At 61.9% G+C, this 57,390-nt stretch carries 55 protein-coding genes (2 of these 55 running past the window's edge); 33 read left to right on the forward strand and 22 right to left on the reverse strand.

Translation table 11 applies throughout. The features are described 5' to 3' along the window. A protein-coding gene (locus ASF98_RS19320; protein WP_200939406.1) for an APC family permease crosses the window boundary here: on the forward strand, positions 1-1,171 show its 3' portion. Its footprint begins 227 nt before the window's first position; only the last 1,171 of its 1,398 coding nucleotides appear in the window; its start codon lies beyond the left edge, outside the window; its stop codon occupies positions 1,169-1,171. Further along, positions 1,168-2,598 carry a TrkH family potassium uptake protein gene (locus ASF98_RS19325; RefSeq protein WP_326950728.1) on the forward strand — a complete coding sequence of 477 codons (1,431 nt, stop codon included), beginning with the start codon at positions 1,168-1,170 and terminating at the stop codon, positions 2,596-2,598. The genes ASF98_RS19320 and ASF98_RS19325 overlap by 4 nt, the downstream gene beginning before the upstream one ends. 69 nt (positions 2,599-2,667) lie before the next feature. Here ASF98_RS19325 and ASF98_RS19330 read toward each other — a convergent pair whose 3' ends face one another. The 6 genes from ASF98_RS19330 to ASF98_RS19355 all read right to left on the reverse strand — a co-directional run bounded on the left by ASF98_RS19330 (position 2,668) and on the right by ASF98_RS19355 (position 9,897). Next, the gene (locus tag ASF98_RS19330) at positions 2,668-3,336 is read right to left on the reverse strand and encodes a DUF998 domain-containing protein (RefSeq protein ID WP_055805437.1); all 669 of its coding nucleotides are present in this window, start codon (positions 3,334-3,336) and stop codon (positions 2,668-2,670) included. A gap of 226 nt (positions 3,337-3,562) precedes the next feature. Next, positions 3,563-4,687: a glycosyltransferase gene (locus ASF98_RS19335; RefSeq protein WP_200939407.1), complete on the reverse strand. Its 1,125-nt coding sequence runs from the start codon at positions 4,685-4,687 to the stop codon at positions 3,563-3,565. A 63-nt stretch (positions 4,688-4,750) separates the two neighbouring features. After that, complete coding sequence (locus tag ASF98_RS19340; protein ID WP_082506955.1) at positions 4,751-5,074, reverse strand: DUF3040 domain-containing protein; 324 nt, start codon at positions 5,072-5,074, stop codon at positions 4,751-4,753. A 655-nt stretch (positions 5,075-5,729) separates the two neighbouring features. Further along, positions 5,730-6,275, reverse strand: a complete 546-nt coding sequence (locus tag ASF98_RS19345; RefSeq protein WP_055805440.1) for a DUF6262 family protein — start codon at positions 6,273-6,275, stop codon at positions 5,730-5,732. Then, on the reverse strand, positions 6,272-8,095 hold the full coding sequence (locus ASF98_RS24565; protein ID WP_200939408.1) for a tyrosine-type recombinase/integrase: 1,824 nt from the start codon (positions 8,093-8,095) through the stop codon (positions 6,272-6,274). The genes ASF98_RS19345 and ASF98_RS24565 overlap by 4 nt, the downstream gene beginning before the upstream one ends. Positions 8,096-8,715: 620 nt before the next feature. Continuing rightward, positions 8,716-9,897 (reverse strand): tyrosine-type recombinase/integrase, encoded by a 1,182-nt coding sequence (locus ASF98_RS19355; protein ID WP_200939409.1) that lies wholly within the window; start codon positions 9,895-9,897, stop codon positions 8,716-8,718. A gap of 84 nt (positions 9,898-9,981) precedes the next feature. Here ASF98_RS19355 and ASF98_RS19360 point away from each other — a divergent pair, with 84 nt between their 5' ends. The 7 genes from ASF98_RS19360 to ASF98_RS19390 all read left to right on the forward strand — a co-directional run bounded on the left by ASF98_RS19360 (position 9,982) and on the right by ASF98_RS19390 (position 17,044). Then, the gene (locus ASF98_RS19360) at positions 9,982-10,848 is read left to right on the forward strand and encodes an ATP-dependent DNA ligase (RefSeq protein ID WP_082506956.1); all 867 of its coding nucleotides are present in this window, start codon (positions 9,982-9,984) and stop codon (positions 10,846-10,848) included. 74 nt (positions 10,849-10,922) lie between these two features. Then, complete coding sequence (locus tag ASF98_RS19365; protein ID WP_055805443.1) at positions 10,923-11,447, forward strand: hypothetical protein; 525 nt, start codon at positions 10,923-10,925, stop codon at positions 11,445-11,447. 70 nt (positions 11,448-11,517) lie between these two features. Next, a complete protein-coding gene (locus tag ASF98_RS19370; RefSeq protein WP_055805446.1) occupies positions 11,518-13,482 on the forward strand; it encodes an SIR2 family protein in 1,965 nt (654 codons plus the stop codon). Between the two features lie 290 nt (positions 13,483-13,772). Further along, on the forward strand, positions 13,773-15,026 hold the full coding sequence (locus ASF98_RS19375) for a hypothetical protein (protein ID WP_055805640.1): 1,254 nt from the start codon (positions 13,773-13,775) through the stop codon (positions 15,024-15,026). A gap of 315 nt (positions 15,027-15,341) precedes the next feature. Then, the gene (locus ASF98_RS19380; protein WP_055805450.1) at positions 15,342-16,202 is read left to right on the forward strand and encodes a hypothetical protein; all 861 of its coding nucleotides are present in this window, start codon (positions 15,342-15,344) and stop codon (positions 16,200-16,202) included. Then, positions 16,199-16,645 (forward strand): hypothetical protein, encoded by a 447-nt coding sequence (locus tag ASF98_RS24570; RefSeq protein ID WP_200939410.1) that lies wholly within the window; start codon positions 16,199-16,201, stop codon positions 16,643-16,645. The genes ASF98_RS19380 and ASF98_RS24570 overlap by 4 nt, the downstream gene beginning before the upstream one ends. A 66-nt stretch (positions 16,646-16,711) precedes the next feature. Next, the gene (locus ASF98_RS19390; RefSeq protein WP_055805453.1) at positions 16,712-17,044 is read left to right on the forward strand and encodes a helix-turn-helix domain-containing protein; all 333 of its coding nucleotides are present in this window, start codon (positions 16,712-16,714) and stop codon (positions 17,042-17,044) included. A 616-nt stretch (positions 17,045-17,660) separates the two neighbouring features. On the opposite strand, the gene ASF98_RS23865 is transcribed toward ASF98_RS19390, so the two are convergent. The 3 genes from ASF98_RS23865 to ASF98_RS19405 all read right to left on the reverse strand — a co-directional run bounded on the left by ASF98_RS23865 (position 17,661) and on the right by ASF98_RS19405 (position 21,264). Further along, positions 17,661-18,710 carry a PASTA domain-containing protein gene (locus ASF98_RS23865; protein WP_162242343.1) on the reverse strand — a complete coding sequence of 350 codons (1,050 nt, stop codon included), beginning with the start codon at positions 18,708-18,710 and terminating at the stop codon, positions 17,661-17,663. A 1,185-nt stretch (positions 18,711-19,895) separates the two neighbouring features. Next, positions 19,896-20,750 (reverse strand): hypothetical protein, encoded by an 855-nt coding sequence (locus ASF98_RS24300; RefSeq protein WP_156372478.1) that lies wholly within the window; start codon positions 20,748-20,750, stop codon positions 19,896-19,898. 145 nt (positions 20,751-20,895) lie between these two features. Beyond that, a complete protein-coding gene (locus ASF98_RS19405) occupies positions 20,896-21,264 on the reverse strand; it encodes a recombinase family protein (RefSeq protein ID WP_326950738.1) in 369 nt (122 codons plus the stop codon). Between the two features lie 1,044 nt (positions 21,265-22,308). Between ASF98_RS19405 and ASF98_RS19410 the strand changes: the two genes are divergently transcribed. Both ASF98_RS19410 and ASF98_RS19415 read left to right on the forward strand, forming a co-directional pair. Next, positions 22,309-23,079 (forward strand): ParA family protein, encoded by a 771-nt coding sequence (locus ASF98_RS19410; RefSeq protein ID WP_055805463.1) that lies wholly within the window; start codon positions 22,309-22,311, stop codon positions 23,077-23,079. Further along, complete coding sequence (locus ASF98_RS19415; RefSeq protein ID WP_055805465.1) at positions 23,076-23,543, forward strand: hypothetical protein; 468 nt, start codon at positions 23,076-23,078, stop codon at positions 23,541-23,543. Before ASF98_RS19410 ends, ASF98_RS19415 begins: the two co-directional genes overlap by 4 nt. 71 nt (positions 23,544-23,614) lie before the next feature. On the opposite strand, the gene ASF98_RS19420 is transcribed toward ASF98_RS19415, so the two are convergent. From ASF98_RS19420 to ASF98_RS19430, 4 genes are all read right to left on the reverse strand, one after another. Continuing rightward, complete coding sequence (locus ASF98_RS19420) at positions 23,615-25,465, reverse strand: hypothetical protein (protein WP_055805643.1); 1,851 nt, start codon at positions 25,463-25,465, stop codon at positions 23,615-23,617. A 191-nt stretch (positions 25,466-25,656) separates the two neighbouring features. After that, positions 25,657-25,884 (reverse strand): hypothetical protein, encoded by a 228-nt coding sequence (locus ASF98_RS23870; RefSeq protein ID WP_082506963.1) that lies wholly within the window; start codon positions 25,882-25,884, stop codon positions 25,657-25,659. A gap of 245 nt (positions 25,885-26,129) precedes the next feature. Continuing rightward, positions 26,130-26,897 (reverse strand): enoyl-ACP reductase FabI, encoded by a 768-nt coding sequence (gene fabI, locus ASF98_RS19425; RefSeq protein ID WP_055805468.1) that lies wholly within the window; start codon positions 26,895-26,897, stop codon positions 26,130-26,132. A gap of 1 nt (position 26,898) precedes the next feature. Further along, the gene (locus ASF98_RS19430) at positions 26,899-27,993 is read right to left on the reverse strand and encodes a hypothetical protein (protein ID WP_055805470.1); all 1,095 of its coding nucleotides are present in this window, start codon (positions 27,991-27,993) and stop codon (positions 26,899-26,901) included. A 421-nt stretch (positions 27,994-28,414) separates the two neighbouring features. Here ASF98_RS19430 and ASF98_RS19435 point away from each other — a divergent pair, with 421 nt between their 5' ends. Beyond that, entirely contained in the window at positions 28,415-29,131 is a 717-nt protein-coding gene (locus ASF98_RS19435) for an SDR family NAD(P)-dependent oxidoreductase (protein WP_082506958.1), read from the forward strand. Here ASF98_RS19435 and ASF98_RS19440 read toward each other — a convergent pair. Beyond that, positions 29,128-29,496, reverse strand: coding sequence for a helix-turn-helix domain-containing protein (locus ASF98_RS19440; protein WP_235506091.1), 369 nt, complete (start codon positions 29,494-29,496; stop codon positions 29,128-29,130). The two genes, ASF98_RS19435 and ASF98_RS19440, sit on opposite strands and share 4 nt — an antisense overlap. A gap of 244 nt (positions 29,497-29,740) precedes the next feature. Here ASF98_RS19440 and ASF98_RS19445 point away from each other — a divergent pair, with 244 nt between their 5' ends. The 12 genes from ASF98_RS19445 to ASF98_RS19495 all read left to right on the forward strand — a co-directional run bounded on the left by ASF98_RS19445 (position 29,741) and on the right by ASF98_RS19495 (position 42,505). Further along, complete coding sequence (locus ASF98_RS19445; RefSeq protein ID WP_055805479.1) at positions 29,741-30,796, forward strand: M23 family metallopeptidase; 1,056 nt, start codon at positions 29,741-29,743, stop codon at positions 30,794-30,796. Beyond that, complete coding sequence (locus ASF98_RS19450) at positions 30,796-31,329, forward strand: hypothetical protein (RefSeq protein ID WP_055805483.1); 534 nt, start codon at positions 30,796-30,798, stop codon at positions 31,327-31,329. Before ASF98_RS19445 ends, ASF98_RS19450 begins: the two co-directional genes overlap by 1 nt. A 42-nt stretch (positions 31,330-31,371) precedes the next feature. After that, on the forward strand, positions 31,372-32,547 hold the full coding sequence (locus tag ASF98_RS19455; RefSeq protein WP_055805486.1) for a MinD/ParA family ATP-binding protein: 1,176 nt from the start codon (positions 31,372-31,374) through the stop codon (positions 32,545-32,547). Positions 32,548-32,557: 10 nt separating this feature from the next. Continuing rightward, the gene (locus ASF98_RS19460; protein WP_055805489.1) at positions 32,558-32,902 is read left to right on the forward strand and encodes a hypothetical protein; all 345 of its coding nucleotides are present in this window, start codon (positions 32,558-32,560) and stop codon (positions 32,900-32,902) included. Between the two features lie 39 nt (positions 32,903-32,941). Next, entirely contained in the window at positions 32,942-33,685 is a 744-nt protein-coding gene (locus ASF98_RS19465) for a hypothetical protein (RefSeq protein ID WP_235506086.1), read from the forward strand. Beyond that, complete coding sequence (locus ASF98_RS19470; RefSeq protein WP_235506087.1) at positions 33,666-35,525, forward strand: hypothetical protein; 1,860 nt, start codon at positions 33,666-33,668, stop codon at positions 35,523-35,525. The genes ASF98_RS19465 and ASF98_RS19470 overlap by 20 nt, the downstream gene beginning before the upstream one ends. A 29-nt stretch (positions 35,526-35,554) precedes the next feature. Beyond that, positions 35,555-37,117, forward strand: coding sequence for a hypothetical protein (locus ASF98_RS19475; protein ID WP_055805495.1), 1,563 nt, complete (start codon positions 35,555-35,557; stop codon positions 37,115-37,117). Then, positions 37,114-38,736, forward strand: a complete 1,623-nt coding sequence (locus ASF98_RS19480) for an ATP/GTP-binding protein (protein WP_055805498.1) — start codon at positions 37,114-37,116, stop codon at positions 38,734-38,736. Before ASF98_RS19475 ends, ASF98_RS19480 begins: the two co-directional genes overlap by 4 nt. Next, a complete protein-coding gene (locus ASF98_RS19485) occupies positions 38,733-40,451 on the forward strand; it encodes a type IV secretory system conjugative DNA transfer family protein (protein WP_055805500.1) in 1,719 nt (572 codons plus the stop codon). The genes ASF98_RS19480 and ASF98_RS19485 overlap by 4 nt, the downstream gene beginning before the upstream one ends. After that, positions 40,448-41,020 carry a DUF4913 domain-containing protein gene (locus tag ASF98_RS19490; RefSeq protein WP_055805503.1) on the forward strand — a complete coding sequence of 191 codons (573 nt, stop codon included), beginning with the start codon at positions 40,448-40,450 and terminating at the stop codon, positions 41,018-41,020. The genes ASF98_RS19485 and ASF98_RS19490 overlap by 4 nt, the downstream gene beginning before the upstream one ends. Before the next feature lie 170 nt (positions 41,021-41,190). Then, positions 41,191-41,328 (forward strand): hypothetical protein, encoded by a 138-nt coding sequence (locus ASF98_RS24305; RefSeq protein ID WP_156372479.1) that lies wholly within the window; start codon positions 41,191-41,193, stop codon positions 41,326-41,328. Positions 41,329-41,455: 127 nt separating this feature from the next. After that, a complete protein-coding gene (locus tag ASF98_RS19495; protein WP_055805648.1) occupies positions 41,456-42,505 on the forward strand; it encodes a PDDEXK nuclease domain-containing protein in 1,050 nt (349 codons plus the stop codon). 700 nt (positions 42,506-43,205) lie between these two features. Here ASF98_RS19495 and ASF98_RS25045 read toward each other — a convergent pair. Then, positions 43,206-43,331 (reverse strand): hypothetical protein, encoded by a 126-nt coding sequence (locus ASF98_RS25045; protein WP_268760436.1) that lies wholly within the window; start codon positions 43,329-43,331, stop codon positions 43,206-43,208. 134 nt (positions 43,332-43,465) lie between these two features. Here ASF98_RS25045 and ASF98_RS25050 point away from each other — a divergent pair, with 134 nt between their 5' ends. Both ASF98_RS25050 and ASF98_RS19500 read left to right on the forward strand, forming a co-directional pair. Beyond that, a complete protein-coding gene (locus tag ASF98_RS25050) occupies positions 43,466-43,597 on the forward strand; it encodes a hypothetical protein (RefSeq protein ID WP_268760437.1) in 132 nt (43 codons plus the stop codon). Between the two features lie 16 nt (positions 43,598-43,613). Continuing rightward, on the forward strand, positions 43,614-44,234 hold the full coding sequence (locus ASF98_RS19500) for a ParB family protein (RefSeq protein WP_156372480.1): 621 nt from the start codon (positions 43,614-43,616) through the stop codon (positions 44,232-44,234). 480 nt (positions 44,235-44,714) lie between these two features. On the opposite strand, the gene ASF98_RS19505 is transcribed toward ASF98_RS19500, so the two are convergent. The 3 genes from ASF98_RS19505 to ASF98_RS19515 are packed head-to-tail and all read right to left on the reverse strand — an operon-like array spanning position 44,715 to position 47,822. After that, a complete protein-coding gene (locus ASF98_RS19505) occupies positions 44,715-45,728 on the reverse strand; it encodes a TAXI family TRAP transporter solute-binding subunit (RefSeq protein ID WP_055805509.1) in 1,014 nt (337 codons plus the stop codon). Next, on the reverse strand, positions 45,721-47,157 hold the full coding sequence (locus tag ASF98_RS19510; protein ID WP_055805512.1) for a HAMP domain-containing sensor histidine kinase: 1,437 nt from the start codon (positions 47,155-47,157) through the stop codon (positions 45,721-45,723). Before ASF98_RS19510 ends, ASF98_RS19505 begins: the two co-directional genes overlap by 8 nt. Next, on the reverse strand, positions 47,154-47,822 hold the full coding sequence (locus tag ASF98_RS19515; protein ID WP_055805515.1) for a response regulator transcription factor: 669 nt from the start codon (positions 47,820-47,822) through the stop codon (positions 47,154-47,156). The genes ASF98_RS19510 and ASF98_RS19515 overlap by 4 nt, the downstream gene beginning before the upstream one ends. 312 nt (positions 47,823-48,134) lie before the next feature. Here ASF98_RS19515 and ASF98_RS19520 point away from each other — a divergent pair, with 312 nt between their 5' ends. From ASF98_RS19520 to ASF98_RS19540, 5 genes are all read left to right on the forward strand, one after another. After that, entirely contained in the window at positions 48,135-49,553 is a 1,419-nt protein-coding gene (locus tag ASF98_RS19520) for an MFS transporter (RefSeq protein ID WP_055805652.1), read from the forward strand. A 202-nt stretch (positions 49,554-49,755) separates the two neighbouring features. Further along, on the forward strand, positions 49,756-50,541 hold the full coding sequence (locus ASF98_RS19525) for an RraA family protein (protein WP_200939411.1): 786 nt from the start codon (positions 49,756-49,758) through the stop codon (positions 50,539-50,541). Continuing rightward, positions 50,538-51,533, forward strand: coding sequence for a Bug family tripartite tricarboxylate transporter substrate binding protein (locus tag ASF98_RS19530; RefSeq protein ID WP_055805521.1), 996 nt, complete (start codon positions 50,538-50,540; stop codon positions 51,531-51,533). Before ASF98_RS19525 ends, ASF98_RS19530 begins: the two co-directional genes overlap by 4 nt. Next, positions 51,530-52,030: a tripartite tricarboxylate transporter TctB family protein gene (locus tag ASF98_RS19535; protein ID WP_055805524.1), complete on the forward strand. Its 501-nt coding sequence runs from the start codon at positions 51,530-51,532 to the stop codon at positions 52,028-52,030. The genes ASF98_RS19530 and ASF98_RS19535 overlap by 4 nt, the downstream gene beginning before the upstream one ends. A gap of 13 nt (positions 52,031-52,043) precedes the next feature. Beyond that, a complete protein-coding gene (locus ASF98_RS19540) occupies positions 52,044-53,564 on the forward strand; it encodes a tripartite tricarboxylate transporter permease (RefSeq protein WP_055805527.1) in 1,521 nt (506 codons plus the stop codon). Here the strand turns inward: ASF98_RS19540 and ASF98_RS19545 are convergent. Then, positions 53,561-54,481 carry a LysR substrate-binding domain-containing protein gene (locus ASF98_RS19545; RefSeq protein ID WP_055805528.1) on the reverse strand — a complete coding sequence of 307 codons (921 nt, stop codon included), beginning with the start codon at positions 54,479-54,481 and terminating at the stop codon, positions 53,561-53,563. The two genes, ASF98_RS19540 and ASF98_RS19545, sit on opposite strands and share 4 nt — an antisense overlap. A gap of 219 nt (positions 54,482-54,700) precedes the next feature. Between ASF98_RS19545 and ASF98_RS19550 the strand changes: the two genes are divergently transcribed. Both ASF98_RS19550 and ASF98_RS19555 read left to right on the forward strand, forming a co-directional pair. Continuing rightward, a complete protein-coding gene (locus ASF98_RS19550; protein ID WP_055805531.1) occupies positions 54,701-55,045 on the forward strand; it encodes a hypothetical protein in 345 nt (114 codons plus the stop codon). A 153-nt stretch (positions 55,046-55,198) separates the two neighbouring features. Continuing rightward, positions 55,199-55,501 (forward strand): hypothetical protein, encoded by a 303-nt coding sequence (locus tag ASF98_RS19555; protein WP_156372481.1) that lies wholly within the window; start codon positions 55,199-55,201, stop codon positions 55,499-55,501. Positions 55,502-55,728: 227 nt separating this feature from the next. Here ASF98_RS19555 and ASF98_RS24465 read toward each other — a convergent pair whose 3' ends face one another. The 3 genes from ASF98_RS24465 to ASF98_RS19565 all read right to left on the reverse strand — a co-directional run. Then, positions 55,729-55,947: a hypothetical protein gene (locus ASF98_RS24465; protein ID WP_162242344.1), complete on the reverse strand. Its 219-nt coding sequence runs from the start codon at positions 55,945-55,947 to the stop codon at positions 55,729-55,731. Positions 55,948-56,070: 123 nt separating this feature from the next. Beyond that, positions 56,071-57,342: an SLC13 family permease gene (locus ASF98_RS19560; protein WP_055805538.1), complete on the reverse strand. Its 1,272-nt coding sequence runs from the start codon at positions 57,340-57,342 to the stop codon at positions 56,071-56,073. Between the two features lie 3 nt (positions 57,343-57,345). Beyond that, on the reverse strand, positions 57,346-57,390 hold the 3' end of the coding sequence (locus ASF98_RS19565; protein WP_055805543.1) for a GntR family transcriptional regulator. It continues 702 nt past the right edge of the window; only the last 45 of its 747 coding nucleotides appear in the window; its start codon lies beyond the right edge, outside the window; the stop codon is at positions 57,346-57,348.

The following is a 57,390-nucleotide window of genomic DNA, read 5'->3' on the forward strand; positions in this document are numbered from 1 at the left end:
GCAGCTGGTCATCCGCTACCCGCAGGGCGGCGGAGCCTCGGCAGCAGTCGGTGAAGCCTTCGGAGACCGCTGGTCCTTCATCCCGATCGGCGCCCTGGTGGTCGATTTCGTCCTCACGATCGCCATCAGCGTCTCGGCCGGGGCATCAGCGGCAATCGCCTACTTTCCCGCCCTGGCCCCCTGGCGGCTGCTGCTCGCACTGGCGCTCGTCATCCTCGTCGGCGCCGGCACATGGTTCGGGCATCTGGGGCGCCTGGTGTTCGCCGCGATGACCGTGGGATTCATCATTGTCTCCGTCCTCGTCCTGCTCTACGGCCTGGGCGCCACCCCGCAACCGGTCGGGACCATCACCGACACTCCCGGGCACCCCCCGGTCATCGCCGTGGTCCTGGCCTTCCCTGTGGCGATGGCCTTGGCCACGGGTGTGGAAGCCCCGTCGTCGGCGATCGCCCAGCTGGGCCAGCTCGATGACGCCGGCCGAAGCCGCTTCGGCAGGGTCACGCTGTGGCTGACCCTCGCTATCGTTGGAACGATCACCCTGAGCCTGACCCTGGAAGCCGCGCACCTGCAGGTCGGTATCCCGCCCGAGGACAGCACCCAGATCGCTGAACTGGCCCGGCTTGCAGCTCCCGGTCCGGTCTTTGCCGCCTTCCAGCTCGTGACCGCACTGCTGCTGCTCTCCGCAGCCAGCTCCTCGTTCCAGGCGGGCCCCGGTCTGCTCAAAGCCCTCGCCCGCCACACCAACAATCAGGGCGATACCGTCGGAATCCTTCCTCCCGCGCTGGGACGCACAAACACCCACCACACGCCCTACTGGGGGGTGGTGCTGTTCATCGCCCTGGCCTGCGCTGTCACCGCCGCGGCCGGCGGCGTCGACCAGGAACTCGTGCTTTTTTACGCCGTGTCGGTTTTCCTGAGCTTCCTGGCCGGCCTGCTTTCCATGGCCTTTTTCTCCCACCGTGACCGTCGCCGCGGCTACCTCATCATGAATATTGCGGGTGCCGCGGTAGTGGCGTTCACCCTGGTCGCCAACCTCTCCCGGGGCCTGCCGGTCATCAGCCTGGCCGCGGCCCTGATCATCGCGGCCGTCCTGTACGGGGCATGGGTCAGGGCCGGGCGGCCACGGGGTATCCGCAACGTCGCGGCAGAGGCCGAGGAGATCTCCGAGTGAGGGCCGGAAGAGAAGAGGGTCTGAAAATCCGCAATGCCGCCGCCTGGAAAGGTGGCCCGCAAAGGCAGCCCCGGGTCAGAGTCCAAGGCGACAGTGTCGGGCGCGCGCTGCTGCATCCCGTCCGTTCGGTGCCCCTGGCGTTCCTCGCCGTGATCCTGCTGGGCGCCGGACTCCTGATGCTGCCCGCCGCGCGGACGGCAGCAGAGGCAGACCCTGTACTTCCTGCACTGTTCACAGCCGTCTCGGCTGTCTGCGTCACAGGCCTGATCACCGTCGACACCCCAACGTTCTGGACGCCTTTTGGACACGCCGTGATTCTTGGGCTGATTCAAGTCGGCGGGTTCGGCATCATGACCTTGGCGACCTTGCTGGCGCTGCTCGTGCGCAAAAGCATCGGGCTCCGGGGCCAGCTGGTCGCGCAGTCCGAAACGCACACCCTGAACTTCGGAGATGTCCGTTCCGTCCTTTTCCGGGTCGCCCGGATCATGATTGTTTTCGAAGCCGTCACTGCCGCCGTTCTCACGGTCCGCTTCTGGTTTGCCTATGACGACAATCCGGGCACAGCCCTCTGGCACGGGACCTTTCACGCTGTTTCTGCGTTCAACAACGCCGGGTTCGCGCTCTACAGCGACAGCCTGATCAGTTTCGCGGACGACCCCTGGATCATCATCCCGGTCTGCCTGGCGGTGATCGCCGGTGGGCTCGGGTTCCCCGTGCTCATCGCCCTGCTGAAGGGCGGGGTCAGGATGAAAGACTGGACGATTCACCTTCGTTTGACCGTCTTCGGCACCCTGCTGCTCCTCGCCGCCGGGTTTGTGCTCTTCGGCGCCTTTGAATGGAACCGGGACGAGACCCTCGGACCGATGTCGGCGGGCGGGAAACTCCTGGCAACCCTGGCCGGGAGTGTCTTCCCGCGCACGGCAGGGTTCAACAGCATCGATTACGCCGCCGCGTCCCCTGAGACCCTTATGATCACCAATATCCTGATGTTCATCGGCGGTGGCAGCGCCGGCACGGCCGGCGGCATCAAGATCACCACGTTCCTGGTCCTGGGGTTCGCGATCTGGAACGAGATCCGGGGCCGCGACCAGGTCACCATCGCACACCGCTCCATCAGCTCCTCCGCCCAGCGACAGGCTCTCTCGGTCGCGCTCCTGGGAGTCGCCGCCGTGGTCAGCGGCACACTGTTGCTCCTGATGTTCACGGACTACAGCCTTGAAAAAGTCCTCTTCGAATCAATTTCGGCGTTCGCTACCGTGGGCGTCAGCACTGGAATCACCTACGACCTGCCCGCCAACGCCCAATGGGTGCTCATGGCTCTCATGTTCACAGGCCGCATCGGCACCATCACCGTGGCCTCATCCCTCGCCCTGTCCTCCCGCCCGCGGCTCTACCAACTCCCGGAAGAACGACCCATCATCGGCTAGCCCCGTGCCCACGACGGCGGCAGACGCACCCTGAAGGCCCTCGCGGGAGTCCGGACACAAGAGGGGGCTCTATGTACTTGCCCCGACGGGTTGGGTGCGTCGGTAGTGGATGCCGATTGCGATGAGCCAGCCGTAGGCGGCGAGGAGCGATAGTTGCTCAAGGATCCCCGCCGGTGCCGGCCGCCAGATCCCGAGTGAGTCCAGGCGGTAAGCGATCCCGGCCGCAACCGAGAAGACAATGATGAGGGTGCCGGTGACGGTCGAGAAGGTCGCCAGCACCCGTGCACCCGGACGGAACCGTCTTGCGAGGATGAATGCCGCTGCGGCGAGGCCGCCGAAGACGAGGGTTCCGGCGCCCTGGTGGATTCGCCCGGCAAGCGTTGGGACGGGCAGCTCCCCCGGCGGGTAACCCAGCGCAGGATCTGTGGGCACGAGGCCGCTGATGATGAAGCCGACAGCGGCCATGGCCATCACGATCGGCCCCCACGTCGCCCCAGGGCCGGGTCGCAGCACGTGGCGAAGTCCGAGGGCGAAGCCTCCGAGGAGAACGCCGCCGAGAACGAACGCGACTGTGAACACCCACGCCCCGTCGCCGGTTCCAAGTTGGCTCACACCATTGCGCCACACGCTGTACCCCCGGCGGGTGGCTCCGACAACTCCGATAACGACGGGCAACATCACTCCTGCGATGATGCCGCCCCCGAGCAGCCACCGCGTGGTTGCAATCCGGGCGTACATGGTGGTCTCCCTTTCGACGAGGATTCATCCCGGTTTATGAAATGGCTACCTGCGCGCATATTTGCCCCCGTGCAACGCCCCTATGGCACCGCGATGCGCTCCAGCGCGGTGACCGCTGCGGATACTCCGTCCTCGGCACATACACGGTGGCCCAGCTCCTGGGCCGCACCTGCCATATCCGGATCCGTGGCCGCGGTGGTGATGGCGGAAGCCAGTCCGGCGGCTGTCAGCTGGCGCTGCGGCTGAGGTGCCGGAGCGACACCGCGGTGCTGTGCCAGTCGAGCCCAGAACGGCTGGTCGGCGATGAAAGGCACACCACCTGCGGGCGTCCGGAAGCGAAGGCGGTGCCGGTTGTGCCTGCGCCGCCGTGGTGCACCACGGCAGCCATGCGCGGGAACAACTGTTGGTAGTCCACATCCTCCACAGCAAGAACATCATCACCTGACATGCTGCTGTCCAATCCGCCCCAGCCCGCCCCGATCACCAGGCGTTTCTCTGCCCGGCGTGCCGCTTCCAGAACCAGGGCCGTGCTGCGCTCCGGATCACTGCCGGACATTGAACCGAATCCCACGAACACCGGCGCATCCCCGGCACGAAGGAAGTCCTCGACGCGCGGCGGCAGCGCCTCGTCCGAGGGCGGGAGAAACCAGTAGCCCGTCGTGTGCACTGAGTCCGGCCAGTCCGCTGGCGGGGGCAGCACCGAAGGACTGAACGCGTGCAGCACCGGAGCCCGGCCGTTATCCGGCCGGCGCAGCGGGTCGTGCCGGCCGCGGCGGGGCGGGAGGCCGAGGGTGTCTTCGCGCCACCGGTCAACCACCCGCCCGAATATTGCCGCCGGTGCCTTCATCCCCACGAAGGTGGCGCGATTTGCCCACGCGGGCAGCCACGTCGGCATGCCCACGCCCGGCCAGGGAAACTCCCTGGTCGGCACGTATATCGGGAGTGGCAGAGCAAGCACTGCCGGGATGCCCAGCTTCTCGGCCACGTGCTGCCCGGCGATGATCTGGCCGTTGTGCACCACGACATCCGCACCGGCACCCGCGCCGTGCGAAGCGACGGCCCAGCAGTCGGCCAGCAGTTGAGTAAACATGGCCGGCATGGTCCGTGCCTGCCGTAGCCGGGCACGCGCACCACCCTCGATCACCGCACCCGCATTTGCCGGGTCGTCCATCAACCGCATCGGGCCGTCATCCACGCCCGCGAACGGCACCCCATGACCAGCGGCGAACCCGGCGAACCGTTCCGGCGCGGTCAGCACCACTTCGTGGCCGGCACCGAGTAATCCCCGTGCCAGCGCCACGAACGGCTGGACATCACCGCGCGTCCCCAGCGTCATAATCAATACCTTCATCAGTAGGTCTCCCTTTTGAGATGTGCTCGCGATGATGAAAACGCCGAGAGGATCAGGCGGCGTTCATGAGGGCAAGGGTCCCCCGTTGGCCGGGCGTTCTGGCTGCCGCCCGGTCGCGCCACCATGGGAGAGGCCGCTAAGGAACCAACTGGCTGCTCCGACCATCAGCAGGAAACCGGCGACTCCAATGACCGCAAGCTGTGTGACGATTCCGGCGATGACCAAGGCGAAGCCGGCAAACACGGCCAGCACAGCGTAGACAGTACGGGCGGATGCCCAATTCCGGGACATCCCGGCCTGCAACTGCCGGTCCAGATCCGGGTCGGTTGCCGACAATTCCTGCTCGAGCTTTTCAAGGCGCCTGCGCTCTTCATCGGACAGGGACATGGCGGCGGCTTTCTGCCCTACCGGGTACAACTGTGAACCCGAAGACCGCAGTATCCCAGTGCGTCCGGGAGGGATCGGCCCAACGACCCAACCCGAGCATCCGGACAGGTCCGGCCACCGGACGGATGAACCCCAACAGAATGCTCAATGGCGTGGATTTGCAGGCAGCGTCGGGGCCCGGGAATCCTGCGACTTCACCGGCAGCGACCGTCAGGTAAGGTCTGCACGGTGCACGTGTTTTAGCCAAGTCTTTGACTGGACCGAATGGCTTAACGACGGGGATCTTTGCTGCATTCATGAGCCGGCCGCTCCTCGGGTCATCACGCGAACACCCGAGGCGGTCGCCAGGGCGTTCCGCAGGCATTGCCCACGGGCCGACCAGGCTTCCCGGCTCTCCGATCCACAGCATACAAGCACCCGAACGGCCAAGGAAGACCAGCCCAGCACAAGGCCGCCTAGTCTTGGCTACGACCCACGAACTCCGAAGGCTTGCCCCCACGAAGATTCGAAATACATAGGTAAACCGGGCTTTGTATCGATCACGCTCAACCCGGAAAGGCGGTATGGAGGTAGGCGATGTCACCCGAGACATCCAGGGGGGCGAGGCGGTTCAGTCCGGGTAGGCCGCCTGCTGGATCGTGCCACGCCGGCCAGCTCAGCCACCGCTTGCCGCCGGTTTGTTGAGCTGACCCATGAGTTGGCGGTTCGCCTCCCGGGCGGCACCTAGTTCTTCCTCCTGGTCCTGCAGCCTGGCTTGTAGTTCTTGGATTTCGTCTCGCAGTGCCTGGTTCTGCTCCTCGTGGGCGGCGTGGTTGTGGGGTGCTCCCAGCCCGGTTCGTGAGTAAGCCTGCTCGCCGAGGAGCTCCGACAGTCGCGCTTCCAGGTCTGAGATGTGCTGAGTCTGGCGGCGGACAGTGGCCCGCAGGTTCAGGTTGTCGGCTTCGAGGCTTTGGCGCGTAGTCGTGGTGGCGGTGGCTGCGGCCGATGGCTGGTCGGCGGCCGCGTAAACGTCCGCGCGAAGGTCGAGATGGCGGTGGATAAAGGAGCGGTGCACTTTGGCTCGGGCCGCGACCGAGGAGATGGTGATCGCGATGCCTTCTGTTCGCATAGCGTCGAGTGCCTGGGCAACGCGGGTGCGGCGCGCATTGACGTCGCGTTGTCGGGCGGCGGTCAGCGGGCTGGGACTGGTTTCGGGCGTCATGACTGCCCCTTTTGGAGGCCGATGGCGGGCATGCCCAGCGAGACCTTCTGGCGGGCGCTGCGAATCACGTCGATTGCTTCTTGGATCCGCTGCTGGTCCGCGGGGCTCAGCTGATCGAGGTCGTCCTCGACGCGGCGGATCAACCCGCGCAGCTGGTCGATCTCTTCATCACTGGGCGCCGCCTTGGCCCGTACCCACTCCTGCACATCGGTCGCGGCGAGGATCCGTTCGCGGTCTGCGAGGAGCTGTTGGAGATACGACTTCAGTTCAGGTAGGTAGGAGGCGTCGCTGCGGAAATGGCCGCAGCCGATGCAGCTGTACTTGTAGGGGCAGGCGTGGCCGCCGGCTTTAACGTTTGATGGCTCGGTGCACACCCCGAACGGCACGGCGATCTGGCCCACACGCAGCCGCGCGTGTTCTTCGGCGACGAGCCCGGCGACGTCGGCGAAGACACGGTGGCCCTGACTGTCGAACTGGTGCTGGGCGACTTTGTTTACTGCATGGCGGACCCGTTTTTCGGTCACCCGGTAGTAGCCCATCGTGGTTTCCATCGAGACATGGCCCATGAGGTCGCGCAGCACGTCCGGGGGTGTGCCGTTGTCGGCATGACGCTGGGCGTAGCTGTGCCGGTAGGCATACGGCACCACGACCGCGGCGGGAAAGGGCTGGCCGGCGTCGTCGACGAGCTGGTCGGCGATGGAGTCAACGAAAGCTCTGTGAGCTTTGCTCATGTGCGGGACACCGACGTGGACGGTGCCATAAGGGTTTAGTTGGTTTCGCGGGAACAGCGCCAGCTGGTCCAGCGGCGTGTTGGGGAAGCGCTGGCGGACGTTCTCGCGGTGCTCTCGAATGATGTCGGCGGTTTCGACGCTGATCGGGAGGCGACGGTTCGGTCGGTTGTTTTTGCTGTCCGTATAGATCAACACTTGATGGCCGTCCGCTGTGGTGTCCAGGCAGTCCCAAGGGAGCTGGCATGCTTCCTCGGGGCGGCGGCCGGTGTCGATCAACACTTCGACGATACGGCGCACATCGAGTCCCGCGCGTGCCTCGAGTTCTGCCAGATGTGCATTGATGGTCCGCTGCACGGGCGTGGGAAGATCACGGCCCGGCCCAAGATCCTCTGGGGGCCTGGGGACATCACTATGACGCAGCCGGAAGTCGTCCGGCAGCCCAGCCAAGGGCCGTGCCGGCCGGGTGAGTCCGAAGGCGCGGACATCATCGAGAAAGCGCCGAACCCGGGTGCTGATGACGTAGCGCTTTTTGCTACTGATCTCACCGCGGCGTTCCAGGTATGCCAGACGGTTGGTGAAACGGACGATGTCGGTGCGGTCGAGTTCGCTGAGCACGAGGCCGTGGTCCGGGCGACCGTGCTGCAGGCTCCAGGAGAGATACCGAATGGCCCGGACGGTCTGCTTGGAGGTGGCGGTGGCTTGTCGGCCGCGGTGGAGGGGAAGATCCTCCAGCACCCAATGCTTGGCTGCCTCACGGAGCCACGGCTGGGACAGAACTTTGAAGTTGATCTGCCCCTTGCCGCCGAAGATCGCCAGGTCCCATCGGTCTCGCTGTTGCTCTCGCTCAGGCGAGGTCAGGCTCCGTTGCACGGCGAGAGTCAGTGCCCGGATCAACGCGGCCATGTGCCTGGACTCGCTGCATATTTCGTGGTCAAGGAGATCGAAGATACTGGCCACCTGGAGTTGGCGGGCATGACGTACCAGGGCACGCAACACAATCATGGAGGTCTTGGTGTAGTCATCGGTCCGCCACTGCAGTCCAGCGAGGATTTCCGTGATCACCTGATCGGGCAGTCCCTTGAAGGCCACGATCCGGCCGCTGTCGACGGGCGGTTCCTGCGATCGAGCCCACTCCGCCAGGTCCGGTGGCGGATCTGTCCGGCGGGACCGGCTCCACCGCAGGGCATGCGGATGGCAAAGCCGGTTCGATGCGCCCGCGACGCGGGAACAGGAAGGTACCCGGCATGGTCCGAAAGACGACAACGGCGTTGGCCTGGCGGCCTCCAGCCAATCCTCAACGGTTGATGAGGGATCCTGGATGAAGCGGAAGTCGTGCGCCGAGCACAGGCCTGAGCGCTTGAAGGCTGGACGAGGGCACCCCGAGACGCGGCAGAACCTTTCGCCGCGCACCGGGCGTCCGCTCGTGGTGTTCAGGAATGCCTCGATCGATAGGCTGCTGCAGCGGAATTCACGCCCACAGGCCCGGCATAGATCGTGGCCGGGGGTAGCGACACCGGTGCTGCACTCCTTCCGCGCGCACTGCCGGACGCCGAGCAAAGGATGGTTCCGCGGGGGCGCCAGGATCTGTTCGTCAGCCTTCCAGCCGACTTCGGCCAGAAAGTCGGGCCGCAACGCGGCACTCAGCACATCCAGTTCGCTGTTCGGTGCTACCGCCTCGACTCGGAACCGGCTGCCGCTGCTCAAGTAGCTCACTGTCCGTCTCCCGTCGTTCGTGGTCCGGGGACCCGCTCGACGACGGCACGGAGCCGCTCAGGCGATGGGTGTAGATACACGTCGCTGGATGAGATCCAGGCATGACCGAGGAGCTCTTTGAGCACGTCGGCGGTGCCGCCGTGCTCCGCCACGTTGGTGGCGAAGCTGTGCCGCAGCATGTGCGGATGAACCGGTCTCACCAGGCCGGCACGAGACGACAGCCGGACCAAGACCTCGTTGATGCCGCCTGGCCGCATCGGGGTCCCAACGGGATCGGCAAACAGGTTCACCAGAAGGAAGTCCGACCGCCCGCGCGGGTCGACGCGGTCCCGCTCAACGATGTACTGGTCGTAAGCCTGAACAGTCAGCCAGTCAGCCGGCACGACCCGTTGGCGGCGGGACTTCGCCCATGCACCGTTCGGATTCGTCCTTCGCACGACATGCAGGTGCGTGCCCCGAAAGCCGCAGCCGAGCTGGGAGGCATCAGGCACGAAGTGGACGTCCGACCGGCGCAACCCGGCCAGCTCGCCCCGGCGTAACCCCATCCTCCACATTGCAATGACTATGAACCGGTCACGGGCGTTCCGGGCCGCTCGGATCAGTTCTGCCACGTCCTCCCCCGCAGCGTTCACGATTGGCGAGTCCGGCTCGGACAAACGATGCCGGGCGCTTGCCCGGTGATAACGGGCTCCGCGTGCGGCCTCATTCACCCTATTTGTGTCGAAGGAGTCATAGACCACCCCCAGCACCTCCGGGTCCAGTTGACCCACCGAGGCCGCGTGCCGAAAGAAGCTTCGCACCGCCGCCATGATCGCGTTCACCCGCCGCGGCCCACGCACCACTGCTGTGCGACGAGCGGCCACCTGGTCAGGGCGATAGTGCTGAAGCCAGTAGACGAACCGGCCTAGATAAGGGGCGCTCTCCCGCCACGGCTTACGGATCGATGCGGCCCAGTCAAAGAACAGTGCCAACGACGCCGCATAGGACTGGCTAGTGGACTCCGCACCGTCCCGGCCCATCCGGTGGTGCAGCAGGAAGTCATCCGCTTCCACGACCACGCGATACGCCGGATCGAGCACAGTCCAGTAACGAAAGTCCGAAGGCAACCTCACTGGGAAAGACCTGAAGGTCGTCATGGCACGATCACCCCTGCACCTCATCCCGGAGATGATGCTCATGCCAAGGATGCTAGAACTCGCGACGTTAAGGACGTGCCCGACACACCGATAGCTGCTGTTCCGGACAGATGCCGCAGTACGGAAATGCGACATGCGCGACAGCGCTATTGGGCCCAACAGAACCGGTACTTCCCGGAGCTCGTTGCGGCCACCGCAGCCGCGGTGCCGCCCGGCTGCGTGATCGACGGCGAAGCCGTGATCTGGACCCAAGGCCGGCTGGACTTCTCCGCCCTACAACAACGCCTGAGTGCCGGCCCGAAGACCCTTCCCGGGCTGGTCCGCGAGACACCGGCCAACTACACCGCATTCGACCTACTGGCCGTGGCCGGACATGACGCCCGGGAACTGCCGCTACACCACAGACGCGCGCTCCTGGAAGAACTTGCCAGCGGATGGGAGCCACCGCTATCCCTCTCCCCCACCACGACCGATCCCGACCTGGCCGCCAGGTGGTTAGACGAGCTGCCCCGCACGGGCATCGAGGGGCTGATCATCAAACGCAGCGACCAACCGTACGCCGGAGGGGTCAGGAACTGGATGAAACTGAAGCACCGAGAGACCGTGGAGGTCGTGTGCGGGGCGGTCATCGGGCCGATCAACCAACCCTCAGAGATCGTGGCCGGGCTGATCCTGGACGGTGAGCTGCGGATCGTCGGCAGATCCACACCGCTTAAGACAGCGGCCTGCCGCGAGCTGGCCCGGTGGCTGCAACCGCCCCGCAGCGCCCATCCATGGCCCAAAACCGTGAAAGGTACGACACTGGACCGGTTCAACAGGGACAAAGAACCAGTGACGCTGACACTGGTCGAACCCGTGGTCGTGGAAGTCTCCGCCGACACAGCCTGGTCAGGCCGGTCCTTCCGACACCCACTGCGCCTCGTCCGGGCAAGGCCCGAGCTCTCTCCCGCGGATATCAGCCTGCCCGATATGCTCGGGCCGGCCGATCACTAAAACGGTGCCCTAGTTTTTGTCAGGGGTCCCTGACACACTGACTGTCAGGATCACCTGACAGAAGGGTGCAGGCTATGGGCTGGATATCAAGCGACAACGAACACGAGGGCTATGCAGCCTGTGTGGCACCGGACGGAAGACTGTCCGGTTCGACAACCGCCGGAGGCATGCTCTTCAAAGGCCTTACCGGACACTACCCACCGGACACGACGATGACCGACTACGAAGTCATCCCGGACAGCGAGATCATCGGCTGGCGCGGAGCCTGTGAATGCGGCTGGCGAGGCGAACTGTGGCAGCGGGTCACGTCGCCGGCGGCCGCCGACTTCAGCCGCCGGCGGGACTACGTTTCACCCGAAGAATTCGCCAACGCTTCCGGCCAGGTCGAAGACGCCATCCACGACGAGTGGAAAGCACACATCGCCCCATCAGAAGCCATCCTCGGTGTGGAAGCAGCCGCGCGAGAATATCATCAGGCCGGCCACCGGCTCGACAAAACCGTCGCCGCCGCCAAAGCCGCCGGAGCATCCTGGGCCGACATTGGCCGCGCTGTCGGCATCAGCCGGCAGTCCGCACACGAACGGTGGGCAGACAAGTAGTGAACCTCATCCCGAAGCAGCGACCGGTTACAGTGATAGTCCGCCGTGCCCGAATCGTAGGAGCCCTACCGTGCAGCCGCTGACGAGTATCAATTTCGACCAGCTCATCAGCCTTGCCTTTTCGTTGCATTCAACCCCTGGGTCCTATGCCTTCGTGCTTGGCGCCGGCATCTCCATCCCCAGCGGAGTGCCGTCGGCATGGGGAGTGCAGGAAGACCTGCTGATACAGATGGCAGGGGCCGAAGGTGAAACCCCGGATGATCCCTTTGCCTGGTACGAAAGGAAATTTGGCGAACCGCCATCCTATGAAAGCCTGCTGGAGCGACTGGCGCCAACCCAACACGAGCGCCAACAATTGCTGCGAGGATACTTTGAACCCTCCGACCTCGAACGTGAGCTTGAACAGAAGAAGCCAACCGCCGCACACAGAGCTATCGCCCGCTTGGTGGCCACCGGCTCTGTACGGGTAATCCTCACATTGAATTTTGATCGGTTGATGGAAACTGCGCTCAAGGACCTGGGCATCGAACCGGTTGTGGTCAGTCATCCGGCCGACGTTCATGGGTTGGCTCCCGTTCACACAATGCAAGCTTTGGTTGTGCACCTACATGGTGACTACCTGAACCCCACCGCGATGCTCAACACACAGTCAGAACTCGCTGTGTATCCCGAACACGTCGATTCGTTCCTGGACAGGATCATGTTCGATTACGGTCTGGTCATGGTGGGCTGGTCCGCAACGTACGATCCCGCCCTTCGTGGAGCAATATCAAGGAGTGCACGTCGCGTCTATACGCCCTACTGGATCGAACCAGGATCACTAAGCCCTATTGCGGAGAATCTTCGTTCCCAAATTGCAGCGGTCAAAATCACCTCAAACGGAGACACCGCGATCGGCCGACTGGCTGATGCCGTTGATGCCCTTAGCGATAGGGAATCCAGGCACCCCCTGGTTCCAGCCGTCGCCGTCGGAACGGCCAAACGCTATTTGGCCGGAAGAACGACATCCATCCGACTCCACGACCTCCTACAACTAGAATTCGACAACCTGCACCAGCAGAAAGACCTGGTTCTGAGCCGCACCGGAACGGAGTCCCCTGACGGCGGATACGCGCGGATGCTGGCCCAAGTAGAAGAAGCCACCCTAGTTCCAACGGCGCTCATCGCCACGGCCGCGTACTGGGGAACTGACGAATCCGATCAATGGTGGATAGGGGAAATCGCCCGCTTCACGGCCGAGATAAGCGCTCCTGGACTACGTCATGTAGGAGAGCTCCCACTCATTTCCGCGTTGCAGATGTTCTATGCGGCCGGCATCGCCGCAACGGCTTCCGGCAGAATGGACCTCGTCCACAGACTCCTGAACTTGCACGCAGAGGACCCGGCCAGAAGGCGCCTTCCCCTGTCACAACTGCTGTCACCCGACGTGGTGTTTCGCGAAGACGCATCTCCCGGCCGTCACCTTTACAAGCTGTTGTCTCCGCTTTTCGTTCAACACCTGACCGTGGGCACCAAAAACTTCGAAGAGTCATGGGACACCTTCGAGTTCCTCCGTCTCGTGGAATCAACCTTTGCGAAACCTTCGTCCGTCCGCCTTGCTGAGGTTGCCCGCGAGACGGCTAGTCACCTGGATTCAGCCAGGCAGCGCATGGATGCAGCCAACTCCAGCAATGACGTGGATGAACACGACGCCGCCGAGAAGTCGCTACGTCTTGCCACCCGCCATCACGACATGCAAATCGGCGGGCTCGCGGACAACGTCTCCGTCTGGAGACCCTACGTCAGGGTGCAGAACACGAGCATCGAAGTATTCAGGTCATCCATCGGACAGAAACTACGAGCTCAACTAGACATACAGCGCGCTCCTCACATTCTGGCCCAGGCGGGATTAGCCGGAGGGGAGCCGAACGACCTCAAAGCCCTGGTTGCGGCTGTGGACGTAGCCATTGGCATTATTGGCCGCGACGTCGCCATTGGCAGCCTGCCCGGCGGTGGCGGAGTTGTCCCCGACAACTTTCGGATAGGTGATCTGTAGCTTCATCGCTCCGAGCCCGCCACTTGCCTGAATAACCGGGTCGTGAGTCTCCAGTACATTTCGTCGGGAGATAGTCACATGAGTGCCGACATGGCTGGCAGGGCGGAACCCACGAGGTATAAAGCGCCAATTAGCCGCTGCCCTCCTGGGGTGCGCCAGCTTCCAGAGCAATGGTGAGGTAGACGGCCTGAGTCCCTGGCGCCGACGACTTCTGACATCGGACGGTCCCGCTTACAAAAGTTTCTTCAAGCCCATGGAACAGAATGGAGGGCATGCGTCGTAGTAAGGGCATGAAGAGCATCAATGACCCGAGTGAGGGAACCGTGACAGACAGCCCGGAGCTACACACATCCGATTTGGACGACCTAGATAGATCCGGCTTTTTGGTCCCGGCCGCAGAGACGTCGCCTGAGTTGTACCCATACATGTCGAACATGTCGGCCGGGTTCATGTTCCAGGCCGTGCTGGTCTCTCTTTCCCCAAAGCCGACGGAGTACGTCACGCTGAGGATGGCGCAAGGGTTGGCAGAGAACACCATGATGAAGCAACTGGCGGTGGCCAAGTGGAACATGATGTGGGAGGCAGGACACTACCGCCGGCGGATCTTCGACGAGGACGAACTCCCCGAAGACATGCGGAGGATTGCGAACATCGGCGACGTCAACGTGATGTTCGTGCCGAGGACGCGATCTCGGTATTACGAGTACGCACCCCTGCTTCATCTGCTGCGGCGTTCCACACTTGAGCGGTTCGGTCTTCCGTTTGTGCGAGCCGGTCAATGGCCGTTCGTGATGGACTCGACGGGTCCGGATCGATTTTTGCCGCCTGATTTCGAGCAGCGACTCGCTAGCGCCTGGTCTTGGGAAATCTGGCGCCGTCTCGTGCCAGGATCCCCCCTCAGCGCTTTCTCCAAGGACGAACCTGTCCGCATGCTGTCGCACAACCTCGATTTTTGGCTTCCCCCGGTTACGGAGGTTATCCGGACCATCCTTGGTGACTTCCCCGAGGTAGATAAGGGGGTTGCACCCGAAAGGATACGTCTTGAGGACGGCAGCTTCCTGGACGGGGCGGTGAAGGGTAACCCGCGTCAGGGTGGTCCTATCTGGATCGGAGAAGAAGATGCAGCGGAGGCCCTCGATTGGTCCATCGAGGCCGCCGATAAGACGGGCAATCTGCGTAGCATCCTCGATGCCGTGCGCTCGAATCGGGTTGAAGACGATTTCTCCGACCGCTGGTCCTTCGCGAGGGAGGACTTCGAACGCAAGCTGTACCGTAAGCGGTCCAAGATTAGAGTGCGGTTCGTCGAGCTCAAAGACACCATTCCTGTGCAGGGCCCCGAGAGCGAGATCATCGGCCAGCTCGTCACGAACGACTTTCTGACCCTGCTCGACGGCCCGAACCGCCAGATCGTCGTACTGCTAAACAGCGGAGTCACGAGCCAGTCCGAGATAGCCCAAATACTCGGGTACGCAAACCACAGCGCTGTCTCAAAGAGGCTCAAGCAAATACAGAAGAAGGCCGCTAACTACTTCGACGACCTCTAGAACGGTGCCGCCAACTTTGGAAACTGAACTCCGACGAACCCGGAAATCCGAAGGCCCGGACGGATTTCCTGGGCGCCTCACTGATCCCAACCAAAATCCACCAACAATTCCCCACGTCGGTCGAGAGCGGCCGTCCGGGGAAACCCCAGCCGGCTCCTGCCCTCCCCGCACCCCTCCCTATACGGTTCTCGCATCGGTATCGCACTCGTCTCGTCATGGATATCGTCACGTGACTCGCATACTGGCACCTATCTGCGTTCATTCGCATCTCGACACTCGTGTGCAACGCGCACACCAACCCTGTAGCTTGTTCCCATGACCACCGACCCAAACATCACCGTCGGAGAGGTCTTCGATCCCTTCGACGGGATCGAAGACCTGCCCACGATCACCTCCGAAGCCACCCGTATCGAACTCCTTAACGCTGCACGGCGTGGCTTTGTCCGCATCCGCAAGGACTTCGTCCAGCAGGAATCTGTCCCCCGCGGCGACACAGTGCTGGCAAAGCTCGTAAGTGGGCACAAGGAACGCGCACTCGACGCGCTGCTGACCATTCATGCCCTTCAGCCAATTCTGGGCGACTCGCCCCTGCCCCTCGCAGTCTGGGCCCGCCTCCTCAACTGCACCCCACGCTCTGCCGGGGCAGCATTGAGGGTCTTGGAATCTCTGGATGTCCTGGAGCTCTCAGGCACCCGGGTCGTACCGAAAATTATCCTCAAACGCGAAAACGGGGACGGTAGGCCATGGTCCGACGTCGCTGAAAGTGAGCGGCACGGGCGGGGTTTCTTCACCATCCCCTTCGATTTCTGGACCGCCGGCACCATCGACTCGCTGGGAATGCCCGGAAAGGCCATGTTCCTCATCCTGCTGAAGGAAACTCAGGACCCCAACGCCAAGCGGCGGTCGTTCATCATGGCCAACGAGCGCGCCCAGGATTGGTACGGCATCAGCGAACGCACAGCAGAACGCGGGTACAAGCAACTGAGAGAGGCGGGCATCCTCTTGGAGAAGCGGCAGCTAGTTCCTTCCGCGCGCCACCCACTCGGACGCAGCGAAGAGTGGCACCGCGCCCTCAGTCACCCATACAGCAGCGACCACCGTGAGGCTTTGCGTCTCCTGGCACAGAATGCCGCCCAGGGAATCAACACCACCTCGACCACGAAGGACCCAGCATGACCGATGATGACCACCCGCAGCCCTGGACCGTAGAAACGTGGGAGGACGGCAATGGTCGCAGCCCATTTGGAAAGTGGTACCTAAAGCTGCATGAGTACGACCAGGCGATTGTCGACGCGACCATCGAGCATGTGTTGCAACCGCTGGGCATGGACATCTGTGAAACCGAATGGGGCAAGTCCCTCGGCGAAGGACTCTACGAACTTCGTATTCGCGCGTCACTGAACGCAATCCTCAATCGGGGCATAAGCGGAGAGGAGCAGGTCTCCGTTCCCGGAGGCGACAAAACTGTCCTCCTCAGGATCTTCTGCACCTTCCACGGACAACGGATCGTCTTGCTATTCCAAGGCTATGACAAGGGCAAGGACGCCTCCGACAAAAGGCAACAGAGTGAGATCAAGAGGGCACGAAAGCACCTGAAAACGTGGAAGAAGGAGAAGTAGGTCCCCTTTGACACCGATATGTGTTAAAGCACATACTGGTGTCTGAAGTTAATCCAAGGAGACACCATGCCGAGCCGCAACTATAGCGATATCGCAAAGAAGGCCCGCGCGAAGTGGAGCCCACGGGCCCATGAAATTGCCGCCCGGCTGGGCGAACAACTCGACGCAGAAGTTACCGACCAAATCACCCTTGGCCGTGACCTCGCGGCTGCTCGTCTTGCAGCGCACCTGACACAGCCACAACTTGCCGCCACTTCAGGCATCCAGCAGGCAGACATAAGTCGCATTGAGCGCGGGCTAGGCAATCCCACCCGAGACACGCTCCTTAAACTTGCGGGGGCCCTCGATACGCGCCTGACGTTTGCTCCGCGACACCACAGCACCACGTCGCAGGGATAAGCTCCCAAAAGCAACCACCATCAGTTCCGCGCGGACGCGACGACGCCCAAACGCGGACGAGCCGGCATCTCAAGACATCTCCCCCCACGAGAACGCTGGGTGTCTCATTTCCTTGGAACCGGGACAGCACAAAGTGGAACACTCTCCAGCGGCTCGAGTTGCAGCTGGATGCCGCGTAATCTGACTGTCCCGCCTGTTGTTCCAAAAACCGCGCAAATTCACCCGTCACAGCGACAACTTTCGCCACGAAGGACTTTCCAGCGATCTTCGCCATTCAGGAACACCTACACCGTGTTGCTCTCGCGGGGTGCGAGGCCAACTGACGGTTGGTGCACGGGACTTCGAACAAAACGACGGTTTGTGCAGATGGCGTCGAGCGGTTCCGTGTCAGGAGTCGCCTGCACCAGTCCCGTACTTCCTCGGGAGCCAGTGCAGACGATTTCTGAAACTGACACCAGTCTGACCGAATTCCCGAGGGGTCCCTGGCGTCAGTTTTGGGTATGCCCATACCGGACAGTCAAACAGAGTTCCTGAGCTACAGCTGAGCGGGTCAATCTCATTCAAGAGCACTGACGGCCTAATCCGGGACCACCTCCAATGGCCTGTGGACTCATGGTCATCCACTGATCCATCTGAACCCGCAACCCTGAACAGTGAAGCCGGAGGCTGTTGCGGGGATGTAGATGGTGAACTGGGGCGCGATATTGATGAAGTTGTTCTCCAAGATGTTCCCCTGCGCGTCCGAGATTTCCCAGTAGCAGTCCTCGACTTTCTCACCCTGTGACTGCCAAGTTCCCGGTTGGACGCTCTTGCCGACAAGGTACTTCCCGGAATAGACAAGCTTGCCGTTGGCTCGGTCAGATTCCAGGGCGACGCCTGCGGCGGCACTTGCTTCAAGTTCCGCTCGCTTGGGATGGTCCGGGCACAGGGTCAAGGCAACTGAAATCTCCTTGGCCTGTGCGCTACTGACCTGTCCGGTAAAGTAATGGTCGGCCGTTTTCGCGCAAAGCGAATACAGGTACTTCGCTCCATCCACCGACGTGGCTCCGGAGGCGTCCGAGGCCGTTTTCTCCGCGGGTGAAGGGTTACCGGCGGTCCTCTCTGCTGTACACATATCGAAAGGTTGTGCCCACGCACTTCTGAAGTTTGTGAATTCCGTTCTGCTTCCGGATGCGACGGTGCAACTGATTCGGTAGGACATGCCGGTTGGTGTGGGCATGGGAGTTACACTCGGCCCCGAGGTCATACTGCTCGCCGTCGGCTTACTCGGTGTTGGTGACGGCGACTCCCTTTTCGGTCCTGGCACGAGTATCAGTTGCACTTGTGAACCGAGTTTCACATGCTCACCGCCCCTGGGATCTGTGGCATCCACCTTCCAACTGCCAATGTCTTTGACATACTTGGATTTGCCCTCAACGACGTGCTCGAAGCTGACTCCTGCGGCTTCCAGGCGTTCCATCGCTTCGCTAAGAGGCAAACCGGCGACTTCAGGGACTTCACGCCCGCTCGTGTCCGCTGCCCCCGAATTTCCCGGGCCGCATGCCGTCAACGCGAAGAATAAAATCAGGACCAGCGCGGCAGGCTTCGCTTTCGCACGGTGAACGGCAGACCAGCGCAATCTTTCCGGAAGTGCACCAGAAGGTAAGGCGGCATCAGGCTTTTTCATTACTTCCCCCATCGGACGATGCTTATGCCGTGATGCTACTGCTCCGGCGTAAAAGGCGCCTCCTCCAAACTCAAACGTGAGTACCGGGCAGTCGTGCCGACGCGCCGGAAGCACCGCTGAAATGCGGATCGCGGGGGTCCATCCGAGGCTACATTCAGTTCATGGGTGTGCGGCGGAAGCTTTTTCGAGGCGGTCTGAGACTTGATGACCGAAGAATGTCTTGGGTTTACAGCGCTCCGCCTCTCGTGGTCGGAGCGGTCTGTTTTGGGCTGTGGGGTGCTCCCGACGGGGATGCAAAGGCGCAGGCTTACCTGCTCTTAGGACTTGCACTGGTTTCGATGATGTTTTGCTGGCGTTGGGCGTTCAAGCTCGCCAGATCGGGTGCGTCTACGGCCGACTACGTCAAAGGAACAACCACTTCCAGGATGATGGTTTGGTTCTGGGCGGTTTTCGGTGGCCTTGCTTTGGCATCCCCGGCGGCCGGAGTCGGTGTGGATGTGTGGTTACCGCTGTGGGCACCACCGCTGTTCACGTTCGCAGGAATCGGTTCTGTCCTTCTCACGGCTGGTCCTGCCTATAAGGAATACAAAGAAGTTATTCACACTGACGCACCACAACTGGATCCGCTAGGCGGGCTGGAGCCACGTCAGCCTGCCATGCACGCGCTGACCAGATTTACTAGGGCTCGGCCGGCCTTGGCTGCCGCACTTGTCTTAGCTGCCGCCGTGCCGAGCTGGCTGCTCGGAAGGGAGCGCGGTAGGCGGTCCCATCTGGATGGGTGAGTGGGCGTGAGCTGCCTAGGGCCAGACAGCGGGCTGTTCTATGTCCAAACTCTGAAAAAGCTATGCCCGGTGCCCTGTCTGTCTCGTCGTCAGCGTGTTTGCTGAACCATAGCAAGGCTTCAGCAAGCGGTGCCCAGAGATAGCACTGGCTGACACGGGACAGGTACCAAGCTGCGCGCTGTTGAAGCTCAGCTTCGCTCCAAGCGTGTCTCTTCCTGATCCAGCCAGGACCGAATGGGCAGATGCCGTACGGAAGGTCCCCGAACCCGCCCGTACTTTCAAAGGTGACTAACTGGTGCGTTCGCTCTCCACGAGCAATCGCCAAGGCGCCCACTGCAGACCCCTCCGGTTGCGGCAATAACCTTGTCTTTCTCGGCCATGCAAGTACTGCCCCTGAGGCAACTCAACTGATGACACAGAAAAACGCGATCCCAGATCCGGTCATTTGGGTGAGGTCCCGTTCGATACCTCTGGGGTTCTGCAGACGTTTGTCCGGGTCGTAAACATAAGCAACAACGGCTTCGCAGTTTGGGTGGGCTGGGTAGCGCCCCGCGTCAACAAGAAGCTCCTCACCTAGCTTTTTGGCGCTCATGGTTTCCCGAGTCATCTTGGTTTCGACGACTACCCCGACCTCGGGCAGTACGAAGTCGACTCTCGAGTTCGCTCCTCCCCTCGACGGGGTGTAATCCTCGGGCCTGACATCGTCGAATAGCGTCCGGAGCAATGCTTCTACGAGGACCTGTAGCTCTCTCTCGTCCTTTATAGCCTCTCCGATTGGCCAGTCCGGGCGGCGCTGTTGCAAAACATGGATAAAGTCAGGGAGGCGTCTCAGAACTTTTGCAAGATCTGCTGCCACAAGGGCAGCTGGTGATTCCTCTGGTTCGGCGTCGGCTAAGAGACTTCGCTGCTTCTCCAACCGGGTGCGCACATTGGTGAAGGGGTACTGCCAGCGGCCCAGTGGAAATGATCCATCAGCTGCCTTTAGTAATGACTCTGTCCGAGGTTCACTTAGGAATCGATCGATCCCGTTCTTAAGAATCCCGCCGTCTCGTAGCTCATCGAACTTTTTCCTGGCATCAGGGGGTAGGACGCGCCCGGCACGGCTGTGCCAAGCTCGGTAGTCCGCCCGGACGGAAGTAATATCCCTAGGTTGGGGCGTTTCTCCTTCCTGAAGTAACGCCATGCGCTCTTCAAACTCCTCCGATTCGGTGATCAGTTGAGAGATGTTTGAGGCCTTGGGCGCGGGGATAAAAGTCATGACTCGAGAGTAGAACACCTCGTCTTGGGAGGAGGCGGAACTGACTTACGCAACGTTCTGAACTAGGGCCTGGGACCCCGGCGCCAGCTTGCCTGTTCGCGGCCCGAGAGCCCTAGTCAGGGTGGACATGCTCACGCTGAGAGTCTCAGCGGTCTCCTGCAGTTTCTTTCCCTGACGCCGCAGATCTTTGGCCGCCGCAAGTTTCGTCGCCATCATCGCCGGCGGACGTCCGCCGAGGCGTCCCCTGGCTTTCGCGGCCACTAACCCTGCCCTCGTGCGTTCGGACAACCGGTTCGTACTCCGCCAGAGACGCGAACATGTCGAAGATCAGCTTCCCGTACGCGCTGGTCGTGTCCAGCCAGGGTTCCGCCAGCGACCGGAAGCCTATCCCCCTGCGCCCGAGTACTGTCACGATGTCGGAAAGGTCCGCAGTGCTTCCCCCTAGCCTGGTCAGGTCGGTCACCACCAAGATGTTGCCCGGTTGAAGGTGTTCCAGACAGTCTTGCCACCGCACCCGAACACGTCAAAAACCCTCTTTCCCGCGTTCAGGCCGGCGTTGATACCGGCAACGGGTTCTGACCAAAAATATCGGGCCAAAGCGTCATTTTTCGGCAACGATTCCGGCAAGTGGATATGACCAGTCAAAAATGGTCGTTACTGACAGACGCTTTGATGCGTTTAGACCAGGCGTCCGCTATCCCCCGGCGGCCTGGGCCGACCTAACTCGGTGTATTCGGGCGTGGGCTTTGGTATTTCGTCGAGGACGAAGGCCTTGTATCCCCACGAGGACGAAGGCCTTGTATCCCCAAGCCAGGAGCTGGGCGAGGTGTCCGTTGTGGACCTGTCCCGAGCTGGGAATGCTGGGGTGAGCCACCTGCCTTAGTCGCGCACGCAAGCCTTCATTCCGGCTGTCATGCTTGCATGCTGGCTTTCTTGCCTGCATTCAAGGTTTCATGCTTGCAGGCAGACATACATGCAAGGCTTCTTCGCAGGCGACCCGCAGTCCGCACCTTACTTTGAGCATGCATTCCAGCATGAATGCATTCTTGCATGCATTCATGCTTTCAGTCATGCAGGCAGACATACATGCAAGGCTTCTTCGCTGGCGACCGCACATCTTACTTTGAGCATGCATTCCAGCATGAATGCATGCTTGCATGCATTCATGCTTTCAGTCATGCAGGCAGACATACATGCAAGGTTTCTTCGCAGGCGACCCCGCAGTTTGAGCATGCATTCCAGCATGCATGAATGCATGCATGCTGGAATGCATGCTTTCAGCCATGCAGACTTGCATACAAGTAGGCACTTTTCACGGGCCGCCCCCGCAGCGCACACATTCAGTAACCAAGGAACCGATCCCGGGCACGGCTGACAAAAACCAAGAATGTGTGCGTCAACCCATGAACAGCGGGAGATTTGAACCCATTTCTTGCATGCATACTTTCTTTCTTGCATGCATCCATGAAAGCTGGCATTCATGCCAGCTTGATCACAACAGGGAAGTGGTCGGCGTGGCTAGTTGTAACGCACATATGTGTCCGGGAAGCTTGCATGCATGCAAACAATCATGGTTTACAGTGAGTCCGGCGGTGCCACGAAAACAACGACCGCAGTGTCCCTGGCGGCTGTCACGGCCGATTCAGGACGCAAAGTTGTACTGGTCGACCTCGATCCGCGGGCCGCGGCGAGCAAGTGGCTCGGTGTCGAGCCTAAAGAGGACGGCCTCCACGTCGGCGCCATCCTTGGCGACTCGGATCCGGAAGGCTGGGCCCAGGACCTCGCCGTGGAGTCTAACTGGTTCCCGAACCTGAGGGTCGTTCCCTCAGCCCGCAGCGTCTCGAACCGCGAAGCAGACCGCGCCGACCACGCTGAACTGCGCCTGCGCACCTCACTCATCGGAATTGACGCCGATGTTGTCATCATCGACTGCCCGAACCGCCAGGGCGGCCCGCTGACCCTCTCGGCGCTGAACGCCGCCGACACAATCGTGTACGCCGCGGGCGCCACCGTCGACGGGGTCGACGGTGTAGCCGGCGCCCGCAAGAGCGTCCAGCAGTTCCGGATGTCCCGTCAGCGCATCGGAGCTCCGGACAACTTGCACGAAGCCGGCATCGTCGTCGGTGCCGTCGCCTCAACGGTCATGTCCCGCATTGCAGTGGCCAGCATCGAAGAACTCCGCGAGACCGGAATGCTGCTCACCCCCTTGGTCCCACACCGGACCATCGTCCAAGAGATGCGCATGACGCAGGAATGGTATGGGGAGTACCGCAAGGGCCAGCCCGTCGTGGACGCCTACAACAAACTGATGAAGGAGATCATCCGATGAGCGAAGACCTGAAGGACCGCCCGGCAGTCCTGCGCCGTACACCGCGGCCGGCCCCTGACGAGAAGGTCGACCCTGTCGACTATTCGCCGGCAGTTGTGGCAGCAGCACCAGTAAAGACTGATGGTCAGGCCCCGGCAGGCGGGGGAGTGGAGACAGCCACTCCTCCTGCCGCGCCGGCGCTCGGCCACAAACCCCTCCAGGCCTTCGTGGCCGACGAGCCCGTTGTACAGACTGCCGCACCGGTCGCCCCTGCACCGGCTCCGGCGCGCCAGTCTTCAAAGTCCACTAAGGCGTCCAAGACGGTCGCGAACCGGAAGACTACGCGCCGTGAGGTGACGTTTCCGCTGAGCACACGCTTGTCCCAGGAAGTCATCGACGTGCTGTACGCGGCCGCGGAGGACGAGGGCATCTCGGTCCGTGAAGCGATCGAGCAGGCTATCAAGTCCCGCTGGGGCCAGAACTAGAGGAGAGGCCGGGGCTGCTTTGCCTGCACGCTTGCATGCATGAAGGCATGCAAGTAGCCCCGCCTCAACCCCTACCCGGCCTTGGTGAACGCCATATCCACGAGGGCCCACTCGTCCGGCGGGCCCTCGAACGTCTCCCAGGGATAGTCCTCACCGGGGGAGAGGAGCTCCGCGACGGTGTTGACGTTCTTGGACAGCCATTCCTTCCAGAGGATCCGTTCGATCCGGTAGCGCTGTAGCTGCGCCGCAACGGCTTCCAGGACGCCGAAGTGCTCGGCGAGGTCCTTCAGCGACGTCGTGGCCACCACTGACCAGGCCCGTGTGGTGTCCCGGGCGATCATGTTCCATGCTGCCATCACCTCGAGCGCTTCACTGACTGCCGTCCGGGACAGCTTGGTCACCTTCACTATTTCCGCGGTCGTCAGGGCAGGGCAGTGCTCCAATGCCTCATAGATAAAGGCCGCCGGTAGGCCAAGTTCCCTGAATACAGGCCGAAGTGCGTGGATTTTCCCCTTCCGCCAGGTCAGGTCTTCGGCTGCGGTCTTCACATCCTCCGGCACGGTCAGCATGTAGAGGTCTCCCTTGGTGCCGCGGCCCCGTTCAACAAGGGTCACCAGCGGGTCCTTTTCGCTACGTAGTGTCCTCAGATGGGATCCCACAGTCGTATGGTCGAGGCCTGTAGCCACTGCGATGGACCGGTCGCCGAATTCAATGAATCGGGACGCCGTCATGTGGGCTGCCTCCGCCAGAGCCCTCAGCACCATCCTTCGCGCCAGCCCTGTCCTGGACTCCGTGTAGGTGTGCTCTCTCAGACGAAGTGCATTGCGCCAGGTTCGAATGAACCGATGTTCCGCATCGGGGTTCGATGAGGTTGGATTCCCCTTTAACCCCTGCGGCTGTGTATTTGGCTGGCTTGTGGGGGATATACGAGCATTGTTCTTTTCGATCTTGGATCCGGGGTTTTTGCTCAGGTACGTGACCGCTTCCAGCCAGTCCCTTCGCAGTGCCGGGGCCCGGTGGCGGGAGGCGTAGCGGGCATAGAAGGAAGCGAGACCCGGCCAGGTCCCCTGCATCATCCGGCGTTCCACTTCGATGAGCTCCATGCCGCAGGCGGCCGCCCCGGTGAGGATGGCCTGGCGGGCATCCGAGTCGGAGGCGTACCGGTTCGTGTCGTAGAGCCCCGTCTGAGCCATGAGCTGCATGGTCCGGGACATCCGCCCCGTCCGCTGCTGGATCCGGGGCGTTTCGGCAGTGGCCGGTGTAAACGTGCCTTCAAGACGGAGTGCTCTAACCGCGGCGATCTCCCCTGCCAGATCGGTCGTCATAGCTGCCCAGATTGAGGCCGAGTTGGGCCGGCGGGCAACGTCATAGGCCATGGACAACGACATGGCGAGTTCCTGGTGGCCGCCGCGCTTGTGCGGGGATCCGGGTGTGCGCATGCAGCCGTGAAGAAGGTTCTGGTGCGGGGTCTTATCGAGGCTCCGGTACCGCGTGCCCAGAGCCTCGACAAGATCACGCGCGTCAGAGAATGTGACCCGTTGCTCCAGCGGGATATAGACATGCCGGCCGCCGTTGGGGGAGTAGTCCTCAATCCAGCGGGCACCCACCGCGTGCAGCCAGTTCTGGACTGCTCGGACGTCGGCTTCAACCCAGTCGACGCCAGCGACAGAAGAGTCGAAGTCGAGGAATATCGCCGCGCAGGTGCCGTCCTTGCCGAAGATCCGGACGGCCGCTGGGAATGTGGGCAACGCCTCAGTCAGGACCCGCTCGTGCTTCTGCGGGTACGTCCTGCCGGCATCCCTGGAGAGCCGAACCCGGGGCTGACCTGCGAGAATAGGTGCCAGGGCAGCCCATACCTGAGCGGGACTGTGTTTGGGGAATGCCCCGCGAGACACGCCAGCGCGGTTTGTTGCTGGCAGCACGGGGGAGTGCTGTTGTACGATGATGCTGTTCCTGTCAGAGGGAATGAGTAAAGGCCGGTCCGCCAAGACCGGTTGCAACACAAAGGAAGCCCTGTGAAGGACTTTCCGCGATTTACGATCTGTCAGCCGGCAAGCATTCCGGATCGTGAATCTTCAGCTTCGAAGGCCCGCCTCGTGCGGGCCTTCCTCTTTTAAGAGGCTAAGCGGCCAAGAGGCAACTCCTCCTGTTGTACAAGCGCGTGAATATTGGTGTTGGCGAGGCGTTCATCGACCAAATCGGACAGCCAGTCACTGACGTACTGGTAGCCCTCCGCTTTTGCCAGAACATCCATGGCGTCTGCCTTGGGTGTAGCGATGCGGAATCCGACGAATTTGCGGTCGCCTTTGGAGCGTCGGCCACTACGAGTTGCTGGAGCCATCATCCCTGTCCTTTGAACGCAGTGGCCGGGGCCACCGTTACTTCAATAGATTTGGTCGGACCAACGTGGAAGGTCCTAAGGGTGGAACTACTTCGGTTCCGTTCCTCTTGAAAATGAAGCTATCACCGCCATGCCGTGAGCCCCTGTATTGAAACTGAAACACCTTCGGCGTGTTGAAACAGAAACATGTTTACCTAAGCTGGCGCTGCTCCGGAGCTTCGCGCAGCCTTTCGTCTACCTGGGGGTCACATTCCCATGACGTGATAGCCGCCATCGACGTGGACGATCTCGCCAGTGGTGGCGGGGAACCAGTCGGAGAGCAATGCCACAACCGCTTTGGCGACGGGCTGGAGATCAGTCCTGTCCCAACCCAATGGCGCTCGGTTTTCCCACACACCGTCGGCACTTTCAATGCCGTCGATAGCAGCCACTGTGAAGTTGTCCAGGGGCCCGCACGCCACCAGGTTCGTGCGGATCTTTCGTCCGCCGAGGTGGTAAGCGAGGTACCTGTTGGTGGATTCGTAGGTAGCTTTGGCCACCCCGGCCCAGCCATAAATGGGCCACACCGGTGTTCCGTCGAGTGTGACACCTACGATGCTGGCCTCGTCATTCAATATAGGCATGCAGGCCTTGGTGACGGCTTGGAGCGAAGCCCCCGAGACTTGAAGACTCGTGGAGAGGTCGTCCCAGTCCGCTGTCATGAAGCCGGCGCCGACGGCTTCTGGTTTGCTGGCAGAGATGCAGTGAATGATGCCATCCAGACTTTCCGTATGCTCCAGAATCCTGGTGTGCAGGGAGTCCAGGTCTTCTTGGCTAGTGGCGTCGAGCTCCAGAACGGGGCCAGATGTGGGGAGTCGCTGAACGATCTTTTGCGTGATCTTTGAGCGGCGCCCGAAGCCTGTAAAGATCAGCGTTGCACCCTCTCGCTGTGCGAGTTCGGCAGCTGCATAGGCGATGCTGCGCTCGGTGAAAATGCCGGTGACTAGAATCGTCTTTCCATCCAGAATTCCCAATTCATGCTCCCTGATTGGTGGGGACGAGGCTGGTCATGAGGTAGCGGCTTTGACCGTCGGTAGAGCCGATCGGCGCAATCGAGATGGCGAATTCCTGCCATGTTTCATTTGTGGTTCTGAGCCGCACAGTGGCCGATGATTCAGGCCCTATTCGTCCTGCAGCGGCGGCGGCGAGGTGATGCTCGAAGGTGAACTTGTCGTCAGGGTGGGCCAATGCGGCCAGGTTTCCTTCGAAATCTGGGATGAGCCCGAAGTCGGCCCATCGGTTGGACGTCCGGAACGTCACTTCCTGTTGCATGTCGACGGCGGCGAAGGCTCGATCGGCTGCCAAGGCAAAGAGTGCCTCAGTCACGAGTCCGGCCGTGACTGGCGAGAGACCCGGCGTCACCAGTTTCGTGGGGGAGTCCACTTCCCGACTGAATCCGCGGAGCATGATTGCCTCGGGATAGTCGGAGTCGTCGTAGGCTCTGGCGGACATGGCGATCTGCTTCTTACGAGGATTAGGGCTTCCGTAGCCGTAGACGATCTCATAGGAAAGCAGGTGCCTGCTGCGGTTGTTTACGGAGATGCCGCTGTCTATCACAAGTTTGATGGTGTCTCGGTCCTTGGTGGAAACAAGCTTGGCCAACCATTCACCGGCGGGTCCGCGCTTGCTTTCAACGGTCGCGGGGTCGATCCCGTAAATCTTGAAGAGATTCGCGTCCCACAGAGATGAGTCGTCGCCCACGTTCTTGCCGGTTTGTTTGCATACCCGCCACTGCCACGTGCCAATAACAGGTGCGTCCGGGATCGGGTGCCCGGGATGATCAAAGATTCCGTAGGCACCTACAACCTGTTTGCCGTCGGGTGACACTATCGGTTTGGCGACTACAGCAAACTCGGCAGACGCGTATCGGACAATGCCGTCGAACGCTTCTGCTGAGGCTATGGCTGCCCGCAGTTTGTCGAGCAGTACGGTCCTGGTGCGTGCGTCCAGCCAGTTCCTCGGGCTGATGCCGGGATGGTTTTCCGTGCCGACGACCAGGAGTGATACCCCTTCCTGCGTTGTATCCAGAACGACCCAGCGTCCTTTTGCATCGATCTCTTGCTTAGACATGGGGTGCCTTTCGCTCGCGCTTGCATGTGGCTTGTGTTGTTGAAGGCGTCAAGGGGTCACCGAATAAAGAGCTCAGGTGAACGCCTAGGTGGACTTGCCCGTCAATGGTTCTCAGGATTCCTGCGGCTTCCAGCTTGGAAAGTTCATGAGTAACCACGGAGAGGCATAGCTCTAGACCTTCGGCGATCTCCTCTGGCCGCTGCGGAACCTGGAGGAGGTTCAACGCGCGGAGGATTCGGAGGGATGGGGTAGAGGCTGCGGCGCATACGGCATTTAGTGCATCGGTGTGCATGACTTTGGGCCCTAACAAATTGAGGGTTGGAAGCCAGCACACCACTGTCCAGCAGCACACTTGAGGTATAGGAGATATGGGCCCGAAAGCTCGCCGGACCACTTTGGACACTACCTGTAGAGTGCAAACGTGGGCAAGTTTATGGTTGAGTCGCCAGTCGTATTTGTAATTGGAGCATCGCGGGGGATTGGCAAAGCAACTGCCAGGCGTTTCTTGGAAGAGGGCTATGTTGTGGCCGGCACCCACCGCGGAAGCGGTGTAGAAGACGGTGTACACGGAATCGAATGCGACGTGACGGATACACCTGCGTTGAAGGCGGCCTTCAAAGAAATTGCGACGACCTTCGGACGCCTCGACACAGTGGTCTATAACGCGGGAGTAGCTCGTCAAGATCTTCTCATTCGGATGCGTGACGAAGACTTGCGGTCAGTTATGGAAACGAACCTTTTCGGGGCTTTTGCCAGTGTCCAGGAATCGTTGAAATACATGGGACGAGCCCGTTCTGGGTCCATTGTGCTGATCTCCTCTGAATCATCTCGGACTGGGATTCCCGGTTCTGCTCACTACACATCGTCGAAAGCTGCACTCGATGGTCTGGTGCGCTCTGCAATGTGGGAGGCAGGCCCTCGTGGCATCCGGATCAATGTGGTCGCCCCCGGCCCCACGAAGACAGACATGTTGGCCAAGGTCGAAGAGGCTGACATGAAAAAGCTCATTGAAAGTTCGCCCCTGAGGCGGATAGCGGAACCGGATGAAATCGCAGACGCCATCTACAAGGTGAGCACGTTGACGTACCTGACCGGCGCCCTCATTCCTGTGACGGGCGGCGAGGGCCTAGGTTACTAGCCCTCCCGCGGATCTTGGCCGGGAAGAGGCTTCAAAAGGTCAATGCCAAGGAAGTCGTAAAGCGCCTTTGCCATTCGGTTGTACCTGTCTGTGTTGACTTCCCACCTCGTCGACCGGCCGACGCGTTCACCGCGAGGGGGGTCTCCTATCAGGATTCCAAGATCTTCAAGCTGATCAAGATTTCTGCCAACCAAACTGCTGTCCAGTGACAACTGCTTGATCAGTGTCGCCCGCAGTGTCGGTCCCTGCGTGTAAAGATATCCAACGATGGCCAGACGGGCCGGCGTGCTGATAACCCGCTGAGCCAAGAGGAGATCCTCCGACCAGTTCTCCTCGGGAAGGGCATATTTAGGCACGCTCCCCATTTTGCCCCTAATCAGCGCCGTTTTCATATTTGCATCACATTCATCAGTTCTTACACTAACCCCATGAGAGCTTTTAATACTCTCTTCGATTCGTTTAATGCACTCATCATGCTACATTTTAAGCAATGATGAAGGCATTAAGCGACTTCTTCAGCCCTCGTGCACCTAGTTGCAGCCGTTCGCTGGCTGGCTCGTGGGCCCGGAAACGTCTCCTGGGAGTGAACAAGTGACTGCCCGACGGGTAATGGCTGGTACAGCAGCCGCAGCTCTGCTCGCTGTGGGGCTCATTACCGTCGTACTTGATGAAGGCGACACCGCGCAGGCAGCTTCGTCGTGCACCGCACCCTCCAGTACCGGCGCTGGACCTACGCCGGCTGCGGGAGTGGCCGGCTTCGATTTCGAACAGATAAAAAACGCTCGGGCAATCATGGACGCTGCCAAGGCGCTAGGGCTCCCGGTGGCGGCTCAGCTGATCGGAATCCAAGCAGCGACTGGTGAGTCCACGCTGCGCGTTGCTGACTTCGGCGACGGGGCAGGGCCGGATTCACGTGGGTTGTTCCAGCAGCGTTCCAACGGCGCGTGGGGATCGTATGCGGACCGTATGGACCCCACCATTTCGGCGACGAACTTTTTCAAGGCCCTGCAGAAAGTGGAGCGCTGGGAAACCCTCGAACCGACGATTGCGATCCACCGGACTCAGCGGAACGCGGACCCGAACCACTACACGAAGTTCCGCGCCCAGGCCACGGAGGTCTTCAAGGCCCTGGGTGGGGAGTCCGCTTCTGCGGTGGACCCGTCCGGCGTTTGCCCGGCCGCGGGCAACCAGGTTGTCGGAGACTTGGCCGGCAGGTGGGTCAAGCCCATGGAAGGGGCGTTCAACAGCAGCGGTTACGGTCCACGCCCGGCCCCATCTGGCACTGCTGGGGGAGTGCTGGCGAACTTCCACTACGGCATCGACTTCGTGCACCCCGGGGGGCCGGGAACGATCGTGGCCATCACGGACATGAAGATCGTCAAGGTTCGCAACCTCGACGGCCTCTTTGGTACCGGCGTGACCGGTCAGACCGTGGACGGCAAGCTCACGATCGGCATGTACCACATGGAAGCTGGCTCGGTGAAGGTCAAAGAAGGCGACACCGTTGCCGCCGGAACCCCACTGGGCACGGAAGGGGCAACAGGCAATGTCACCGGCCGCCACCTTCACATGGAGTTCTTCGCCGGCGCCCTGCCAAACCCCATGGTCCCGATTAATCCCACGACCGACCCGACCCCGATCCTGAAAGAGAAAGGCATTCTCTGATGCGCAAGCACATTGCCCTCGCAGCCGCACTTGCCGCCGCGCTTTCCCTGAGTGCCTGCGCCGGAAACGTGGGCACCGAACCGGCAGCTGGTTCCACCCCAACGGTGAACTCCGGACAGGCCGGCCAGGAGAGTCACCACGCCGAGGACGGGCACGAGCACGGCGGGGATGAACACTACGGAGTCCCTGAAGTGACGTGGGACCCGGCAGCGGAGAAAGCGGTGAAGGACACCGCTGCCAAGGTCATGGGACTGTTCGCCCGCCCCGATGTTTCGGAGACGACCTGGTTCGCCGAGCTGGCCCCGCACCTCGCACCTGAGTACGCCGACGATGCGAAGTACATCGACCCGGCCCGTGTTCCGATCCGGAAAGTCACGGACGGTCCGGCGATCAGCAGGGACGCCGGCAACCCGCTGACGATCACCGCAACGTTCTCCACCGATGCGGGCAGGTGGCAGATGCTCCTGCACCGTTCCGGCCAGCAGCAGCCGTGGCTGGTGACGGCCATTTCCCCGCAAGACCCGACTTCATGAAACCAACGACCGAACCTGAAACGAGCGAGAGGAACACTCCGGATGAGCACGACCTGGCAGGGGAGCGAACGGAAGAGCCGCACGACCATAAGTCTTACCGACACCGAACCCGAACCAACGGCACCGGATCCGGCAACCATCATCCACGCCGAACCGGCAGCAGCCGAGTCGAAGCCTGAGACGGTGGTGGATCACCGCGAAGCGCCGCTGGTCAGCGGACGCCGCAGCGCAGCAGTGCTGCGTAAGGAAAACGTGAACGACCAGCTACCACCGGCCACCGGCTGGCAGGCCTTCCTGCGCGCAGTCAGCTTCGGCCTGATCAGCCCCAAGGTCGGCGCGGCCGAGTTGGCCCGTCGGGCGGACCTGTCCGCGATCCAGCGTGTCTACTCGCGACCGATGCAGATCATGGTCGCCCAGCCCCTCGGCGGGGTGGGCAAGACGATGTGCAGCGTTGGCCTGGGATCGACGTTCGGTATCCACTCTGGCCAGCAGGCGCTGGTGTGGGACAACAACGAGATGATGGGCACCGCCGGCGTCCGGACCAACGCGAACGACTCCACCCGGACGGTATGGGATCTGTTGAACGTCCTGGAGTCCTTTGAGACGGTCACCGCCCGCAAGGGTGAACTGTCGTACTACACCCGCCATCAGGGCAACAACCAGTTCTCCGTGCTGGTCGCGGACGAGGACGCGGACCGGATGAAATCCATCGGGGCCGACGAGTTCAACCGCATCCACACGGTCGTCAGCCGCTTCTACGACACCATCATCGTGGACACCGGCAACAACACCCGGTCAGCCAACTGGCTTGCCTCCGTCGAGGTCACGGACCAGCTGGTGATCCCGACGACGTTGAAGCGCAACGCGGTCGTCTCCGCGTTGCGGATGATCGAGCAGCTCGAGTCCATGTCCGAACGCACCGGCAACCCGCATTACAAAGACCTGGTAGCTAATGCGGTTGTCCTGGTCACCCAGGGCGGCGGGGCGAAGGTCTCCGCCGCCGAGCAGGCCGAACTCCGGGAGAACCTTGCCTCCGCGGTACGGGTGCTGATCGATATTCCCTACGACGGGGCCTTGGATACCGGCTCCATCATCGACTGGCAGCTCGTCGGAGACCCCGCCCGCCGTGCGTTCGAACGGGCCTCTGCCGAAATCGCCGCCGGACTCCTGGCCGCCGACAACAAGCGCACTACTTCAACCAAGACCATCAACCGATAGGACCATGACCATGTTCAGCACCCTCGCAAGCGAAATCATTATCCGTTCTGCCGTCCCCGCTGCCGAGAACCCCCTGGGCGGGGTCACCCCTGACATCAGCGTGTTCGGCGTGAAGTTCCAGAATGCCATCCAGCTTGTCCTGGGCGGCATCTGGGCTTTGGCACTGATTCTCGTGGCGGCCGCGTTCCTGTGGAACCTGGCCAAGTGGGGCTTTGCCCGGCAGCGCGGACACTCGGACGACATCGAGGAAGGCGCATCGGGTGCGAAGAAGAGCGGTATCGCTTTCGCCGCCGTAGCCGGCGCCAGTGTCATTCTCGGTGGCATCCTCGCATTGACCAGCGCAGCGGGGGCCTAGCCGATGCGGAAGCACTGGAAAGCACTTACGGCGGTAGGTGTGGTGATCCTGGCCGTCGCTGTTGCGGTGATTCTGATCAACCGCCCGGCGCCGGCCAAGGAGCCGGACCCAAGCTCGCTGCAGGCATCCGGGAAGTTCGGGTTTCCCGTCTCCGATATCAAGATCGGCGAGGGCGGAACTAAGAAAGCAAGTGACGGCAAAACCATCACCGGCTACAACGGCACCTGCGATTCCGCTGCCCAGGCCGCCGCCAACTACACACACCTCATTGAGGATGTGAATCTCACGACGTGGGCGCAGCAGAAGAAGACCCTCACTGAGGTATCCAAACCCGGTCCATGGTTCGAAAAGGTCGCCTTTAATGGGGATCTGCTGGCTAACGCAAAGGAACTGCCAACGGGTGCTTTCGACGGCCAGTGGTACTCGCGCGCTGACGTGGTCGCTGGTGGTTTGTACCGGGTCGCCAGCTGCGAAGAAGAGAAGCAGGCGGTTGTGCAGGTATTCACCGGCGGCGTCGTTGCCAGCGTAAACGAGGCACCCAGCAGCTTCTTCCAGACCGTCACGTTTGAGCTGGCCTGGGACGGTGACTGGAAGGTCTCAGACGCCGCAATCGTCCCTGCCGGCCAGGATTTCGGCGGCCGGGTCAAAGACGCCGGGCCCATGAGCGTGGGCACGAACATGGGGGAGGCAGCCACGCCGGTTCTTCGGGACGATTTGGTCAATGCCTTCTTCAAGGACAAGAGCAGGGAGGGGTGGGTCGAGTATGCGAACGCTAAGCGCTAGCAGGACGATCCGCCTCGTCGCAGTTCTGCTGGCCATGTTCCTTGGCTTGGGCGTAGCGTTCGCTGCGCCCGCCCAGGCGGCGGACGACGTGAATACGACTGACAAGCTGAACGCCGACCAGCTAAAGCGCCTCGCCGGGTTGCCGGAGGCCCAGCGCAATCAGATCCGGGACCGGTTGACCCAGGAGCTGGCCAAGACAGCCTGTGGTGACTTTGCCTTCTTCACAGCTATCGGCGGGGACGGCTGCGAAGCAACCTCTGCCAAGGCGTTCGGCTCTTTTCTGGCTACCCCTGAAAAAGCGCTGGACTACGACAGCAAGAACATCGTGCCGTTCTGCGCAGGTCTGTCCGGCGCTGGCGCCCCTGCGACGGCCACCACGTGGTGCGCTCAGGGAGCGGCCTGGAAGAAGTTCGCTCCGATTGGTGGGGCGGTGCTTCGTTCGGCTTTGGCGGTGACACCTGGCGGTCAGGTGGTGTTGGGCACCGTGGATACGGTGGCTTTCATCGCCAACGCGAAAGACGGGTTTGAAAGGTTCGCGAACACTGTCAAGGACGAAGGCGTGACGGCCACGAACGAGGTCCTGAACAACCTGCTAAAGGTCTCCGCGTTCGAGATTGACGATTCATTCCGGACGACCTGGGGGGCGTTCTCGGGTATCGGGATCCTGATCATGGGGCTGATGTATTTCAAGCTCTGGACGGACGTATCGAACGAGGAGATTGACCTGGACTCGGCCCGGCAGTCTTTGCTTTGGTACGGTCCGCTGTCGATGATCCTGGTTTTGTTCGGCCCTGCTCTGGCGTATGTGGTGAACGGGTGGCTTACCGGTATCACGGAGTCCGTCGCTTTCTGGACCTCCAGCCGGGTCACAGATTTCGGGGTCGCGATTTCCCGGTTCGCCTCGTATGAGTCCAGCGGCGCGTTCGGGCCTTTAGCGGCCGTGGTCCTGTTCGGTCTGTTGTTCGTTGCTGCGTGGGCGCTTCTGGGTCTGCTGGCGTTGCAGCCGCTTGCTCTGTACCTGCTGGGCCTTGGCCTGGCTCTCATGATCGGTTTCATGATCCATCCGAAGTACCGGGAGCGCGTGGGCAAGACCGGTGCCCTGTGGCTCGGCATTGCCCTCTCCAAGCCGTTGCTGCTGCTGATGATGGGCGCGGTGTTCAGCTTTATCGCTTCCCGCCCGGCGTTCAGCGGTGAAGGCGTTGACGATGGCATGGTGAACGCCTCATCGGTGTTTATCGCGGGTGCGGGAATGCTCGTCCTGGCGTTCGCCCCCTCGCTGCTGTTCAAGTATGTGCCGATCCTGCCGTCCTCCTCCACCGGCCTGGGCGCTAACCGGCAGTCCATTGCCGGGGCAGCGATGGTCGCTGGTGCCGGGGTGGGTCTCTCTGCTGCCATCAGGCAGCGCAGGACCGCCCAGATCCAGTCCAGGACCTCTCGCACCGGCAGTACCCGTGAGGGCGGCAGCATGGCCCCGCAAACCGCGATGCAGGGAACATCGGGACCGACGGGTGCGGAGCAGGGCCCGGCGGGCCTTGGGGCACAGGGCCGGCGGAGTGCGGCCGGGCGGCTCGCCAACGCCCAGGAGCCCGAGGGTGCACAGGAGACCCGGACGATGGGTGAGCTGCAGAAGGCCGACCGGGCAGGGACCGGCGGTGCGAAAGCGGCTGCGGCCGTGCGGACCGCGTCGGCATCGGTTGGCCGGGGCTCGGTCAAGATCGCCGCCGGGGGCGCGACGGCGTTCCTGCTGGCGGGCCGGGAAACCGCGCGTCAGGCCTCGATCCGGGGCCAGCGCGCCGCGCACTCGATGGCACCGGATACCGACCACATCAGTGGCCGGTAAGAGCAGTACAGGCAGGGGAGTAGGTAGTCATGGGAAGAATGGTTGTTGTCGGCGGCGAGGTCCAGCGCCGTGGCCTGTTCGGTGGAAACCGGACAGCCCCGGAATGGATCGGCCTGTCCGCGGCCATCGGTATAGCGCTCTTGGTGGTGATGGCCGGAGGCAGCCAGGTTGTCAGCCTGATCATCGCCGCCGTCCTGGTCCTGGCCGGGGTCATCCTGACCACGCCCAACAAGTTCTCCGGACACCGTTCCCTGGGTGCCCTCTTCGTGGAGGCACAACACAAGAAGCTGCGGCGCCGGAACAATTCCCTGACTTTCGTCCCGGTCAGCGCCCGGCCCCGGACCCGGATGGTCAAGGCCGGCAAGAAGGACAAGCACCGGGCGGATGAGAAGGGCATGATCGAGATCCCGGTCCACCACAAGGACAATGCGCCGCTGATGGTGGGCACCGTCCGCCATTTCACGGTGACCACCCCGGAAGGGCCGATGGTGGTCTTCCGCCATCAGGGCAAGATCCAAAAGGCCTACTACACGGTCACCATGGAAATCCTCGGCTCGTCCTCGGCCATCCGGGAGGAGCACCGGAAGGAATCCGGGCATGTGGCCCGCGGCCAGTACCTTGCCCGGCTGGCCCGCCGCCAATCCCTGGTGACCCATGTGCAATCCCTGGCCCGGGCCGTGCCGATGGACTCAGCGGATCACTTGCTGTGGGTGAAGAAGCGGGTAGCCAAGAGCGTTCCCCAGATTCTGCTGGAGTCCTACGGGGCGCTTTGCGAAACCGTGCGGTCCCGGTCCGAGCAGCACCGGACCTATGAGACGTTCCGGATCCCCAGCTCCGGGGCCCTGTTCCGCCGCGCGGACGCCCTCGGTGGCGGGGATGAGGGAATCGGGCAGGTGATCTATCAGGAAGTCCGCTCGGCCATGGCCCAGGCCACGATGATGGGTTCGATCCTTGACTTCCGCCCCCTCGGTGCCCGTGCGATGGCTGCGCTGTTGCGCCACCTTCAGGACCCTGATTTCGACATTGACGACTTTGAGGGCGCGGACCTGATGGACTGCTGGCAGCACCTTGATGGCGGTGCCTCGCCGCTGTCTGTGGTCGTTAATAACCACTGGCGCATCCGCACCGGGTATGTGCCGGCGTCGGCGTTCAGCCCCCAGGCCATCCCGGTCGAAGCACTCGAAGCGGTGATCAGCGGCATCCAACCGGCAGTGGTGCATTCGGTGTCCATGGTCATGGAACTTCAGGATGCCCGCAGTGCCCGCTCCAAGGCCCGTACCGACGCGGCGATGGACCGGGCCAAGAAGAAGGCCATTGATAAGTCCGGTGTCGTGACCGACGGTTCGGACGATGTTCTGCTGGACGCCTCCCACCAGCGCCTCCTGGACCTGAAGCCCGGATCCGGGCACCACGGCGCCGCCTACGCGCTGTACATCTCGTTCGCCGTTGAGAACGAGGACGAGATCCTGTCCATCACCGACATCGTTGAGGCCGCCGCCTCCGATGCCGGTATCGAGTTCATTGACTGGATGGACCACCGCAACGACCTTGCCCTGATCACCACCATGCCGTTCACAAGGGGAATCCGATGACCACCACGAACAACGTCAAACGGTTCAGCCTGCCGTGGGCCGTGACCGGCAAATCCCGCCGGACACTCCGGACGCAGGCACGGGCCGCACAGTTGAGGCTGGACGCTGCAGCGGCACAGACCACCTCTGATGGCCTGGACCGGAACCGTCCGGTGTCCTTCTCCGCCGCGAAAAAGGCCGAAAAGAAGGAAACCCAACGACGGGAGCAAGCGGAATCGGACGCCAACGCCGCAACGCGCTGGCACCACGAGCGTCAGTGGAAATTCGCGTCCCGGCTCGGGTTCTATGACCCGGCCGCACCGGGTGTGGAGTCCTCCACCCGGCAAATGGAATTTTCACACATGGCCATCGCGTCCCCTCCGACGTCCCACCGCGGGCTGGTGTTCGGTGTCGATGCCGGGTCCGGGTGGATGATCGTGCACGATCCCTTCACCGCCTACGGGGACACCATTGAGTCCCCGAACGTGTGTTACATCGGTGACCTCGGGCAAGCCAAGTCCTCGGCCATGAAAACCTGGGGCGTCCTGCGCCAGCTGATCCTGGGCCGCCGCGTCGTCGTGATCGATAAGAAGTACCAGACCGACATCGGCGGCGGCGAATACACGCCGCTGGCCCGAAAGCTTGACGTGGCCCCCGTGCAGTTCCGCATCGGCGGCGGCGGATCCCGGATCAACATCCTGGATCCGGACATCGCCGCCCGCCTGAATGAAGAAGCAGGCGACGGTGACCTTTCCACCCCTGCCGGTCAGTCCATGCTCGTCCGCGCCGTCATGGAAGAAGCCCTCCGCCGGCCCATGAGCCCCAAGGAAGGCAAGGCCGTCCGCGTCGCCCACCGCCAGGCCCTCGCCGACGCCAAAGCAGCGGGAGAAATCGCGCACATCGGGCACATCCTCAAAGCCCTCTACGCCCCGGCCCCGGAGGTCGCGGAAGCGGCCGGGCTGACCGTGGACGAGCTGCGCCAGTGGGGCCAGGACCCGGCCTTTGAACTCGAACGCATGATCGAGGACGACCTGGCCGGCCTCATCGACGGACCCACCAGCGAGAACATCCGGCTCAACAGCGGCCTGACCGTCTTCGACGTCTCCCTGCTCCCGGAGGACGGCCCGGCGCTGCCGATCGTCATGACCATCATCAACACCTGGCTCGCGAACACCCTCTACCGGCAGAGCACACCGGTCCCGACAACGCTGCTGATCGAGGAAGCCTGGCACACCGTGCAGGGCTCGGTGGCCACCGTGACCCGGCGCAACACCAAGCTCTCCCGTGCGCTGTCCCTCTCCTGCCAGTTCGCGTTCCACCACATCTCCGACATTCCCGAAGACAGCCCGGCCATCGCCATGCTCAAGGAATGCGGAACCGTCCTGCTCTACAAACAGCAGAAGACCGCGGACGCCCTGGCCTGTGAGCAGATGTTCAACCTCCCGCCGGGATCCGCCGACGTCATCTCCCGGCTGGTCAAAGGAACCTGCCTGTTCAAGATCGGCAGCCACGACCCGTTCGAAGCCATCCATATCCGCAGCCCGCTCGAAATTGAACTGACCGACACCGACAGTGCCATGAAATCCGCCAGCACCATCGCCTTCAACGAAGAACGCACCGAAACGGAGGTACCGGCATGAGCAGCAAGACCTCAACAGACACCGCCATGAAAATCGGTCTGGCCGTGATCGTCGTGGTGCTGGCGGCCCTGGCCTGGGTCTCGGCGTTCCTTGGCGAGATGCTGACGCCCACTCGGATGCCGTGGACGGACTTCGCCGCTCTCTGGGCCACGATCAAGGCCGGTCAGTTCATCTGGCCGGGCGCGTCCACCTGGATCCTGATCGTCCTGTCCGTGCTGGCCATCGTTGGTGCCGGGGCCCTCAGCGCACTGTTCGGGTCCACGAAAACCCGCGAGGACGGGCTGCCACGCTACAAGGACCTGGAAAAGCGGATGGGCAAAACTGCTGCCCTGGCCAAGGCCAGGCAATCCCTGGAGCTGCCCGCAGAGGCCACCGAGGACGAAATGATTGTGGCGCTGTGCAAGCTCGACGGTCAGACCCTCTACGTTCAGCATGAGGATTCCATGTGGGTGTTCGCCCCGCAGCGCTCCGGTAAAACACTGTTCCTGGCCGTGGGTATCGTCCTGGACGCACCAGGTGCTGTGATCGCCACGTCCACCAAGAATGACCTGCTGATGCTCACCGCAGTAGCCCGGCAGCGCAAAGGGGAAGTGTCCGTGTTTGACCTTCAGGACATATCAGGCTGGGAGAACAAAGTGCGGTGGAACGTCATCGACGGGTGCGAAGATCCGGACGAAGCCCTGGCCCGTGGGAAGGCCTGGGCCGGTGCCCAGCCCATGGGGGACGTGAAAAACGGGGACTTCTTCAACTCCAAGGCAGCCGCCGTCCTCGGCCGGTTCCTGCACGCTGCCGCCCTGGGCGGGAAAGGTATCGAGGACGTGGTGAAGTGGACGAACGACTTCTCGAATGCTGAACCGCTGGACATTCTCACCCAGCACAAGGCCCCGGCCGCCTTCACCACGCGGCTGCGGGCGCTGACGGAATCCCGGGCAGGGGAAACGGTTGACTCCATTCAGGAGACCCTGGCCGGTCTGCTCGAACCGCTGTCCTCGCCCAAGGCGATGCACATTCTCAGCCCTGCCAAGAGCGAGGGGTTCGATATGGAGAAGTTCCTGGACAAGCCGAACACCATGTACCTGCTAACCGACGGTGAGCGGTCACCGGTGGCACCGCTGGTGGCCATGTTCGCTGACTTCATGTTCCGCAAAGCCCAACGCATCTCCCAGAACCTGCCCGGGGGCCGGTTATGGCCGGTGCTGACGATGGTCCTGGATGAAGCCCCGAACGTTGCAGCGATCCCGGACATGGCCGGCGCACTCTCGGACTCCGGCGGCCGCGGGATCCGCATCATCGGGTTCAGCCAGTCATTCGCGCAGAACCGCCAAAGATGGGGCTCTGAAGCTGCCACGGCGATCCGCGGCACATCGTCCATCCGGTTGTTCCTGCCGGGCCTGGAAGAACTCGACGAACTCGACAAGATCGCCCGCGCAGCAGGGACCACCCGCAAGCAGCGCGTTTCCACCTCCCAAGGACGGAACGGGTCCTCCCGCACGATCAGCGAAGAAGAACGGCCCGTGATCCGCGGCAGCGAGATCCAGCAACTGCCGGTGGGGGAAGCATTCATGCACTACAGCAACGTCGCCCCGGCCAGGGTAACCCTCACACCATGGTGGGACCGTCCTGACTCCGCACAGATCACCGAAGACAAAGCAGCGGCCCAACAGCTCAAAGACAAAACTGCCGCCCACCCCCGCACCGAGGCATCCATCGTATGAGCGAGAACCAGGCAACCGGGCTGGCCGGCATCGAAGAGGTCCTGGTCGAACACGACGAACGACTGGCGGACCTCGGCGAATCGGTAGACTCCATGGCGGCCGCGGTGAAGAACCTCCTGGCGTCGCCCCCCGCGGCCACGCCAGCGCCGTGGAACTGGCAGGAGCTCAACGGCGAACAGTCCGTGAAACTCATGGAGGCCCTCAACGAATGGGTCACCTGGATCAACGAACGCTACGGCGTTACGGACAGCTTCCGGATCTACGGCTGCTGGTACCGGCACACCGCAGTCGTTGAAGAACTCACCGCCGCGTGGATCGCCTGGAAGGCCGCCTACTACGGCCACAAGGACCCCACCAACGATCCCGCGTCGTGGCACGACGGCACGTTCTGGCCCATGATGAAACGGATACGGACCGAAACCTGGGGACTGAGCAACTGCCACACCGAACACGCCGATCCCCGGCCATCGTTCAGGGAATCCACGGATCCCCACTTCACGGATTTCCTGGCCGAGTTGGGAGCCAAGACTGGCCCCGTCCCACCCGGAGACGACGAAACCTCGTTGTGAGGTCCAGAGGGCGTCCTAACAGGAAAGGAGTGCTCTTGCCAGCATGCACGGCGCCGCTGTTTTATCCCCGAGAACGTGCAGTGGTTTAAGGGTGGACTGCACCCCTTGCCGGGCGGCCACCGAAATGTGCCACAGCCTGTGACGCAATTGAGGATCGGTGGGGTAAATGCATGACGTCTTCAGAAATCGACCTGCCCGCAGATTATGTGGAATTGCCGGAGGCAGTGAGGGTACGCGTCGTCACGGACGCCAGGACCCAGGCGCAACCCGTCCAGAGCGCGGCGGGAACCGATCCAGTCCATACCTGAGCGTGACTGAACAACCCGCTCAGCCCGGACGACACTCCGGCGACCTGGCGAGGAGGGGGTTTCCTAGTGGCCAGTGGAGTGTGGATGTCTGGCTAGATTCCGGCCTCAGACCAATATGATCGAACGCATGACTGACGCCCGTGACCTCGTCCTTCCCAGCGGCTACACCGACCTCCTCGGCGACCTCAAGAACCGGGTCCGGGCAGCCCGCACTCGGGCGATACGGACCGTCAACACCCAACTCATTGAGCTCTACTGGTCCATCGGCAAAACCATCCTGGAACGCCAGGACATCGAAGGGTGGGGGAGCGGTGTCATGGGTCGGCTGGCTGATGACCTCCGAGCAGAATTCCCGGATATGAAGGGCCTTTCCCGCCGCAACCTCTTCTACATGCGAGGATTCGCGGCAGCCTGGGCGGAATCAATTGTGCAACAGCCTGTTGCACAATTGCCTTGGGGACATATCACCGTCCTGTTGGACAAAACGGAGACCCCAGAGCAACGGGCCTGGTACGCGTCTGCAGCAGTGGAGTACGGATGGTCCCGAAACGTGCTCCTGAACATGATGATGAACAAGTCCATGGAACGGACCGGGGCGGCGCCCTCGAACTTTATGCAACAGCTTGTTGCACCGGATTCCGAACTCGCCCAACAGTTGGCCAAGGATCCCTACAACTTCGAATTCCTTGGCCTTTCCGGCGAAGTAGCAGAACGCGATCTCGAAAACGCTTTGACGAGCAGGATCACCGAAACCCTGCGGGAACTGGGTCCTGGCTTCGCCTTCGTCGGGCGTCAGGTCCACTTTGACGTCGACGGGGACGACTTCTACGTTGACATGCTATTTTTCAACATTGACCAGTCGAGATACGTGGTCATCGAACTGAAAACTGGCAAATTCCAGCCCGAATACGCCGGGAAGCTTAACTTCTACGTCGCCCTCGTCGACGACGTCCTGCGCCGGGACCACCACAACGAAACCATCGGCATCCTCATCTGCGGGACCAAGAATGACCGCAGTGTCCGGTACAGCCTCGGCCGCTCCACATCACCCATGGCCGTCGCCGCCTACACCTACGACAAACTGCCCCCGGCAGAGCAGCAGGTGCTCCCTGACGAAGGACACATTGTGGCAGCCCTGGAATGGGCAGAACCTGAAACAATCGCCGGTGAAGCCTAGAGCCACTCACAGTAAGGCCATAGAACCGACCTCGGTGTAGGCAAACAAGTGGTCCGCGGTCACGATCTCATGACTCTGCTGGGCGTCGTGACCGTTATGGCGTGGTGTCCTTCCGGCGGCCGGCCCGAGTGACACGATGGTCCCCAAGGGAGGACAGACGGCCGGGGGCTCCATGAATTCGCACGGTACCTGACGGGCTGGATACGTCCGCCTTAGCCCTGACCCTGACTCTTATCGGCACCCTGGGCGTCGCCTTGTCGATGTTCGTCGGTCAGGTCATTTCCTGCACTGTCTTGCTGGGCCTGGCAGCGGCAGCACAGCTGGTGAGCTGGGCTGTCCGGGCCTAAGGTTTGCGGTCAGGATGGCATTCTCGAACAATTCCATGGCCACGGGACGGCCCCGGACTTTAAACGCTGAGCTCAGGGATTACTCAGGTTTGGGCAGGCATAATGGACCGGAGCTTCGGTCAACCGCTATTTGACCGGAGCTTCGCCAATTGTGGGCGTCCGGGTTGCACCCGGTCCGTCATTGGCCATGATCCTTGAGGCAGCGGGATCGCGGACGTGTCGTCCGCGCAGAACCACGGAACTTATCCGAATGTGGACCGCAAGAAGCCGGACGCTTGACTTGCCGTAGGTGCCGGCCAATTGTCCAAAGGACTCTGGACAATTGGTGAGGGTGCTCTGGCAGGTCCGGGCGGTCACCATCGCATCACTTCGAGCACATCGAATACGGTGCGCAGAAGCGCAAGGACCAGGCTCGCTGCTGCGATCCACAGTCCCGCGATCTGGACCCGCGTGGCCTTGCCGCTGCCTTGTTCATTCACCCTGGACCACCTGTTTCCTTCGACTGGGTGACCATCGTAGGGTCGAGGCGCCGACACTTCGGGCCGGCAGTAACGGCCTCGCCGACGTCTGCGCACAGCCTGTCCACAGTTGCTTCCGCACTGCATAAGGGGCTGTGAAGAACTACCTTCCCGTTGTCCACCGGGTAATCGCCGGCGTGTCCCTTCGTTCGGGAGTGTCGTCCGGGATCTCACTCCAGCTCACCGGAGACGACCTCAGCGTGTCCCGCGACCGTCGTCGTCCCTAATAGTACTATTAGGGACATGAACGGATATGAAGAGTGGACGCCACGGCCAACCCCGTGGTCACCGCCTCCGAGCGGTGCACCGACGCGGCCGAACCGCGCCTCGCGCCGGACCAAGACCGGTTTCTACCAGAAGGATGAGGACGCTGACCGGATGCGTGGCGCCTATCTGAACACCACGCATGTCACCGGGTTCAGCAACCTGAGCGAGTTCATCCAGTCTGCCGTCAACGAGAAGGTCACCGGCCTTGAACGTGCCCACAACAACGGTGAGCCGTGGGAGCCCGTCCGGCCAGGAGTCATTCCGCAAGGTAAGCCCCGGACAGTCCGGCCGGCAGCAGCGCCGGCGGCCGCCCCCATCGTCAGAGAGGAAATCCCCATGCCCGAGAAGCCCATTCAGGACCTTGTGGACGTCATCGAGAAAATTCGCGGTGATCTCAAGGAACCCGAGGTGTTCTACAGCGAAGACGGCAAGAAGGCCCTGGTAATGACCCACAACCACCGGGACGATGTCGACGACCTCCGCGCGTACGTCTACCACGCCGAGTGGCGGCCCATTGATGCCTACATGTACAAGTCCGTGAACTGGGAACAGCAGGACGACATCGAGCTTCCCAGCCAGGCTGCCAAGGACAACTGACAGCCGCCGGGGGCGACGCCCAGGCCTTTTTGGCGGCGCCACCCCCAAATGGAACTCCGATAACCGGGCCATGTGTTCGGCGGCCAGTTGAGGGAATGCATCGGTAGTGTCAGGGTTGAATCTGAGACCTACTCTAGCCATTGTCAGAAGGTCAGAATCGGGCTCTATTCTGACGCCGTTGAGGCGCCAGCCTGACGTCAGGTTGGGGTGTAGTCAGGCTGTCACTTTCAGAAGTCATCTGCACGGCATGTCAGAAGTCGTCTGCACAAGGAATCTGTTTGCTAAACGGCCCGCGGTGGACCTGATTCAAACCCGCCACAGCGGACCTGGATGAGACCTACTGGCGCATAAGTCTCGTTCCGTGCTCCGCGATGGACACAGAGCGCATCTGGTGGGGGCCCGAGGGCAGACTTAACTGGATGACCGGCGCCTTCGATGTCCTCTTCAGTCCGCCGTTACGAGAGGCAAGGCATCGAGTCGTTAGCCGTGCGATGCCCTGTACGCGGCCGCGGCCGCGGGGTGCAGTGGCAGTCCCGCTGTGTTGATGAGTGATTCCGGGCTCAGGAACTGAACTCCCAGGCTGGATCGCGGTATGAGTTCCTGGGCATGGCCAACCAGTAGTTCGACGGTCCTCCTCACGGTGCTGGCATCCAGATCGTTCCGGCACAGGAGCAGATTTGCCACGCCGACCGTCCACACAGCCGGAATGCCTTCATAGCTGCCCTCGGGAATCAGCACACGATCGTAGAAAGCGCCGTAACGTGTCCGCGCCGCAGGGATCAGCGTGGAGAGGTCGAGGAATCCGAGCCCGACTTCTTTGTTGGTGGCCGTGATGGCGGCGGTGGGCACCCCCCCCGACCAGAACAACGCATCCACTGAGCCGCCCCGCAGTGCAGCAAGTCCATCGTTGAGCCCGAGGTTTATCACAGTGATCGTCTTGTCGGTGGTGTCGGCACCGGCAGGGGAGGCGCTTAGCCCGGCTGCCTCGATGAGGCGGGCAGCGGTCAGCGAAGTCCCCGACCCGGGTCCGCCGACGGCCACGTTCCTGCCAGCAAGCCCGGTGACGTCCCGGATGCCGCTGTTCTTCCGGACGACGCAGTGGACGTAGTTTTCATACACCTTTCCCAGGGCGGCAATTTCACCATCTGACGTGTTTTTCGCTGCCGACTGCCGGGCCGCTGAGTCTGCCAGTGCGACGGCGAAGGTGGCCTTGCCCGTCAGAAGATGCTGCAGGTTGTCCAGGCTCCCTCCCGTGGTCAGTGCCACGGCATTGTCCGCCACTCCATGACGCTGAAGGGACTCTGCAAGCAGCGTTGAGAACTCAAGGTAGAAGCCACCCGGCTCACCCCCCGCCACGGTGACCGTACTCGGGCGGTTCTCGGAAGTGCATGCGCTGAGAGCCGGCACCAGTACGCTGGCCAGGCCAGCGGCCAGTCCGGCCCTGAGGGCGGCCCGTCGGGGAGGAAGCCACCGGGCGGTGATCACGTCAGCCATGGGAGTGTTCCTGGCCGGGTGGGGTCACCGGGGAGGGAAACTCGAGTCCTGCAATCAGGCCGTGGGGTGCCCGTTCGGCCAGCAGCAGGCGGCCTCCATTGGCTCCCGCAAGCTTGTCCACGATGGTCATGCCCAGGCCGTTGCCGCGGATATCCCGGTTCCGCGGTGACCGCCAGAACCTGGTGGTGGCCGCGGCCCTTTCCTCCGCCGTAAGTCCGGGCCCGTCGTCGGACACCTCGATTATCGCCGCTCCCGACTGCGCGCGGACGCCAACGGAAATACGGGCGCCGGGGGCGTACTTGATCGCGTTGTTGAGAAGTTCCCCCACCATCTGGGCGAGTTCGGCGGCGTTGCAGGCCAGTATGAGTGGCGGATCGGGTGGACCCTCGAGCAGGATTGAGGCTCCGGCGCGCTCCGCGGCTGGCCCTGCCCGTTCGACCTCTTCCTGCAGAACAGGGTAGGGGTCGATGAGTGCCCTGTTCCCGCAGGACCCGGGGCCAAGTGCGCCGCGGGCAGAATCCTCGAAGGCCCTGTGCTCGGCCGACGCCAGCTTCAGGACCCCGTCCAGGATCTCCTCCACCCGTTCGAGCTCAGCCAAAACCCCCGCCGCCGCGGTGTGTTCCCTGTCAGTCTGGAGTTCCAGCTGCAGCAAATCGATCCTCAGCCGCAGGGCGCCGATGGGATTGCGCAACTGGTGGGACGTGTCCGCTATGAGCTGGCGTTGGGAATCAATGCTTTCGCTGACCGTCCGCGCCATGGTGGTGAAGGAACGGCTCAATTGCCTCAGTTCCGGCGGGCCGTCCTCCGGAAGATGGCTCGTCCGCCCCGTTGCTTCAAGTTCGGTCACCGCCGAATTCAGGCGATGGACAGGCCGCAGCACCCAGCGGGTCACGCGTGCCGCGGCCAGGAGGAGCACCGCCCCAAGGGCGGACGCCGCAAGTCCAACGACGAGCCACCGCTCCCGCAGTTTCTGCCGGGCCGGCTCGGTGTTGACTTCGAGGACGGCCTCGCCAAGGACCTGGCTCGCGCTCCCGAAGGACCTTGAGATTACTTCAGGGCCGGTTCCGAACGGTTGCAGCGGGGTGAGCGTGGTGTCGCTGAGGTTGAGGTTCGCCCTGGCCACTGCATCCCGGACGTCGGCCCGGTCCTCGCTCAGGCCGCCGGAACGCAAGGTGCCCTGCTGGAGCCGGATCAGGACCCCCTCCCCGTACAGCTCGGAGTACCTGTCCATCTCTCGCTGGAGCTGGGTGGAGTCGCCGTCCAGCGCCGCGTCATAGGCCACCTGGGCGAACCGGTTCAGCGCTGCCACCCGGTTGATCTGGAGCTCCTGGGTGAGCTCCCGGCTGGCGGACGTCAGCATGGCGTTGGAGACGAAGATGACCATGAGTACTGACAGAAGGCTGAGGATGCCCAGGACACGCAGTTTCACGCGGGATCTGCCTCGATCCGGTAGCCGACACCGCGGACGTTGATGATGAAGCCGGGCAGTTGCAGTTTTGCCCTTAGGGCGGTCAGGTGCACATCCAGGGACCGTGATGATGCCAGGAAGGCGTCACCCCACAAAGCGTCGAGGATCTGTTCCCGGGTGACCACGGAACCTGCATGACGAGCCAGCAGCGCGAGGAGATCGAACTCGGTGGCTGTCAGGGGCAGCACGCGTGATCCGAGTGCCGCCACGCGCCGCTCGACGTCGACCTCCAGGTCTCCGAGCACGATGCTTTGCTGCACCTTCCCGCCGGAACGGCCCGCGCGCCGGGTGACAGCTTCGATGCGGGCAAGCAGTTCAACGAGTTTTACCGGCTTGACGAGGTAGTCATCAGCCCCGGACCGCAGCCCCAGCACCACGCTCCGCTCATCGTCGCGGGCGGTGAGGATCAGGATGGGACAGGGCGTGACCTGGCGGAGTTTGCGCAACACCTCGAGGCCGTCCATATCAGGAAGCCCCAGGTCCAGGAGGATCACCTCGAACTTCCGGTGGGCCAGCAGGGCATCAGCTCCTCGGGACACCCTGGTTGCCTGGTGGCCCGCGGAGACGACAGCTGCGTCAAGAGCGGCCGCCATGGCGTCGTCGTCCTCGACGATGAGCACTTCCATGGTCTGGTCCCTTTATCGCTGGTCGGGCGTCCGCATCTGCTGCCCGCTTTGGAGATTACCCTTTCTCCCACTTTTTTGCCCTGCGCCGGTGTTGTCCCGCGGGATGGGCAGGAAGGGAAAACCTAAGGAAGTGTTAGGAAACCCCCGTCCACGTTGGTTGTGCCCTGCATCACCAATAGTTTTGATCGGGTCCTCTGTTGTTCAGGGGGACTCTCAACGTCGAGGAGGAACCATGAGCAAAGATGCCATGGACAGCAAGCATGTATGTCAGGAACTGCCGCCGGTTGCGGCGTCGTCAAGGAAGGTTCAATGATGAGCACCCAGCAAGCCGTGACCCAGAATGAGGCAGCACAGACCCGCCGGGCCGTGAGCAACATCCTCAAGGGCTCCGCAGGCAACCTCGTGGAGTGGTACGACCTCTACGTCTACACAGTCTTCGCAGCCTACTTCCAGTCCCACTTCTTCAACTCCAAGGACGAGCTGCAGGCCGGCCTCGAAGCGATGGCCGTCTTCTCGACGTCGTTCCTCATGCGGCCCGTTGGCAGCTGGTTCTTCGGCCGCTATGCCGACCGCAACGGCCGCAAGGCGGCCCTGACCCTCAGTGTGACCATGATGTCGGCCGGCTCATTCGCCATCGCGATCCTGCCCACCACCCAGCAGATCGGCGTCTGGGCACTGCTGCTGCTCATCCTCGTGCGCCTTGTCCAGGGCTTCTCCGTGGGCGGCGAATACGGCACCAGCGCCACGTACATGTCCGAGGCCGCCACCTCCAAGCGCCGCGGCTTCTTCTCCAGCTTCCAGTACGTCACCCTGATCGGCGGACAGATGCTGGCCCTGCTGATCCTCGTCATCCTGCAGAACACCATGGGCAAGGACGTACTGACGGAGTGGGGCTGGCGCATTCCGTTCGCCATCGGCGGCGTCGCCGCGCTTGTGGTCCTGTGGCTGCGGCGCTCCATGGAAGAGACTGTCTCCGAGGAACAGGTTCTTGCGGCCAAGGCCCCGGTTGTGGCCGGCGAAGCCCGGCCCGGCACCATGAAGCTGCTGTTCACCCAGCACTGGAAGCCCCTGCTGACCTGCATCGGTGTGACCCTCGGCGGCACCGTTGCGTTCTACACGTACACCAACTTCATCCTGAAGTTCATGAACGATACGTCTGGCATCGCCAAGACCGACACCTCCGTCATCAACTTCTGGGCCCTGCTCATCTTCATGCTCCTGCAGCCCGTCTACGGCATGATCTCCGACAAGGTGGGCCGCAAGCCGCTGCTTCTCTGGTTCGGTTTCGGTGGCCTGCTGTTTACCTGGCCGCTGCTCTCCACCCTGGCCGGCACCAAGGATCCGTTCACCGCGTTCCTGCTCATGATGGGCGGCCTGCTGATCGTCGGGGGCTACACCTCCATCAACGCCCTGGTGAAGGCCGAGCTGTTCCCCGCGTCGATCCGCGCCCTCGGCGTCGGCCTGGGTTACGCCATCGCCAACTCGCTCTTCGGCGGGACCGTCCCGCTGATCGGTGCGGCGCTGCAGAAGGCCGGCCAGGTGGACCTGTTCTTCACCTACGTCACCGTGGCAATCGGACTCTCCCTGCTGGTCTACATCTTCGCCCTGAAGAACAAGAAGTCCACGCACCTGGACCGCGAGCAGGGCGACGCCTGGTCCCGGTCAGCTGTTGCCGAGGATGCAGGCCGCACGGACGACGACGAGGACCTCGTGGGCGCCTCGCGGCGCTAAGTCAGCCAGCCGTTTCGATGGTTCCCTGCACACTCGAAGCCCGCAGTCGGCCCGCGGCACTGTGGCGAACCAACTAATGAGTGATAGCTGACAGCAATAACTTGATTAGAAATTCATCTATTGTGCAATAACTGAGCCGTACATACTCTGGAAATGTGCCGTTCATCACTCGGCAACTTCCCAGCAAGACAAAGGAATCGCATTGAGCATCGTTAGCCAGGATTACGAGGAGTACCAGAGCGCCGGACGGATATGGGGCTTGGTACCGCAGGAGCGCATCCGGAAGATCAAGTTCGACCGGCCCTCCCGTGCCATCATCGACCGCTACCTCGCAATTGAGGACCTCACCACCACCGTCTCTGACGTCCTGGACAGCTTGGGTATCATCGGCACCGTGCCCGCGTCTTACCTGAAGCCGCTCTCCACTGGGCACCGCGTCGTAGGCCCGGCCGTGACTATCCGCAACCTCGTGGAGCGCAAAACACCTACGCAGGGGTATGTGGACAAAGACTTTATCCGCATGTCCACCCGCGACATCTATTACCTTGCCGAGCCCGGGGACGTGTTGGTCACCGACACTGGCGGCAACCTAGATGTGTCCAACATGGGCGGCCAGTCGTGCACCGTTGCCCAGACCCGCGGCCTGGCCGGCAGCATTGTTAACGGCGCAGTCCGTGACGCGAACACCATCCGCAAGCTGGATTACCCGGTATGGAGCGCAGGAATTACCCCACTGACCGGCAAGTTCCGCATTGAAGCCATCGAGATGAACGCCCCCGTGCAGGTCTGGAACATTCGCGTGGAACCGGGCGACCTGATTGTCGCCGACGATTCTGGCATCTGCTGCGTCCCCTTCGAACACATCGAGTACGTCATCGACCAGGTCGAAGAAATCACCGCCAACGAAGCCCACATGGCAGAACTCATTGTCAAAGATGTTCCCCTGGACGAACTGCGGCCTCTCTTCCGGAAGCGGTACGACGGATGATCGCCTCGCGCGCACTTGCGGCCATCACACTCGCCGCCGCCGGCCTTCTGGTGACCTCCTGCTCCGTCGGCGCCGGCCCACAAAGCGGGGGAACAGAGGCCGACTACCCCAACGCCTCCATTGAAGCAGTCGTCCCCTATGACGCGGGCGGCGCCACGGATCAGCTGGCCCGGACCGTCATCTCAGGGATGGAACCTGAACTGAACGGACAGTCCGTCGTCGTCCTCAACGAATCCGGCGGAGCCGGGACCAGCGGCATGACATCGGTAGTCAACAGCGAGCCCAACGGTTACAAGCTGGCTTTTATTGCCGGCGGCCCGCTAACCGTTCAACCCCACTACGGCAAGACCTCATACTCCTACGATGACGTCACCCCGATCGCCCGCATCGCCACCTCACCCATTGTTCTTGCCGTCCGGGCCGACGCGCCATGGAACACCATTCAGGAACTCGTCGCCGATCTGAAGAAAAATCCGGGTTCATTCCGGTATGCATCGACGGGTGTGGGCAATCCGGCCAGTATCGCGATGGAGAAATTCGATTCCGCCGCCGGCGTGGATACCAAACAGGTTCCTTTCAAGAGCAGCAGCGAGACCGTAACCGCACTCCTCGGGAAAAACGTAGATGGCGCTGCAGGCTTGCCACAGGGTTTCACCGCCTCGGTGAAGTCCGGTGATCTGAAGATCCTGGCCAACCTCGGCAGCGTCAAGGATCCGAGCTACGAGAAGGTGCCGACCCTGAAGGAAAGCGGAATTGACGCCTCAACAGATCTCACCTCCGGGATCGTCGGCCCCAAAGGACTCAGCAACGAGGTCGTGACCGCCCTCGCAGACGCCGTCCAGGCTTCCCTCAAAGACACCAAAGTCCTTGAGCGGATCTCATCCTCGGGCGCGGTGCCCGACTTTGGGACAGGCGAAGAATACGCTGCCGACATCAAATCAGACTTCGATGAAAACGGTATCGTCTTGAAAGAATTGGGCCTGATCCCATGAGCCAGCAGTCCGAGGACGTACGGTCGAACCTCGGTAGCGGCCAGCCAAGCGTAAAAACACGCATCTACAGTGTGGCGGTCCCTGTCGTCCTCGGACTCTGTGGCGTCGCACTGCTCGTCGGCTCGCTTGCCTTGGGCGTCGGGACTACCAACGAACCTGGTCCGGGGCTTTGGCCGTTTGCCATTGCCTGTACATGGACACTAGCCGCGGCGACCATAGCGTGGGAGAGCTTCAAAGGCACGGCTCTCCCACCGGTCGGCCCTTCGCAGCGGCCCGCGGTGGGCTTCGGCCTGACTCTGGCCTTCATCCTGATCTTTAGCTACATCGGGCTGATTCCGGCGGTGCTTATCGTCACTTCAGCGTGGATGAAGTTGCTCAGCGATATGTCCTGGAAGAGGATCCTCATCGCTTCCTTGACCATCACGGCGCTGCTCTACATTCTCTTTGCAATCATCATCGGCACAGCTTTCCCCGCTTCCGTGCTGCCGATCCCTTAGGAAACGAACTCACATGAATGACTCGATTCTCCTTGGGTTCAGTGTTGCTCTGGATCCGATGAATCTCCTCGCAGTCCTCGCCGGCTGCCTCCTTGGCGTCGTCGTCGGTGTACTGCCCGGCCTTGGCCCGATCACCACAATCTCGATATTGCTTCCCTTCACCTACGCGATGGAGCCCACGACGGCGATCATCCTTCTGGCCGGGATTTACGCGGGTGTAATGTACGGCGGAACAGTCACCTCGGTGCTCCTGAAACTGCCGGGCGAAGCTGCCTCCGTTGTCACCGCAATTGACGGATACGAAATGGCCCGCAAGGGGCGCGCAGGGCCCGCGCTGGGAATCTCCGCAATTGGTTCCTTCATCGGAGCGACCGTTGCTCTGATTGCCCTAACGTTCTTCGCCCCCGCCCTCGCCGAACTTGCAGTGAAGCTTGGTCCACCGGAATACGCCATGCTGGCACTTCTGGGCCTGTTGCTGATCGCATACCTTGGCGCAGGAGCCTTCGCAAAAGCAGTCGTTGCAGCCGCCATAGGCCTCTTCCTCGCCACCGTCGGGCTGGATCCCATCTCAGGCGACGCCCGCTTTGTGGGCGATTCGCTGCAGCTCCTGGACGGGATGGATGTAGTCGCCGTTGTGCTCGGTCTGTTCGGTATCGGCGAAGTCTTGTTCTCACTCAGGGAACGCGACTCAGAAGCTGAGCTCGTCAGCAAGAAGGTCGGCAGAGTCTGGCCCACCAAGAAGGACCTGAGCGATAGCGCCGCACCTATCGCCCGCGGTTCAGTCATCGGAACGCTCGTCGGGCTTGTCCCGGGAGGCGGGGGCCTGCTCTCGTCCCTTTTGAGCTATGGCGCCGAACGCCGATTTGCCAAGAACCCTGAGGAATTCGGCAAGGGAGCCATCCAGGGAGTAGCCGGACCCGAGACAGCCAACAACGCTTCCTCGACGTCCTCCTTTATTCCGCTGCTGAGTTTAGGTATCCCGTTCAACGTCACCATATCGCTGCTCTTCAGCGTGCTGCTCATCAACGGAATCACACCCGGGCCCCGGCTGGTCACCGAGAACCCGGACCTTTTTTGGGGTGTCATCGCCTCTATGTATCTGGGCAACGTTGTTCTCCTGATTCTCAGTCTTCCCTTGGTGGGGCTGCTGATTCAGATTCTGCGTGTCGATATGGCCGTGCTCAGTCCGTTCATTATTGTCTTGAGTCTCGTTGGCGTTTACACGATCGACAACAACACCTGGAATATGTGGGTTGCCCTGTTCTTCGGCGTAGTCGGCTACTTCATGCGCATCTGGGGCTTCCCACCCGGTCCGCTGGTTTTGGCCTTCATTCTTGGCGGGCTTCTGGAGACCTCGCTCCGTCAGTCGCTTCTCCTCGGAGACGAAGGATTCCTAGTCTTCCTCCAACGCCCAGGATCACTCGCGCTGATCGCCGTGTCCGTACTGCTGATAGGCGCCTCGACCTTCTCCGCAGTTCGGAAGCGCAGGGCCCAGACCGGGGCAGCAGAGGAAAGCATCCACGTCGGTTCCTAGACCGGCCGGTCGCTCTCCTGCGCGTCCGCCACGAGTGCCTGGGCGCAAGCACGGGCACTCGTGAGGACGGCCTGGGTTATCTCCGTCTCGTCAGAAGCCGGCCGAAGCAGCTGAAGCGGTATTCGCAGTTCCTCGTTGACTGGCCGGAAGACAATGTCGCTCCGGTCCCGGTCAACAAACAAGAGCGGCTGAACGGCCACCCCAACGCCAGCCCCCACCAAAGCAAGCTGGGCATGCATATTGTCAGCCTCAGTAATGGTGGAGGGCGAACAAGCACGCCGCGTATACAAACTGATCAGCTCATCGTAGAACTCAGGATTGCGGTCCCGGGGAGCCATAACAAAGTCCATACCATTCAGCTGCTCCAAATCGACCCTCGACTGGCCTGCAAGCGGGTGGTCCGACGGAAGCACAGCGAAAAGTGGCTCATGCATCAAAATTTCGCTCACAAACCCTGGAAGGGACTCCGCGGTCCGCACAATGGCTATATCAATTCTTGACTCCCGCAATGCGCGCAGCTGCTGGTGCGAGGGCATTGGATACAGACTGATTCGCAAGTCCGGGTATTGCGTATGCACATCGTGAAGCACGCTCGGCACCATCCGACGCAACGCCGGATTTACGGCACCCAATCGCAGTTGCCGGCGGCGCCCGGCGGCAACATGCCTGACATCACGGGTCAGAGCGTCAGCGTCCCGAAGAAGCAGCCTTGCGCCCTGTGCCAGCGTTTGCCCGGCCTCCGTCAAGCGGCTTTTACGGGTCGTACGTTCGATCAAAGAAGAACCCACAAAACGTTCAAGCCGCTGAATTGTTTGAGTCAACGTGGGCTGTGAAATGTGAAGCCGCGCAGCAGCGTGCCTGAAGTTCAGTTCGTCCGCAAGAACTACAAACTGTTCGAGATCGCGAAGGACCAGCATCTGACTCCATAAAAAGTAGGTAACTCCGGAACGCCCGTACACACGCAAAACCGGCGCCCAATAGCCTTGGCGTCCAGGACTACTCCGCTGTTGAAGTCCTATGAGCGCATCCAATCTTCCCACGCCAGAGTTCCCAGGAAAGGAGCTCATACCCATCCCGTTCTGACTGTGACGGCTTACAACCGGTCTCCATTGTCGCCCCCAAATGAAGGAACTACATTGTCCAATCTCTTGCACCGCCACAAGAAAATCGTCCGTCTCGGAAGGAATCAGATTCCCAGCCCGAGCCCGTCTACTCAGTCCCAGCAGCAAGGCCGAGTACGGCATTTGGAACCTATACCCGACTGGGCCAAGCTCTCCCGCCACGACGAGATCACTCTCCACCGCGACGGCAAAGAAGTCGCATCAGGATACGTCGACATGCTGGCCCTAGATGGCAGCGTCCTATGGCTGATCCAAAACGACGGCAAAGGACGGGCAATGTTCCACCAGAAGGATGGACTTTTCGCCGTTCGCGAAGGAAAAACGCTAAAGCTTGGAGTACCTAAATTTCACAGGGCCTGACACGGGCTTTCGGGCCGCGAGTAAAAACGCGCCTCGACAAGCGCCCGGACCGCTGCCAAAGGTCAACCCGGTAACGCTTTAGCTGGACCCCTGCCCAAGATCAGCAGCTGAAGTCGCACTGGGCCTAAGAGAGGGATTGTAGGAGGATTCGTAGTGACCCACCGAGACCAGAAGAGAGATCACCCACCAGCGTTGCCCAGACACGCCCAGCTGGAACCGGTGCTGAATTGGACAAAGCTCGCCCAGCAGGACGAACTCGAACTGGTGCGGCGCAACGGGAAAACGCTGACCTCCGGGCATGTCGATATGCTCGCCTCGGACGGCAGCGTCTTCTGGCTCAATCAGGACAACGGAAAGGGACGGGCCATGTTTATGGCCGACGACGACGTTATTGTCTTCCGGCGCATCTGCACCGGCCCAATCCAAGAGCGCTCCCCGACCGTTGAGGGCCGATAATAAATATTCCGTCAACCTGCCTCGGCAGGGCGCACCCGTGCGTGCTGATGACGCGGCCGGAACTGGTGGCGACTCTGATCCGTCCATGGCTGGGGTCAATTCGGGTTATCCACGGCTGGAAATTGGGAGCCGTTGGGGGAGCTCCCTGGCAGCGGTAGCGGTGGATAACCTTTGAGAATTGTCCCCGGCTGTGGGCGGCGGCAACATACTTGTCAGGTGGGGGTGTACTACAGGCGTACGCGCTTTTGGACGTGGAGTTTGTCGGCGTGGAGGAACAGTCTGCGGGTGTCTGCGCCGTTCGGGGTGAACCAGAAGACGCTGCCGTCCAGGGCGACCATGTCGACGATTCCTGACGCCACGAGTTTCCCGTTCTTGTAGACATTTAATTGGTCGCCACGTTGTAGTCGTGTCCAGTGGGGGACCGGTTCTGTTTGGCGGGCTGGCATGGCCATCCTTTATTGTGCTGACCGGACGGAGCAGCGGACTGATACTCACGTCGTGTTGGGAGCTTTCGGGGAACAAACGAGAAGGCGGGCTGAGAGTTCAACCCGCCTTCTCTTGGCGGTGGGTTAGATCACGACGAACAGGAGCCAGGCCAGCAGGGGTGCTGCGACGATCATGGACATGCCCCAGATCATCATGCCGCGGAAGGTTTTTTCGCGTTTTTCTTCTTCGGTGTTGGCTACAACGAGCGCCCCGCCCGTGGAGAAGGGGCTGGAGTCTACGGCCGATGCGGCGATGCAGAGCGCGATCACGAAGCCCAGGACGCCGATGGAGCCGGTGGTGAGCAGGGGTGCTGCCAGTGGGACGAGTACGACGAACATGGCGTTGGTGGAGGCGAAGGCTGATACCACACCGGCAACAACCAGCATCATCAGTGCTGCCAGCAGGGGTGTGCCGATGCCGGCGACGGAGTTGGCGAGTTCTTGGATGACGCCGGCGGTTTCGAGCATGCTGATATAGGTGACGATGCCGCCGATGAGGAGGATCACGTTCCAGCCGATGTGTCCGAGGGCTTCCTTGGAGTGCTGCGGGTAGAGGGCCGACAGTGTCACGGCGGCGGCGAGGGCGAGGAATCCGACGTCGAGCTTGAAGCCCAGGGCCCCGACGAGAATGCTGGCCATTAGCACTACGGTGACGATTTTCTGGCCGGTCCAGGTTGCTGTCTTTGTGATGGTTCCGGTGCCGCCGCCGAGGTATGAGGTGGTGGAGTCCGCGGTTTCTTCTTCGCGTCCGCGGCGCATCAGTTCGGGTCCGCCCAACAGGATGAACGCCACTGCGTTGATGACAACGTTTGCGATGAAGGTCCAGAGAAAGAGCTGGCCGGCGTCCACCGAGACGCCGACTTTGTCCAGGACGCCGTCGACGATGTTGTAGTACACGGCGATGGGGGAGAACCCGCCAGCATTGGTGCCGTTGATGATGCACAGGCCCACAAGGAGCGGGTTGATCCTGTAGCGCTGGGCGAAAGCCAGCCCGACGGGGATGAGGATCGCGTTCGTCGCTGCCGAGAGCGCCCCCGAGCCGGTGATGATGGCGGCAAGGATGAAGAAGACCCAGGGGACCAGGGCAACCCGACCCCGAACTGCTCCCACGGCGCCTCCGACAATCTGGTCAATAGTGCCGTTGGCCCTGGCCATGCCGAAGAGGTAGGTCACGCCTAAGAGTGTGATCAGGAGGCTGCCCGGGAAGCCGGAGGCGATCCCGGATGCTGTCTGACCGAAGTACAGGACGCCCAGCAGGAAGGCGACAACCAGGGCGACGGCGCCCATGTTGATACTGCGCCACATTGAGAGGCCGAAGATAAGGACAAGGCCGGAAACGGCCACGAGTTCTTGCATGGCTTAGTTGATCTCCACTTGGTATCGGAATGATGATGCCAGCCCGTA

This window comes from Arthrobacter sp. Leaf337 (genome assembly GCF_001423745.1).
Classification (GTDB): Bacteria; Actinomycetota; Actinomycetes; order Actinomycetales; family Micrococcaceae; genus Arthrobacter.

Coding starts and splice junctions, on each gene's coding strand:
- ASF98_RS19330 (WP_055805437.1), bottom strand. CDS start 3,336: ATGTACGCCCGGATTGCAACCACGCGGTGGCTGCTCGGGGGCGGCATC.
- ASF98_RS19335 (WP_200939407.1), bottom strand. CDS start 4,687: ATGAAGGTATTGATTATGACGCTGGGGACGCGCGGTGATGTCCAGCCG.
- ASF98_RS19340 (WP_082506955.1), bottom strand. CDS start 5,074: ATGTCCCTGTCCGATGAAGAGCGCAGGCGCCTTGAAAAGCTCGAGCAG.
- ASF98_RS19345 (WP_055805440.1), bottom strand. CDS start 6,275: ATGACGCCCGAAACCAGTCCCAGCCCGCTGACCGCCGCCCGACAACGC.
- ASF98_RS19355 (WP_200939409.1), bottom strand. CDS start 9,897: ATGAGCATCATCTCCGGGATGAGGTGCAGGGGTGATCGTGCCATGACG.
- ASF98_RS19360 (WP_082506956.1), top strand. CDS start 9,982: ATGCGACATGCGCGACAGCGCTATTGGGCCCAACAGAACCGGTACTTC.
- ASF98_RS19365 (WP_055805443.1), top strand. CDS start 10,923: ATGGGCTGGATATCAAGCGACAACGAACACGAGGGCTATGCAGCCTGT.
- ASF98_RS19375 (WP_055805640.1), top strand. CDS start 13,773: ATGAAGAGCATCAATGACCCGAGTGAGGGAACCGTGACAGACAGCCCG.
- ASF98_RS19380 (WP_055805450.1), top strand. CDS start 15,342: ATGACCACCGACCCAAACATCACCGTCGGAGAGGTCTTCGATCCCTTC.
- ASF98_RS24570 (WP_200939410.1), top strand. CDS start 16,199: ATGACCGATGATGACCACCCGCAGCCCTGGACCGTAGAAACGTGGGAG.
- ASF98_RS19390 (WP_055805453.1), top strand. CDS start 16,712: ATGCCGAGCCGCAACTATAGCGATATCGCAAAGAAGGCCCGCGCGAAG.
- ASF98_RS23865 (WP_162242343.1), bottom strand. CDS start 18,710: ATGAAAAAGCCTGATGCCGCCTTACCTTCTGGTGCACTTCCGGAAAGA.
- ASF98_RS24300 (WP_156372478.1), bottom strand. CDS start 20,750: ATGACTTTTATCCCCGCGCCCAAGGCCTCAAACATCTCTCAACTGATC.
- ASF98_RS19410 (WP_055805463.1), top strand. CDS start 22,309: ATGCAAACAATCATGGTTTACAGTGAGTCCGGCGGTGCCACGAAAACA.
- ASF98_RS19415 (WP_055805465.1), top strand. CDS start 23,076: ATGAGCGAAGACCTGAAGGACCGCCCGGCAGTCCTGCGCCGTACACCG.
- ASF98_RS23870 (WP_082506963.1), bottom strand. CDS start 25,884: ATGGCTCCAGCAACTCGTAGTGGCCGACGCTCCAAAGGCGACCGCAAA.
- ASF98_RS19430 (WP_055805470.1), bottom strand. CDS start 27,993: ATGTCTAAGCAAGAGATCGATGCAAAAGGACGCTGGGTCGTTCTGGAT.
- ASF98_RS19440 (WP_235506091.1), bottom strand. CDS start 29,496: ATGGGGAGCGTGCCTAAATATGCCCTTCCCGAGGAGAACTGGTCGGAG.
- ASF98_RS19445 (WP_055805479.1), top strand. CDS start 29,741: ATGGCTGGTACAGCAGCCGCAGCTCTGCTCGCTGTGGGGCTCATTACC.
- ASF98_RS19450 (WP_055805483.1), top strand. CDS start 30,796: ATGCGCAAGCACATTGCCCTCGCAGCCGCACTTGCCGCCGCGCTTTCC.
- ASF98_RS19455 (WP_055805486.1), top strand. CDS start 31,372: ATGAGCACGACCTGGCAGGGGAGCGAACGGAAGAGCCGCACGACCATA.
- ASF98_RS19460 (WP_055805489.1), top strand. CDS start 32,558: ATGTTCAGCACCCTCGCAAGCGAAATCATTATCCGTTCTGCCGTCCCC.
- ASF98_RS19470 (WP_235506087.1), top strand. CDS start 33,666: ATGCGAACGCTAAGCGCTAGCAGGACGATCCGCCTCGTCGCAGTTCTG.
- ASF98_RS19475 (WP_055805495.1), top strand. CDS start 35,555: ATGGGAAGAATGGTTGTTGTCGGCGGCGAGGTCCAGCGCCGTGGCCTG.
- ASF98_RS19480 (WP_055805498.1), top strand. CDS start 37,114: ATGACCACCACGAACAACGTCAAACGGTTCAGCCTGCCGTGGGCCGTG.
- ASF98_RS19485 (WP_055805500.1), top strand. CDS start 38,733: ATGAGCAGCAAGACCTCAACAGACACCGCCATGAAAATCGGTCTGGCC.
- ASF98_RS19490 (WP_055805503.1), top strand. CDS start 40,448: ATGAGCGAGAACCAGGCAACCGGGCTGGCCGGCATCGAAGAGGTCCTG.
- ASF98_RS24305 (WP_156372479.1), top strand. CDS start 41,191: ATGACGTCTTCAGAAATCGACCTGCCCGCAGATTATGTGGAATTGCCG.
- ASF98_RS19495 (WP_055805648.1), top strand. CDS start 41,456: ATGACTGACGCCCGTGACCTCGTCCTTCCCAGCGGCTACACCGACCTC.
- ASF98_RS19500 (WP_156372480.1), top strand. CDS start 43,614: ATGAACGGATATGAAGAGTGGACGCCACGGCCAACCCCGTGGTCACCG.
- ASF98_RS19505 (WP_055805509.1), bottom strand. CDS start 45,728: ATGGCTGACGTGATCACCGCCCGGTGGCTTCCTCCCCGACGGGCCGCC.
- ASF98_RS19515 (WP_055805515.1), bottom strand. CDS start 47,822: ATGGAAGTGCTCATCGTCGAGGACGACGACGCCATGGCGGCCGCTCTT.
- ASF98_RS19520 (WP_055805652.1), top strand. CDS start 48,135: ATGAGCACCCAGCAAGCCGTGACCCAGAATGAGGCAGCACAGACCCGC.
- ASF98_RS19530 (WP_055805521.1), top strand. CDS start 50,538: ATGATCGCCTCGCGCGCACTTGCGGCCATCACACTCGCCGCCGCCGGC.
- ASF98_RS19535 (WP_055805524.1), top strand. CDS start 51,530: ATGAGCCAGCAGTCCGAGGACGTACGGTCGAACCTCGGTAGCGGCCAG.
- ASF98_RS19540 (WP_055805527.1), top strand. CDS start 52,044: ATGAATGACTCGATTCTCCTTGGGTTCAGTGTTGCTCTGGATCCGATG.
- ASF98_RS19545 (WP_055805528.1), bottom strand. CDS start 54,481: ATGCTGGTCCTTCGCGATCTCGAACAGTTTGTAGTTCTTGCGGACGAA.
- ASF98_RS24465 (WP_162242344.1), bottom strand. CDS start 55,947: ATGCCAGCCCGCCAAACAGAACCGGTCCCCCACTGGACACGACTACAA.
- ASF98_RS19560 (WP_055805538.1), bottom strand. CDS start 57,342: ATGCAAGAACTCGTGGCCGTTTCCGGCCTTGTCCTTATCTTCGGCCTC.